General features: G+C 63.8%; 54 protein-coding genes and 3 tRNA genes (1 of these 57 cut by a window edge). 28 read left to right on the top strand and 29 right to left on the bottom strand.

All coding sequences use genetic code 11. From position 1 onward, the window contains the following. Nucleotides 1–17 precede the first annotated feature (17 nt). Entirely contained in the window at nt 18–1,118 is a 1,101-nt protein-coding gene (gene lptF / locus F0Q04_RS14590) for an LPS export ABC transporter permease LptF (protein ID WP_116923965.1), read from the top strand. Continuing rightward, nucleotides 1,115–2,209: an LPS export ABC transporter permease LptG gene (gene lptG / locus F0Q04_RS14595; RefSeq protein WP_182341622.1), complete on the top strand. Its 1,095-nt coding sequence runs from the start codon at nt 1,115–1,117 to the stop codon at nt 2,207–2,209. The genes lptF and lptG overlap by 4 nt, the downstream gene beginning before the upstream one ends. 111 nt (nt 2,210–2,320) lie before the next feature. On the opposite strand, the gene F0Q04_RS14600 is transcribed toward lptG, so the two are convergent. Further along, a complete protein-coding gene (locus tag F0Q04_RS14600) occupies nt 2,321–3,439 on the bottom strand; it encodes an HPP family protein (RefSeq protein WP_182341626.1) in 1,119 nt (372 codons plus the stop codon). A gap of 311 nt (nt 3,440–3,750) precedes the next feature. Between F0Q04_RS14600 and asd the strand changes: the two genes are divergently transcribed. Beyond that, nucleotides 3,751–4,599, top strand: a complete 849-nt coding sequence (gene asd, locus F0Q04_RS14605) for an archaetidylserine decarboxylase (protein ID WP_116923967.1) — start codon at nt 3,751–3,753, stop codon at nt 4,597–4,599. A 51-nt stretch (nt 4,600–4,650) separates the two neighbouring features. On the opposite strand, the gene F0Q04_RS14610 is transcribed toward asd, so the two are convergent. Next, nucleotides 4,651–5,583: a pseudouridine synthase gene (locus F0Q04_RS14610; protein ID WP_232539354.1), complete on the bottom strand. Its 933-nt coding sequence runs from the start codon at nt 5,581–5,583 to the stop codon at nt 4,651–4,653. A gap of 102 nt (nt 5,584–5,685) precedes the next feature. Between F0Q04_RS14610 and F0Q04_RS14615 the strand changes: the two genes are divergently transcribed. After that, nucleotides 5,686–6,954, top strand: a complete 1,269-nt coding sequence (locus tag F0Q04_RS14615) for a purine-cytosine permease family protein (RefSeq protein WP_116923969.1) — start codon at nt 5,686–5,688, stop codon at nt 6,952–6,954. Between the two features lie 19 nt (nt 6,955–6,973). Here F0Q04_RS14615 and F0Q04_RS14620 read toward each other — a convergent pair whose 3' ends face one another. Together F0Q04_RS14620 and F0Q04_RS14625 are read right to left on the bottom strand one after the other, a co-directional pair. After that, nucleotides 6,974–8,323: a 3-deoxy-D-manno-octulosonic acid transferase gene (locus F0Q04_RS14620; protein WP_182341628.1), complete on the bottom strand. Its 1,350-nt coding sequence runs from the start codon at nt 8,321–8,323 to the stop codon at nt 6,974–6,976. A gap of 15 nt (nt 8,324–8,338) precedes the next feature. Then, on the bottom strand, nt 8,339–9,727 hold the full coding sequence (locus F0Q04_RS14625) for a phosphomannomutase/phosphoglucomutase (RefSeq protein WP_021025833.1): 1,389 nt from the start codon (nt 9,725–9,727) through the stop codon (nt 8,339–8,341). Nucleotides 9,728–10,025: 298 nt separating this feature from the next. On the opposite strand from F0Q04_RS14625, the gene F0Q04_RS14630 reads away from it, so the two are divergent. Further along, nucleotides 10,026–10,976: a DMT family transporter gene (locus F0Q04_RS14630; protein ID WP_182341632.1), complete on the top strand. Its 951-nt coding sequence runs from the start codon at nt 10,026–10,028 to the stop codon at nt 10,974–10,976. Between the two features lie 7 nt (nt 10,977–10,983). Here the strand turns inward: F0Q04_RS14630 and F0Q04_RS14635 are convergent, their stop codons facing one another. After that, on the bottom strand, nt 10,984–11,481 hold the full coding sequence (locus F0Q04_RS14635; protein ID WP_133247954.1) for a Fur family transcriptional regulator: 498 nt from the start codon (nt 11,479–11,481) through the stop codon (nt 10,984–10,986). 76 nt (nt 11,482–11,557) lie between these two features. Continuing rightward, a complete protein-coding gene (gene msrA, locus F0Q04_RS14640) occupies nt 11,558–12,109 on the bottom strand; it encodes a peptide-methionine (S)-S-oxide reductase MsrA (protein ID WP_182341635.1) in 552 nt (183 codons plus the stop codon). 205 nt (nt 12,110–12,314) lie between these two features. On the opposite strand from msrA, the gene F0Q04_RS14645 reads away from it, so the two are divergent. The 6 genes from F0Q04_RS14645 to F0Q04_RS14670 all read left to right on the top strand — a co-directional run bounded on the left by F0Q04_RS14645 (nt 12,315) and on the right by F0Q04_RS14670 (nt 20,058). Further along, complete coding sequence (locus F0Q04_RS14645) at nt 12,315–12,989, top strand: TetR/AcrR family transcriptional regulator (protein ID WP_232539355.1); 675 nt, start codon at nt 12,315–12,317, stop codon at nt 12,987–12,989. Further along, nucleotides 12,986–14,239 carry an efflux RND transporter periplasmic adaptor subunit gene (locus F0Q04_RS14650; RefSeq protein WP_182341637.1) on the top strand — a complete coding sequence of 418 codons (1,254 nt, stop codon included), beginning with the start codon at nt 12,986–12,988 and terminating at the stop codon, nt 14,237–14,239. Before F0Q04_RS14645 ends, F0Q04_RS14650 begins: the two co-directional genes overlap by 4 nt. A gap of 3 nt (nt 14,240–14,242) precedes the next feature. Then, a complete protein-coding gene (locus F0Q04_RS14655; RefSeq protein WP_182341640.1) occupies nt 14,243–17,407 on the top strand; it encodes an efflux RND transporter permease subunit in 3,165 nt (1,054 codons plus the stop codon). Nucleotides 17,408–17,467: 60 nt separating this feature from the next. Then, nucleotides 17,468–18,181, top strand: coding sequence for a protein-L-isoaspartate O-methyltransferase family protein (locus tag F0Q04_RS14660; RefSeq protein WP_021025840.1), 714 nt, complete (start codon nt 17,468–17,470; stop codon nt 18,179–18,181). Between the two features lie 53 nt (nt 18,182–18,234). Further along, nucleotides 18,235–18,570: a rhodanese-like domain-containing protein gene (locus tag F0Q04_RS14665; protein WP_116923977.1), complete on the top strand. Its 336-nt coding sequence runs from the start codon at nt 18,235–18,237 to the stop codon at nt 18,568–18,570. Between the two features lie 81 nt (nt 18,571–18,651). Next, nucleotides 18,652–20,058 carry a TolC family outer membrane protein gene (locus F0Q04_RS14670; protein WP_182341643.1) on the top strand — a complete coding sequence of 469 codons (1,407 nt, stop codon included), beginning with the start codon at nt 18,652–18,654 and terminating at the stop codon, nt 20,056–20,058. Nucleotides 20,059–20,097: 39 nt separating this feature from the next. Here F0Q04_RS14670 and F0Q04_RS14675 read toward each other — a convergent pair whose 3' ends face one another. The 13 genes from F0Q04_RS14675 to uvrB form a co-directional block, all read right to left on the bottom strand. Next, complete coding sequence (locus F0Q04_RS14675; protein ID WP_182341646.1) at nt 20,098–21,246, bottom strand: hypothetical protein; 1,149 nt, start codon at nt 21,244–21,246, stop codon at nt 20,098–20,100. A 206-nt stretch (nt 21,247–21,452) separates the two neighbouring features. Beyond that, nucleotides 21,453–21,527 (bottom strand) — tRNA-Val (locus F0Q04_RS14680). A gap of 37 nt (nt 21,528–21,564) precedes the next feature. Continuing rightward, a tRNA-Val gene (locus tag F0Q04_RS14685) sits at nt 21,565–21,639 on the bottom strand. Nucleotides 21,640–21,678: 39 nt separating this feature from the next. Beyond that, nucleotides 21,679–21,753, bottom strand: a tRNA-Val gene (locus F0Q04_RS14690). Nucleotides 21,754–21,811: 58 nt separating this feature from the next. Beyond that, nucleotides 21,812–22,528 carry a DNA polymerase III subunit epsilon gene (dnaQ, locus tag F0Q04_RS14695; RefSeq protein ID WP_182341649.1) on the bottom strand — a complete coding sequence of 239 codons (717 nt, stop codon included), beginning with the start codon at nt 22,526–22,528 and terminating at the stop codon, nt 21,812–21,814. Between the two features lie 71 nt (nt 22,529–22,599). After that, nucleotides 22,600–22,938: an ISC system 2Fe-2S type ferredoxin gene (gene fdx / locus F0Q04_RS14700; RefSeq protein WP_021025845.1), complete on the bottom strand. Its 339-nt coding sequence runs from the start codon at nt 22,936–22,938 to the stop codon at nt 22,600–22,602. 29 nt (nt 22,939–22,967) lie between these two features. Next, on the bottom strand, nt 22,968–24,833 hold the full coding sequence (hscA, locus tag F0Q04_RS14705) for a Fe-S protein assembly chaperone HscA (RefSeq protein ID WP_182341652.1): 1,866 nt from the start codon (nt 24,831–24,833) through the stop codon (nt 22,968–22,970). Between the two features lie 125 nt (nt 24,834–24,958). Then, a complete protein-coding gene (hscB, locus tag F0Q04_RS14710) occupies nt 24,959–25,477 on the bottom strand; it encodes a Fe-S protein assembly co-chaperone HscB (RefSeq protein WP_116924454.1) in 519 nt (172 codons plus the stop codon). Nucleotides 25,478–25,592: 115 nt separating this feature from the next. Continuing rightward, the gene (iscA, locus tag F0Q04_RS14715; protein ID WP_021025848.1) at nt 25,593–25,916 is read right to left on the bottom strand and encodes an iron-sulfur cluster assembly protein IscA; all 324 of its coding nucleotides are present in this window, start codon (nt 25,914–25,916) and stop codon (nt 25,593–25,595) included. Between the two features lie 6 nt (nt 25,917–25,922). Further along, nucleotides 25,923–26,321 (bottom strand): Fe-S cluster assembly scaffold IscU, encoded by a 399-nt coding sequence (gene iscU / locus F0Q04_RS14720; protein ID WP_021025849.1) that lies wholly within the window; start codon nt 26,319–26,321, stop codon nt 25,923–25,925. Nucleotides 26,322–26,356: 35 nt separating this feature from the next. After that, nucleotides 26,357–27,577 carry an IscS subfamily cysteine desulfurase gene (locus tag F0Q04_RS14725; protein WP_116923981.1) on the bottom strand — a complete coding sequence of 407 codons (1,221 nt, stop codon included), beginning with the start codon at nt 27,575–27,577 and terminating at the stop codon, nt 26,357–26,359. 152 nt (nt 27,578–27,729) lie between these two features. Next, nucleotides 27,730–28,266 (bottom strand): Fe-S cluster assembly transcriptional regulator IscR, encoded by a 537-nt coding sequence (gene iscR / locus F0Q04_RS14730; RefSeq protein ID WP_021025851.1) that lies wholly within the window; start codon nt 28,264–28,266, stop codon nt 27,730–27,732. A gap of 219 nt (nt 28,267–28,485) precedes the next feature. Continuing rightward, nucleotides 28,486–30,576: an excinuclease ABC subunit UvrB gene (gene uvrB, locus F0Q04_RS14735; RefSeq protein WP_182341656.1), complete on the bottom strand. Its 2,091-nt coding sequence runs from the start codon at nt 30,574–30,576 to the stop codon at nt 28,486–28,488. 144 nt (nt 30,577–30,720) lie between these two features. Between uvrB and F0Q04_RS14740 the strand changes: the two genes are divergently transcribed. The 4 genes from F0Q04_RS14740 to F0Q04_RS14755 all read left to right on the top strand — a co-directional run bounded on the left by F0Q04_RS14740 (nt 30,721) and on the right by F0Q04_RS14755 (nt 34,078). Then, on the top strand, nt 30,721–31,920 hold the full coding sequence (locus F0Q04_RS14740; RefSeq protein ID WP_021025853.1) for an amino acid aminotransferase: 1,200 nt from the start codon (nt 30,721–30,723) through the stop codon (nt 31,918–31,920). Nucleotides 31,921–32,485: 565 nt separating this feature from the next. After that, nucleotides 32,486–32,731: a GlsB/YeaQ/YmgE family stress response membrane protein gene (locus F0Q04_RS14745; protein WP_116923983.1), complete on the top strand. Its 246-nt coding sequence runs from the start codon at nt 32,486–32,488 to the stop codon at nt 32,729–32,731. 78 nt (nt 32,732–32,809) lie between these two features. Beyond that, a complete protein-coding gene (locus F0Q04_RS14750) occupies nt 32,810–33,361 on the top strand; it encodes a hypothetical protein (RefSeq protein ID WP_116923984.1) in 552 nt (183 codons plus the stop codon). A gap of 114 nt (nt 33,362–33,475) precedes the next feature. Next, nucleotides 33,476–34,078, top strand: coding sequence for an isochorismatase family protein (locus F0Q04_RS14755; protein ID WP_116923985.1), 603 nt, complete (start codon nt 33,476–33,478; stop codon nt 34,076–34,078). Nucleotides 34,079–34,302: 224 nt separating this feature from the next. On the opposite strand, the gene F0Q04_RS14760 is transcribed toward F0Q04_RS14755, so the two are convergent. Further along, a complete protein-coding gene (locus F0Q04_RS14760; protein ID WP_116923986.1) occupies nt 34,303–34,941 on the bottom strand; it encodes a C40 family peptidase in 639 nt (212 codons plus the stop codon). Nucleotides 34,942–35,472: 531 nt separating this feature from the next. Between F0Q04_RS14760 and F0Q04_RS14765 the strand changes: the two genes are divergently transcribed. The 4 genes from F0Q04_RS14765 to F0Q04_RS14780 all read left to right on the top strand — a co-directional run bounded on the left by F0Q04_RS14765 (nt 35,473) and on the right by F0Q04_RS14780 (nt 37,528). Further along, on the top strand, nt 35,473–35,916 hold the full coding sequence (locus tag F0Q04_RS14765) for a GFA family protein (RefSeq protein ID WP_182341658.1): 444 nt from the start codon (nt 35,473–35,475) through the stop codon (nt 35,914–35,916). Between the two features lie 50 nt (nt 35,917–35,966). Then, the gene (locus F0Q04_RS14770) at nt 35,967–36,356 is read left to right on the top strand and encodes a hypothetical protein (RefSeq protein WP_182341661.1); all 390 of its coding nucleotides are present in this window, start codon (nt 35,967–35,969) and stop codon (nt 36,354–36,356) included. Next, nucleotides 36,350–36,856 carry a DUF523 domain-containing protein gene (locus F0Q04_RS14775; protein ID WP_116923989.1) on the top strand — a complete coding sequence of 169 codons (507 nt, stop codon included), beginning with the start codon at nt 36,350–36,352 and terminating at the stop codon, nt 36,854–36,856. The genes F0Q04_RS14770 and F0Q04_RS14775 overlap by 7 nt, the downstream gene beginning before the upstream one ends. A gap of 75 nt (nt 36,857–36,931) precedes the next feature. Next, nucleotides 36,932–37,528, top strand: a complete 597-nt coding sequence (locus F0Q04_RS14780; protein ID WP_232539356.1) for a DUF1294 domain-containing protein — start codon at nt 36,932–36,934, stop codon at nt 37,526–37,528. Between the two features lie 13 nt (nt 37,529–37,541). Here F0Q04_RS14780 and mnmH read toward each other — a convergent pair whose 3' ends face one another. The 6 genes from mnmH to F0Q04_RS14810 form a co-directional block, all read right to left on the bottom strand. Continuing rightward, nucleotides 37,542–38,594, bottom strand: a complete 1,053-nt coding sequence (gene mnmH, locus F0Q04_RS14785; protein WP_182341664.1) for a tRNA 2-selenouridine(34) synthase MnmH — start codon at nt 38,592–38,594, stop codon at nt 37,542–37,544. A 258-nt stretch (nt 38,595–38,852) separates the two neighbouring features. Further along, on the bottom strand, nt 38,853–39,383 hold the full coding sequence (locus F0Q04_RS14790) for a GNAT family N-acetyltransferase (protein ID WP_182341667.1): 531 nt from the start codon (nt 39,381–39,383) through the stop codon (nt 38,853–38,855). Next, on the bottom strand, nt 39,376–39,990 hold the full coding sequence (locus F0Q04_RS14795; RefSeq protein ID WP_182341670.1) for a helix-turn-helix domain-containing protein: 615 nt from the start codon (nt 39,988–39,990) through the stop codon (nt 39,376–39,378). Before F0Q04_RS14795 ends, F0Q04_RS14790 begins: the two co-directional genes overlap by 8 nt. A gap of 108 nt (nt 39,991–40,098) precedes the next feature. After that, on the bottom strand, nt 40,099–40,845 hold the full coding sequence (locus F0Q04_RS14800) for an aldolase (protein ID WP_116923994.1): 747 nt from the start codon (nt 40,843–40,845) through the stop codon (nt 40,099–40,101). A 162-nt stretch (nt 40,846–41,007) separates the two neighbouring features. After that, nucleotides 41,008–41,646 carry a 3-oxoacid CoA-transferase subunit B gene (locus F0Q04_RS14805; RefSeq protein WP_116923995.1) on the bottom strand — a complete coding sequence of 213 codons (639 nt, stop codon included), beginning with the start codon at nt 41,644–41,646 and terminating at the stop codon, nt 41,008–41,010. Between the two features lie 10 nt (nt 41,647–41,656). Next, complete coding sequence (locus F0Q04_RS14810) at nt 41,657–42,358, bottom strand: CoA transferase subunit A (RefSeq protein WP_021025867.1); 702 nt, start codon at nt 42,356–42,358, stop codon at nt 41,657–41,659. Between the two features lie 91 nt (nt 42,359–42,449). On the opposite strand from F0Q04_RS14810, the gene F0Q04_RS14815 reads away from it, so the two are divergent. Beyond that, entirely contained in the window at nt 42,450–43,040 is a 591-nt protein-coding gene (locus tag F0Q04_RS14815; RefSeq protein WP_116923996.1) for a PAS and helix-turn-helix domain-containing protein, read from the top strand. Nucleotides 43,041–43,083: 43 nt separating this feature from the next. On the opposite strand, the gene F0Q04_RS14820 is transcribed toward F0Q04_RS14815, so the two are convergent. Next, nucleotides 43,084–44,364, bottom strand: a complete 1,281-nt coding sequence (locus F0Q04_RS14820) for an NAD(P)/FAD-dependent oxidoreductase (RefSeq protein ID WP_182341673.1) — start codon at nt 44,362–44,364, stop codon at nt 43,084–43,086. A 117-nt stretch (nt 44,365–44,481) separates the two neighbouring features. Here F0Q04_RS14820 and F0Q04_RS14825 point away from each other — a divergent pair, with 117 nt between their 5' ends. Continuing rightward, nucleotides 44,482–45,171 carry a DUF4336 domain-containing protein gene (locus tag F0Q04_RS14825; RefSeq protein WP_182341676.1) on the top strand — a complete coding sequence of 230 codons (690 nt, stop codon included), beginning with the start codon at nt 44,482–44,484 and terminating at the stop codon, nt 45,169–45,171. Nucleotides 45,172–45,183: 12 nt separating this feature from the next. On the opposite strand, the gene F0Q04_RS14830 is transcribed toward F0Q04_RS14825, so the two are convergent. After that, nucleotides 45,184–45,609, bottom strand: a complete 426-nt coding sequence (locus F0Q04_RS14830; protein WP_116924455.1) for an Lrp/AsnC family transcriptional regulator — start codon at nt 45,607–45,609, stop codon at nt 45,184–45,186. A gap of 164 nt (nt 45,610–45,773) precedes the next feature. On the opposite strand from F0Q04_RS14830, the gene F0Q04_RS14835 reads away from it, so the two are divergent. The 3 genes from F0Q04_RS14835 to katG all read left to right on the top strand — a co-directional run bounded on the left by F0Q04_RS14835 (nt 45,774) and on the right by katG (nt 50,356). Continuing rightward, complete coding sequence (locus tag F0Q04_RS14835) at nt 45,774–46,865, top strand: ornithine cyclodeaminase (protein WP_182341679.1); 1,092 nt, start codon at nt 45,774–45,776, stop codon at nt 46,863–46,865. Then, complete coding sequence (gene rocF, locus F0Q04_RS14840) at nt 46,849–47,823, top strand: arginase (protein WP_116924000.1); 975 nt, start codon at nt 46,849–46,851, stop codon at nt 47,821–47,823. The genes F0Q04_RS14835 and rocF overlap by 17 nt, the downstream gene beginning before the upstream one ends. Nucleotides 47,824–48,148: 325 nt before the next feature. Next, a complete protein-coding gene (gene katG / locus F0Q04_RS14845) occupies nt 48,149–50,356 on the top strand; it encodes a catalase/peroxidase HPI (RefSeq protein ID WP_182341682.1) in 2,208 nt (735 codons plus the stop codon). A 56-nt stretch (nt 50,357–50,412) separates the two neighbouring features. Here katG and F0Q04_RS14850 read toward each other — a convergent pair whose 3' ends face one another. Continuing rightward, the gene (locus tag F0Q04_RS14850; RefSeq protein WP_182341685.1) at nt 50,413–51,369 is read right to left on the bottom strand and encodes a LysR family transcriptional regulator; all 957 of its coding nucleotides are present in this window, start codon (nt 51,367–51,369) and stop codon (nt 50,413–50,415) included. A gap of 108 nt (nt 51,370–51,477) precedes the next feature. Between F0Q04_RS14850 and F0Q04_RS14855 the strand changes: the two genes are divergently transcribed. The 4 genes from F0Q04_RS14855 to F0Q04_RS14870 form a co-directional block, all read left to right on the top strand. Beyond that, nucleotides 51,478–52,011 (top strand): thiamine pyrophosphate-binding protein, encoded by a 534-nt coding sequence (locus F0Q04_RS14855; protein ID WP_116924003.1) that lies wholly within the window; start codon nt 51,478–51,480, stop codon nt 52,009–52,011. Further along, nucleotides 52,011–52,607 carry a thiamine pyrophosphate-dependent enzyme gene (locus F0Q04_RS14860; RefSeq protein ID WP_182341688.1) on the top strand — a complete coding sequence of 199 codons (597 nt, stop codon included), beginning with the start codon at nt 52,011–52,013 and terminating at the stop codon, nt 52,605–52,607. The genes F0Q04_RS14855 and F0Q04_RS14860 overlap by 1 nt, the downstream gene beginning before the upstream one ends. A 106-nt stretch (nt 52,608–52,713) precedes the next feature. Beyond that, the gene (locus F0Q04_RS14865) at nt 52,714–54,192 is read left to right on the top strand and encodes an aldehyde dehydrogenase (protein ID WP_116924456.1); all 1,479 of its coding nucleotides are present in this window, start codon (nt 52,714–52,716) and stop codon (nt 54,190–54,192) included. Nucleotides 54,193–54,259: 67 nt separating this feature from the next. Beyond that, nucleotides 54,260–55,460, top strand: partial view of an ABC transporter substrate-binding protein gene (locus F0Q04_RS14870; RefSeq protein ID WP_182341691.1) — the 5' portion only. 11 nt of this gene lie beyond the right edge of the window; the window shows 1,201 of its 1,212 coding nt (coding positions 1–1,201); it begins with the start codon at nt 54,260–54,262; the stop codon falls past the right edge of the window.

Below are 55,460 nucleotides of genomic sequence, written 5' to 3' on the forward strand. Positions count from 1 at the left end.
TGCTTTCCTTCTCGCCAATGTTATTCGATTCCTCGATCCGTAAAGAGCTATCCCGCAGCTTTGGTGCCACCTTGGTGGTGCTGGTGACTGTGGTGATGACGATGATGCTCATCAAAGTGCTGGGCCAGGCCTCGCGTGGCAGCGTCAACCCTTCCGATGTGTTGCTGGTGATGGGCTACACCGTGCTGGGCCAGTTGCCCACCATTTTGAGCCTCTGCCTGTTCATTGCGGTGGTGGCGACTTTGTCGCGCATGTACCGCGACAGTGAAATGGCCGTGTGGTTCAGCAGTGGTCAAAGTCTGGTCAGCTTTCTGCGCCCGCTGATGCGCTTTTCCTGGCCCATCATGGTCGTCATTGCGGTGCTGGCCTTGCTGGTATGGCCCTGGGCCAACCAGCAGATTGTGCAGCTTCGCGCGCAATATGAACAGCGCGGAGATGTCGACCGCATCGCGCCTGGGGAATTCCAGGAGTCGTCCGACGGCTCGCGCGTGTTCTTCATCGACCGCGACCGCAACTCGGACCTCGAGGCGAGCAATGTCTTCATCGTCACCAACGAAGAGAAGAAGGACACTGTGACCAGCGCCAAGAGCGCCCACCTCGAAGTGCAGGAAAACGCCCGCGTTGCCGTGCTCAATGACGGCCAGCGCATCGAGAAATCCAAGGACAATCCGGGCCTGAAGGTCAGCGACTTCAAGGAATACGGCACCCGCATCGGCAGCGCCGCCACGATTGACCCCAACGACATGGGCGCCGTGAAAAACATCCCCACGCGCGAGCTGATGGCCAGTGACCAGCCCCGCCTGCTGGGCGAGCTGGGTTACCGCCTGGGCCTGGCGATCGCCGCGATCAATTTTGTCGTGCTGGGCCTGGCCATGGCCAGCGTCAACCCGCGCGCGGGCCGCAGCAGCAGCCTGGTGTTCGCCCTGTTTGCCTTCATCGTCTATTACAACCTCATGACCTTTGCCCAGAACTGGGTGTCTTCGGGCAAAGCCTCGCTGCCGCTCTCCTTCGTGCTGATCCACGGCTTGACGGCCCTGCTCGCCTGGACCTTGCTGCTCAGCCGCAACCAGCAGTTCTCGCTGATGCAATGGGTACGCCGCAAGGGGAGCCGCGCATGAAGACCTTTCGCAAAATGATCTACCGGGACATCGCCTTGACCGTCGGCTTTGTCACCCTCGCCTTCCTGGCACTGTTCTTTTTCTTTGACCTGGTCGATGAGTTCCGCTGGATCGGCACCGGCACCTATGAGCTCAAGGATGCGCTGTTGAGCGTGGCGCTCAACATCCCCAACCACATCTACGAGCTGCTGCCCATCACCGTGCTGATCGGCACCATCTTTGTGATGGCGCGCATGGCGCAGACTTCCGAGTTCACCATTCTGCGCACCAGTGGCCTGGGCCCCTGGCAAGCGCTGGGCAGCCTGCTGAGCATTGGCCTGGCCTTTGTGGTGCTCACTTTTGCGATTGGCGACTATGTGGCGCCTGCCGGTGAGCAGGCCAGCCAGCTGGTGCGCGCACAGCGCTTTGGCCAGCTGAGCACGGGCCGCACCGGCGCCTGGCTGCGCGAGAAGCGCGAGGACGGCATGGCCGCGATCAATGTGCGCGCCATCTCGCCCGAAGGCGATCTGCAGCGCGTGCGGGTCTACAACTTCGACGACCAGGGCCGCATCCAGATGCAGCTCACGGCCGCCGGCGGCAAGTTTGGCAATGGCGTCTGGCACCTGCACCATATCCAGGAGCAACGCTATTACCTGGGCGACCAGCGCCAGGCACGGGTCGAGGTCAAGAACCTGGACACCATGGACTGGCCGACTGCGGTGACCAGCAGCATGGTGGCCGCGGCCGTGCTCAAGCCCGACCAGATGAGCACCTACGACCTCTTCCTCTACGTGAGCCATTTGCAGGCCAATGGCCAAAGCGCGCAGCGCTACGAGATCGAGCTGTGGCGCAAGGTGTTCTACCCCATCAGCTGCCTGGTGATGGTCGTGCTGGCGCTCCCCTTTGCCTACCTGCATTTCCGCTCGGGCGGCATCACGGGCTATGTGTTTGGCGGCGTGATGGCGGGCATCAGCTTCTTCCTGCTCAACAATGTGTTCGGCTTTGCCGGCAATCTGCAGAACTGGCACCCGATGCTGACCGCGGCGGCCCCCGGGCTGATCTACTCACTGCTGTCGCTGGGGGCCTTTGGCTGGCTGGTGCTGCGAAGGTAGCGGGGCCACGCGCCCCGCTCCACACCCAGGACGGCTCTACGCATCCTGAAGCACAAAGCCCTGCTGTCGCAGGGCTTTGTTTTGGGCCATGCCCATCACCCAGCGTTCGCCTCAGGCGTCTTCGTGCGGCAGCGCCAGCGCAGCTGCCATCTCCCGCACCAGATCGGTCTGGGAGATGATGCCCACCAGCTTGCCCTGCCGGTTGACTACCGGCACATGGTGCAGCTGGGCGCGCGAGAAGATCGCAATCAGGTCGACCATGCGGTCGTAGCTGCCCACCTTGGAGACCTCGGCGGTCATCAAGTCGCCCACCCGCTGGCCGCTGTCTTTCTTGCGCAGCACCCAGTGCTTGAGCTTGCTGCTGAGCGCGGTCGGTGTCGCCGTCAGCGCGTGGTTGAGCAGATCGGTGGCCGTGATGATGCCCACCACCCGCTGCGCGGCATCGACCACCGGCAAGGCCTTGACGCCATGCTGCTGCATGAGGGCCCAGGCGTCCTGGACGCTGCCCTCGGGCCGCGTGGCATGCACCGGGTGGGACATGACATCTTCGCAGCGCATATTGCCCAAGGTGCGTTTGAAGGCGGCCTGGCTTGCGCCCTGCAGCAGCGCTTCCAGATCGGCGCGGCTGACATCGAGCACGCCATTGAAGCGCTCCAGCGCCTCGTCCAGATCACTGCCCTCGATGCGCGCGCTCGAGGCGCGTGAGGGTTGTGCGGCCTGCGCCTTCTGGCTGTGCTGGGGTGCGGGGTAGCGCTTGCCGGTCATGCGGTTGTAGGCGGTGGCCAGCAGCACCAGAACGACCAGGTTCAGCGCCACCGGGTTGAGCAGCACCGATACATCGTGCCAGCCCTGAATCGCCATCCACATCGCCAACGCCGCGCCCGGCGGGTGCAGGCAGCGCAGCACCACCATCACCATGATGGCCAGGCCCACCGCCACAGCCGCTGCCAGCAGCGGATCGGGAAACACCAACACCGCCACCCAACCGGCCAGCGCCGACAGCATCGAGCCGCCAATCACCGGCCAGGGCTGCGCCATGGGGCTCGATGGCGTGCCGACCAGCAGCAAGGCACTCGCTCCCATCGCGGCAAACAGCCAGGGGCTGTGGTCATGCTGACCCCAGGTCTGGCTGGCCATGCCTGTGAGCCACAGCACCACCATTGCGCCCACGACCATGCGCGCCAGCTCCAGCCCATTGACATGCGCCGCTGATGGCAGAAAGTTGCGCAACCACAGCTGCAGCCGCGCGCGGCGGCTGACTGAGCCTGGCGCAGCATTTGCGGGTTGCGATGGGGGGCGTGCTGGAGACATGGCGAGACAGAAGGCGAGATCAAGGCTGGAGGTCTGTCATCATAATCAGACGCTGGACTACAGGCACAGCCGGTGCTGTCGCCCCTGCAGGCAGCATCGGCATCACGACCCCAGCATTTGGCGACAAATTGTCAGCATATGGCCGACAAAAGCTGCATTTCACAACGCAATTTGTCATCGGTACGACACAGTGTCGATAGAATCGGCGGTTTACTGTGACGGCCCTGACCATGCGCGATCGAATTGCTGTTTTGCCCCAATACCTGCTGCCCAAGAAATGGATGACCGCGCTGGCCGGCTCATTGGCGTCGGCAGAGCTGGGCGGCGCAACCACCCGCTTCATCCGCTGGTTTGTCGGCAAGTACCAGGTCAACATGGATGAAGCGGCGCAGCCTGATATTGCGCAGTACAAGAGCTTCAACGATTTCTTCACCCGCGAGCTGCGCGCAGGCGTGCGGCCGATGGCCCAGGCCGACCTGGTCTGCCCGGTCGATGGCGCCATCAGCCAGTGCGGCGCCATTGCGCAGGACCAGATCTTCCAGGCCAAGGGCCACAGCTACAGCACCACCGCGTTGCTCGGCGGCGATGCGCAGCTGGCCGCGCAGTTCAACAACGGCCAGTTCGCCACCATCTACCTCAGCCCGCGCGACTACCACCGCATCCACATGCCGCTGCGCGCCAAGCTGCAAAAGATGGTCTATGTGCCCGGGGACCTGTTCTCCGTCAACCCGCTGACCGCGCGGGGCGTGCCCGGGCTGTTTGCCCGCAACGAGCGCGTGGTCTGCGTGTTTGAATCGCGCATTGGCCCGGTCGTGATGGTGCTGGTGGGCGCGACCATTGTCGGCAGCATGTCCACCACCTGGCACGGCCAGGTCAATCCCCCCCGCACCCGCAAGGTGCGCAGCTGGGACTACCAGACCCAGCCGATTGTGCTCGAACAAGGCGATGAGATGGGCCGCTTTTTGCTGGGCTCGACCATCGTGCTGCTGCTGCCCGAAGGCAAAAGCGCCTTCAACGCCGACTGGGCCGCGGCCAAGCCAGTGCAACTGGGCGAGGCCATGGGGTCGTTCAGCCGCTAAGGCCCAGTACCCTGCCTTCACTGCAAGCCGCCGCTGGGCGGCTTTGTGCTTCTAGTCAGCCAGGGGCAGCAACTGGCGCCGGCTGCGAAACACATGCGCCTGCCCCGTGACCGGATCGACAAAGCGCAGCTCACGCGCCAGCAGCTGCAAGGGCCGCGAGAAGTCGCCCTCGGGCGGGTCATTGACCTCCGGGTAGAAGGCATCGTTGCGGATCGGCAGCCCCAGCGCCGCCATGTGCACACGCAGCTGGTGGCGCTTTCCGCTGACGGGCTTGAGACCATAGCGTGCCCAGGCGCCCTGCAGCTCCAGCAGCGCCATATGGCTGTGGCTGTTGGGCTCACCGGCCACCTCATGCATCAGAAAAAAGCGCTGGCTCTCTTCCATGCGGCTGCGGTGCTCACGCGGAAACACCAGGTCCGCGCGCCAGGGCGCCACTGCCTCATAGCTCTTGTCCATCGCCCGGTCACGAAACAGGGCCTGGTACTGGCCACGCGTGGCTGCATCCTTGGACAGCAGCAGCAGCCCGGCGGTATCGCGGTCGATGCGGTGCAGCGGTGACAGATGGGCATTGCCGGTCACGTTCTTCAGCCGCACCAGCAAGGAGTTCTGCACATATTTGCCCGTCGGCAGCACCGGCAGGAAATGGGGCTTGTCCACCAGCAGCAGGCGCTCGTCCTCATACAGCACCTCGGCATCAAAAGGGATGGGCAGCTCCTGCTCGACCTTGCGCCAGTAGTACACCCGCATGCCGGGCACAAAGGCTTGTGTGGGGCCCAAACTCTGGCGCGCGCCATCGACCACATCGCCCGCCTGCAGGCGTTCGAGCCACTGCGCAGCGCTGACCAGCGGCAGGCGCTGGGCCAGAAAATCCAGCAGCAGCCCCTCTCCGCGCGAGGGCAGCACCACGCAGCTGGGGCTTACGCCGTCGCGCATCCAGGTAGAAGGGTCCGTCTGTATCGTCATCTCGCTGGCGATTGTAGTCATCTCTTTAGGGGCATGAAGGCTGGGCACAATAGCCGCACTTGCAGACGTCCGGACTGCCTTGCACTGCAACCTAACTACAAGCACTTCAAACAATAACAGGCCATGACCGCCAACGCTTCTTCCGCCTCCAACGTCGCCCTCCATCCCGTCGCTCAAGAGGAGCGTGTTTTCAATGGCTGGCATCTGGCCTCGCTGTGGTTCAGCTTAGGGGTGGGCCTGCTGGTGATGCAGGTGGGGGCCTATCTGATGCCTGCGCTGTCCACGCCCGAGGCTCTGATGGCGATTGTCGGCGGCTCGGTGGTGGGGGCGGGACTACTCGCCTGGGTGGGCAAGATCGGCTGCGACACCGGTCTGTCCAGCGCCGGACTGATCCACCATGTCTATGGCCGCCACTTTGCCAAGCTGCCGGTGCTGCTCAATATCGTCCAGCTGCTGGGCTGGGGTGCGTTCGAGCTGGTGGTGATGCGCGAATCGACGGTGGCCATTGGCCGCCAGGCAGGCGGCATGCAGGCCGCGTACTGGCCCTGGCTGGCCACCTTGCTCTGGGGCGGCCTGCTGGTGGCATTGATGACGGGCTCCATGGTGCGGCTGGTGCGCCAGCTGATCTCGCGCATCGCGCTGCCGCTGGTGGTGCTGTCGCTGCTGTGGCTGAGCTGGCAGTTTGTCGGCATGGCGCTGCAGCAAGGCCTGCCCGCGCTATGGAGCAGGCCAGGGGCTGGCGGCATGGGCGTGATGCCCGCGCTCGACCTGGTGGTGGCCATGCCCATTTCCTGGCTGCCGCTGGTGGCCGACTATGCCCGCTACGGGCGCCATGGCCGCAGCGCGATGGCCGGCACCTGGATCGGTTTTGGCATTGCCAATATCTGGTGCTATGCGCTGGGCGTGCTGGTGGCTTTGGTGCTGCCCAGCACCGACCTGGTGGCCGCCTTGCTGCTGGCCCAGGGCGGTCTGGTTGCGCTGTCGCTGGTGCTGCTCGACGAAGTGGACAACGCCTATGGCGATGCCTACTCGGGCGCGGTATCGGCCCACAGCCTGCTGCCCGCCTGGCGTGTGCGTACCTGGGGCATTGTGATGGCGGTGGCCAGCACCGGCCTCGCCATGGTGCTGCCGATGCACAGCCTCGAGCCGTTCTTGCTGATCCTGAGTTCTGTCTTTGTACCGCTGTTTGGCGTAATTTTGGGCCGGCTGTCATGGGGCGGCTACCAGCTCTCTTACCCGCAGGCCGGCGTGCAGCTGCTGCCGCTGGCGCTGTGGCTGGGCGGCATCGCGCTCTACCACAGCCTGGCCGCCTGGGCGCCGCAAGCGGGATCGGCCTTGCCGACCCTGGCGCTGACCTTTGTGCTGGCCTTTGCCACCCGCCCCAAGGCATGAACGCCAGCCCGAAAACGGTTTAGACGGAATCCTCGTCGAACAGCGAGGCCTCAAAGCTGGAATTGACAAAGCCCTCGGTCGACTCCAGCACGGCGGCCACCAGCTGCGCCGTGGTCTTGGCTGCGCCCCGGTGTGCCTGGGCAAACTGCAGTGCCGCGCGGCGCATGCGGCTGTGGCGGCTCGTATCGCTGGCAATGGCCACAGCCTGCTGCAGGCCCTCGTCCATGCCTGCCACGCGCAGGGCGGCATCGGCTTGCACGCTGCTGTCTGCCGCCTGCGCAAAGTTAAAGGTATGCGGCCCCATGACGACCGGGCAGCCGCAAGCGGCCGCCTCGATCAGGTTCTGCCCGCCCAGCGGTGCAAAGCTGCCGCCCAGCAAGGCCACATCGGCCAGACCGTAGTACAGCTGCATCTCGCCCATGCTGTCGCCCAGCCAGACATCGGCGGGCTGCGGCCCGCTCTGCCACTGGCTGCGGCGCGATACCTGCAAACCGGCACCCTGCAGCAGTTGCACAATCTCGTCAAAACGCTGCGGGTGGCGCGGCACCAGCAGCCATTGCACGCTTGCGGCGGCTTGCGGGTCGCTGCTGCGCAGCTGCGCCAGCGCCTGCAGCCACAGGGCCTCCTCGCCCTCGCGGCTGCTGGCCAGCATCACCACCGGTTTGCCCGCCGCCTGGTGCCAGGCCTGGCCCTGGGCCAGTTGCGCGGCATCGGGCTCGACATCGAATTTCAGATTGCCCAGCACCGCAGTCACCTCGGCGCCTGCGGCGCGCAGGCGGCTGGCATCAGCCTCGGTCTGGGCGATCACCGAGCGCAGGCTGCGGTAGGCCGGGCGCGCGAGCCAAGCCAGGCGCTGGGCGCCGCGCAGCGATTTCTCATTGAGCCGGGCATTGGCCAGCACTAGCGGCACGCGCTCGCGCTGGCAGCCAGAGGCCAGCCCCGGCCACATCTCCGTCTCCATCAGGATGCCGATGGTGGGGCGGAAATGGCGCAAAAAGGCGCTGACACTGGCGCGGTCATCCCAGGGCTGCCAGACCTGGATATCGCCGGGCAGCAGCAGCTTTTGCCCTTCTTCACGGCCGGTGGCCGTGCCATTGGTCAGCAGCAGGCGCAAGGCCGGTATCTGCAGCCGCAGCTCGCGCAGCAAGATGGCAGCAGCCCTTGTCTCGCCCAGCGATACCGCATGGATCCAGACCAGCGGCATCTCGGGCACGGCCTGGTAGCGCGGCAGGTCGCCATATTTGCCAAAGCGCTGCTCCACCCCCTGGGCGTAGCCAGGCTCCTGCACCGCGCGGTGCGCCAGCTTGCGCCGCACCAGCGGGCGGGCAAGCCGTGCGCCCCAGCCGTAGAGCGTCAGGCTCAGACCCATGGACTGCGTCGTCCTTCAGTGCGACGCACTGCCGATGACGGCATCGGGCTTGACCTTGAGCAGCAGCGCCTTCATCTCGTTCTGGATGCGGTGCAGGGCTGCCTGGGTATGGCCTTCAAAGCGCAGCACCAGCACGGGCGTAGTGTTGCTCGCTCGGATCAGGCCAAAACCATCGGGCCAGTCCACGCGCAGGCCATCAATGGTGTTGATCTGGGCCGGCGCGCTGAACACATCGGCCGCCATCTCCTGGAGCTGGGCGCTCAGCTTGTGCGGCTCGCCCTCCTGGCATTCCACATTGAGCTCGGGCGTGCTGTAGCTGCTGGGCAGCGCATGCAGCAGCGCGCAAGGGTTTTGGGCCTTGCTCAGGATCTCCAGCAGGCGGCAGCCGGCGTAGGTGCCGTCGTCAAAGCCGTACCAGCGCTCCTTGAAGAAGATATGGCCGCTCATCTCGCCGCCCAAAGGCGCATTGGTCTCGCGCATGCGGGCCTTGATGAGCGAATGCCCGGTCTTGTACATCACCGGTTTGCCGCCGGCCGCCTCAATGGCCGGCGCCAGGCGCTGCGAGCACTTGACGTCGTAGACGATCTCGCCACCAGGCACGCGCGAGAGCACATCCTGGGCGAACAGCATCATCTGGCGGTCGGGGAAAATATTCTGCCCATCCTTGGTCACGATACCCAGGCGGTCGCCATCGCCATCAAAGGCCAGGCCCAGTTCCGCATCACCGGTCTGCAGTGCCTCGATCAGGTCGCGCAGGTTCTCGGGCTTGCTGGGGTCGGGATGGTGGTTGGGGAAGTTGCCATCGACCTCGGAGAAGAGCTCAGTCACCTCGCAGCCCAGCGCGCGGAAGATGCCAGGTGCGGTGGCGCCAGCAATGCCGTTGCCGCTGTCCACGACGATCTTCATGGGCCGCGCCAGCTTGATGTCCGAGACGATGCGCTCGACATAGGCGGCCGTCACATCGGCCTGGCGCAGCTTGCCGCCGCCCTGGAAGCGCCAGCATTCCTTCTCCATGATCTGGCGCAGCTTCTGGATCTCTTCGCCATAGATCGCGCGGCCGGCCAGCACCATCTTGAAGCCGTTGTAGTCCTTGGGGTTGTGGCTGCCGGTCACCTGGATGCCGCTGTGGCACAAGGTGCTGGCGGCAAAATACAGCATGGGTGTGGTCACGCGGCCCACATCGATGACCTCGATACCGGCTTCCACCAGGCCTTGCATCAGCGCGCGGCTGAGCGCATCGCCTGACAGCCGGCCATCACGCCCCACGGCGACCACCAGCTCGCCAGCGGCAATCGCCTGCTGGCCAAAGGCCCGGCCCAGCTTCAGTGCCACGCTCTCGTTGAGCGTGCTCGGCACAACGCCGCGGATGTCATAGGCTTTGAAGATTGCAGAAGAAATCGGCACAGAACTCACCTTGTTGTTGGCGCAAAACAGGCATGAAAAACGGCCTCTGTCAGAAGCCGCGCCTTTGCTGCGAGACAGCTATTGTAGGCACGCTCGAGGCGATGGCCGGCCAGTTGTCCATATGGTGACCAGGGCGCCGCAGCGCCAAACGCACAATGGGACCCAGCCAGACGCGGGTTTGCCGCGCCGCCGCTGCGCTTTTACTGCTCCTTGCACGGCGCGCATCAATGCACCGCAAGAATGTCACCAATGGCAAGCACGGTGCCCGCTAGCATGCTGTCTGCCCTTGCGAGATCCTATGCGCCCCACCCCATCCTCTGCTGCTGCGTCTGTCCCTAGCCCCGCCCTTGCCGCGGCTGCCCCGAGCGCCAGCCGCTGGCTGCCCCCCTTTGTGCTGCTGGCGGTGCTCTGGGGCGCGTCCTTTCTGTTCATGCGCCTGGGCGCTTCGCAGTTTGGTGCCGTGCCTACGGCCGGCTTGCGTGTCATCCTGGCTGCGCTGTTTTTGCTGCCGCTGATGCTGCTGCGCGGCGAATGGCCCGCGCTGCGCCAGCACTGGAAGCCGGTGCTGTTCTCGGGCATCATCAATTCGGCCATTCCTTTTTCGCTGTTCGCCTATGCGGTGGTTTATATGCCCACCGGCATGGCCTCGGTGCTCAATGCCTGCGCCCCGCTGTTTGGCGCCTTGGTGGCCTGGCTCTGGCTGGGCGACCGCATCACCGGCCTGCGCGTCACCGGCCTGTTGATCGGCTTTACCGGCGTGGCCCTGCTCGCGCTGCATGACAAGCCCGCCACCGCTGGCGCGGCCAGCTGGAGCGCCTATGCCGCGATCGCCGCCTGTCTGTGTGCGTCACTGAGCTACGGCGTGGCAGCCAGTTTTGCCAAGCGTTACCTGGTGGGCGTGCCGCCCCTGGCCACTGCCACCGGCAGCATGGTCGGCGCCAGCCTGTGCTTGCTGATCCCGACGATTGCGATGTGGCCCAGCCAGACGCCGTCCTGGGGCTCGTGGTTGGCCGTCGCGGCCCTGGCGCTGCTGTGCACCAGCGTGGCCTATATCCTGTATTTCCACATCATCCAGACGGCCGGGCCGAGCCGCGCGATTGCGGTCACCTTTTTGGCGCCAGTGTTTGCGCTGGTCTATGGCAACTGGTTTTTGGCAGAACCCATCACCGCCTGGATGCTGGGGTGCGGTGCCGTCGTGATTGGCGGCACCATGCTGTCGACGGGGCTGATTGGCCGCAAGCGGGCCTGAGTGGAGATCAGGATTTTTTGGGGTCGTGCTTGCAGTCGGCGCATAGTCCCTGCAGACGCAGCTCGGTCTGTTCCGGCGCCAGGCCCTGCTCCTGCAGCACCTGCAGGTACTGCGCCATCGCCTGGTTGACCTGGGCCGTGGCGGCGTCACCGGCACGCTCCTCCAGGCTTTGCACCGAATGGCAGTCGGTGCATTCATAGCGCACCTGCAGCGGCTCCTGTGCTTCAGCCCGCAGCGCATAGCGCGTCAGGCGCTCGGCATCCACACTTTTGACCAGCTTGCCGGCAGCGGCCAGGCGGTCGAGCAGGCGGTAGCTGGTGACCCGGTTGACATCGACGCCCATCTTCTGCAGACGGGCCTGCACCTCGGCCACGGACCACTGCATGCCCGGCTGGCTGCCGACCAGAGCCAGCAAGGCCTTGGTGGCGCGCGTGGCACGCATGCCGGGCGGCAGGGACTGCACGCTTAAAGCGGCAGTGGCGGGGGATGGAGTGCGGGCGGACATCGGTGGCTGGGAGCAATGGCTTTGATGCAATTGTGTTGCATTATGCCCATCGTGCGGGCCCGGCAGGCAAGCGGCCCTACTTCAACCAGTCTGCAAAGCGGGTTTCCAGCTTGTCGACCTTGGGCGCCACCACGTAGGTGCAATAGGGTTGGCGCGGGTTGTTGTCGAAATAGTCCTGGTGGTAGGCCTCGGCGTTCCAGAAATGCTGCAGCGGCTCCACCTCGGTGACCACCGGCGCGCCCATCTGACCCGAGGCATTGAGCTTGTCGATAAATGCCTGGGCCTGGGCCAGCTGTTCGGGCGTGGTGGTGTAGATGCCGCTGCGGTACTGCGGGCCCACATCGTTGCCCTGGCGGTTCAAGGTGGTGGGGTCATGCGTCGCAAAGAAGATGTGCAGCACCTTATCGAGCGGCAGCACCTGCGGCTCGAAAGTCAGCTCCACGCATTCGGCATGGCCCGTCGTGCCCGTGCAGACCTGCTCGTACGTAGGATTGGCGATCTGGCCATTGGCATAGCCGCTGACGACCTTGACGACGCCACGCACCCGCCCGAACACGGCCTCGGTGCACCAAAAGCAACCACCGGCGAGATAGATTTTTTCCACGGGGGACTGGGTTTCACTGGACATCATGACTCCGGCAACAAAAAGGGCAAAAATGGACTCCGGCTCGCTGAGAAAAGGCGGGGGCCGGAACCATTTTTAACAGAGAAAAAGACAGCCTGATGCGAATGGGTGCTCTATTTCTTTCAGGTCGTTTTGCTTGACTTGTCGCGGGCAGCCGCCTACATTACTAACCCATTGGTCATTAACTGTTTTGATTGCGCTGCCCACCGTGTCCTCCCCGCCTCCCCCACCTGCTTTGGCCACGCCTGCGCCCCGCCGCAGCCGCCGCAAAGAGGCCCGGCCCGGCGAGCTGCTGGATGCGGCGCTGGACCTGTTTGTCAGCAAAGGCTATTCGGCCACCAAGGTCGAAGAAGTGGCCCGGCAGGCCGGGGTCTCCAAGGGCACGCTGTTTTTGTATTTTCCGAGCAAACAAGAGCTGTTCCAGGCCGTGGTGCGCCATGTGCTCAGCAGCCGCTTTGCCGAGTGGGATCTGGAGCTCGACAGCTACCAGCATGACACGGCCACCTTGGTCCACTACTGCTACGAGGTCTGGTGGCAGCGCATTGGCTCGACCAAGGCCTGCGGCCTGCCGCACCTGGTGATGGCCGAGGCGCATAACTTTCCCGAGATTGCGGCCTTCTACCGCCAGGAAGTGGTGCTGCCTGGCAACCGCCTGATCGAGCGCGTGCTGCGCCGGGGCATGGAGCGCGGTGAGCTCGCCCCGCTGGACCTTGACTATGGCGTGACCCTGGTGCTGGCCCCGCTGATCTTTTGCGCCAGCGTCAAAAGCACCGGCGGCTTTTGCCTGCCCAACCCGGATTTTGATGTGCCACGCTTTTTGCAGATGCAAGCCGATGCGCTGATGCATGGGCTGGGCCGCCCACCTCAGGGTGCTGTCCCATGAAGCGCGCACTGCCCTGGCTGGCCGCTGCCGTGGTCGTCGCCCTGCTCGCCAGCGGGCTGTGGCGTGGTTTGAAAACCCAACAGCAGCGCCAGCAAGCCCTCGCCCAGGCCGAGCAGGCCAAGGCGCAGGCGGTCTACCAGCTGGCCGCCAGCGACGCGATCACCGTGGCGCCGCAGACCCTGGTGCTGAGCCTGCCCATCAGCGGCACGGTGCAGGCGGTGCATACCGCCATCATCAAGGCCCGCATTGCCGGCGAGCTCCAGCAGCTGCAACTGCGCGAGGGGGACCCGGTGCAAGCGGGCCAGGTCGTCGCCCGGGTGGACAGCACCGAGAGCCAGGCCCGCCTGGCCCAGGCCCAGCAGCAGGCCGACGCCGCCCGCGCGCAGCAAGATATCCAGCAGCGCCAGTACGACAACAACCGCGCGTTGGCCAACCAGGGCTTTATCTCGGCGACGGCCCTTGAATCTTCGCAGTCGCAGTTACAGGCTGCGCAGGCCAACTACCAGGCGGCCCGCTCGGCCGCGGATGTGCTGCGCAAAAACCTCAGTGATACCGTGTTGCGCAGCCCCATCCAGGGCCAGGTGGCCCGCAAATGGGTTAGCAACGGTGAAAAGGTCGGGCCGGACGCCAATGTGCTGGAGATTGTCGACCTGCGTGAGCTGGAGCTGCAGGCCCAGATGCCGGCGGCCGATTCGCTGCAGCTGCGCCTGGGCCAGACAGCGCAGTTGCAGGTCGATGGCAGCGGCCAGACCGTCAGCGCGCAGGTGGCGCGCATCAACCCCCAAGCCGATGCCAGCAGCCGCAGCGTGACGGTGTATTTGCGCATTGCGCCGCCAGCGGCGCCCGCAGGCGCTGCCGCACCGGCGCTGCGCCAGGGGCTGTACCTGCAGGGGCAGTTGGCTACCGGCGAGCTGCAGACGCTTGCCGTGCCGCTGGCTGCCGTGCGCACCGACAAGCCCGAGCCCTATGTGCAGTTGCTGAGCCCAAACGGCGGATCGGGCGAACGCAGCGATACGCTGCGGGTACAGCACCAGCCCGTGGTGCTGGGCGCGCGCAGCCAGCGCGATGGCAAGACCTGGGTCGCCGTCACCCAGGGCCTGCAGGCCGGCCAACGCATTCTGGGTGGCCAGGTGGGCCAGCTGCGCGCAGCAACGCCGGTGCGGCTGGCCCCTGCGCCAGATGCCGCCCCAGAGCCTGCGCCTAAGCCTGCACCTGCAGCACCGCCCCCATCCGCATTGCCCGCGTCCTGATCCATGTGGTTCACCCGCCTCAGCCTGAACAACCCGGTGCTGGCCACGATGATGATGGCCGCGCTGGTGGTGCTGGGCCTGTTCTCGCTGCAGCGCCTCAAGGTCGACCAGTTTCCCAATATCGATTTTCCGGTGGTCGTCATCACGGTCGACTACCCCGGCGCTGCGCCGGAGATTGTCGAGAGCGAAGTCACCAAAAAGATCGAGGAAGCGGTCAATGCGGTCGCCGGCATCAGCGCCCTTACCTCGCGCAGCTACGAGGGCACGGCCGTCATCATCATGGAGTTCCAGATCTATGTGGACGGGCGCCGCGCGGCTGAGGATGTGCGCGAGAAGATCGCTGCCGTGCGCCCCTTGCTGCGCGACGAGGTCAAAGACCCGCGCGTGATCCGCTTTGACCCGGCGGACGCCGCCGTCTGGTCGCTGGCCCTGCTGCCCGATCCGAGCCGGGGCACGCCACCGAGCGCGATTGCGATGACCTCCTGGGCGGACCAGGTGCTCAAGAAGCGCCTCGAGAATGTGCGCGGCGTGGGGGCCGTGAGCCTCGTGGGCGGCACACCGCGCGAGATCAATGTCTACCTGAATCCGCAGCAGATGGAGGCGCTGTCCATCTCGGCGAGCGAAGTGGCCGATGCCGTGCGCCGCGAAAACCAGGATCTGCCGCTGGGCTCGGTGCGCTCGCGCGAGCAGGACCGGCTGGTGCAGATTGACTCCCGCATGAAGCGGCCCGAGGACTTCAACCAGATCATCGTGGCCCGCCGCAATGGCGCGCCCATCTACCTGCACCAGGTAGCGCGCGTGCAGGATGGCGCGCAGGAGCTGAAGAACCTGGCCTTGTACAACGGCACGCGCACCCTGCTGCTGTCGATCCAGAAATCGCAGGAGGAAAACACCATCGAGGTGGTCGACGGCCTGCGCCGCGCGGTGGCCGAGATCACGCCCGAGCTGCCGCCGGGCCTGCGGCTGGAGCCGATTGCCGATGCCTCGCGCCCGATACGGGTTGCCGTAGACAATGTGCGCCAGACCCTGGTCGAGGGGGCCGTGCTCACGGTGCTGATCGTGTATCTGTTCCTGCACTCCTGGCGCTCGACGGTCATCACCGGGCTGACCTTGCCGATCTCCATCATCGGCACCTTCTTTTTCATGTATGCCTTTGGTTTCACGATCAATATGGTGACCCTGATGGCCTTGTCGCTGTGCGTGGGCCTGCTGATCGATGACGCCATCGTCGTGCGGGAGAACATCGTGCGCCACCTGCAGATGGGCAAATCGGCCTACCGCGCGGCGCTGGAAGGCACGCAGGAGATTGGCCTGGCCGTTCTGGCCACCACCTTGTCGATCGTCGCGGTGTTTCTGCCCATTGGCTTCATGGGCGGCATCATCGGCAAGTTCTTCCATGAGTTTGGCCTGACCATTGTGGTCGCCGTGCTGCTGTCGATGTTTGTCAGCTTCACCTTGGACCCGATGCTCTCCAGCGTCTGGCATGACCCCAGCGTGCACAAGGGCGGCAAGCCCGCGCGCAACGGGCTTGCACGGGCGCTCGACCGGGCGCTGGCCGGCTTTGAGGCCGCCACCGAGCAGCTGAGCGCCGGCTACCAGCGCATGCTGGCCTGGGCGCTGCGCCACCGCTTGACCAGCCTCCTGGTGGCGCTGGCGATCTTTATCCTCAGCCTGCTGCTGCTGCCACTGCTGGGCACCGAGTTTGTGCCGCGCGCCGATTTTTCCGAAACCCAGATCCGCTTCAATGTGCCAGTGGGCGCGTCGGTAGAGGCGACCGAGGCGCGCGCGCGCCAGGTCGAGGACGTGGTGCGCCGCAACCCGGCCGTGCGCTACACCCTGACCACGATCAACACCGGTAACGCCAATGGCAAGAACTACGCCAGCATGTATGTGCGACTGGTGGACCGCAGCGAACGCAGCCAGGATGTGCAGCAGATATCGGCCAGCCTGCGCGCTGAGCTCAACCAGATCGCCGGCATCCAGGTGACGCACGTGGGCCTGCTCGAAGCGGTGGGCGGCCAAAAGCAGGTGGAGTTTTCACTGCAAGGCCCGGATCTGCAAGAGCTCGAGCGCCTGGCGCGCCAGGTGAGCGAGCGCCTGCAGCACATCCCCGGCCTGGTGGACCTCGACAGCAGCGTGCTGGAGCGCGAGCCCATCGTGCAGCTGCAGTTCAACCGCGATGCCGCGTCCGACCTGGGCCTGCCGATGGGCCAGGTGGCCACCGCATTGCGCACCCTGGTGGAAGGCGACACGGTGGGCAACTGGCGCGCGGGCGACAACCAGACCTATGACGTGCGGGTGCGCCTGGCGCCCGAGGCGCGCGAGAACCCGCAGATGCTGGCCAAGCTGCCGCTGACGGCGATCGGCGCCAATGGCCAGCCCCATACGGTGCGCCTGAGCCAGCTGGCCACCTTGACCGAGACCACCGGCCCCAACCGCATCAACCGCCGCGCGATGAACCGCGAAGTCGCCTTCAATGCCAACGCCAACCAGCGCAGCGCCGGCGAAGTGGCAGCCGATATCCGCGCGGTGCTGGCGCAGACCACCTTCCCGCCCGGCTACCGCTATGAATTTGCCGGCAGCACCAAGAACATGCAGGAGTCGTTTGGCTACGCGCTCTCGGCACTGGCCTTGGCGGTGATCTTTATCTACATGATCCTGGCCAGCCAGTTCCGCAGCTTTTTGCAGCCGCTGGCGCTGATGACCTCGCTGCCACTGACCTTGATTGGCGTCGTGCTCACCTTGATGATGTTTGGCACCACCTTGTCGATGTTCTCGATCATCGGCGTCATCTTGCTGATGGGCCTGGTCACCAAGAATGCGATCTTGCTGGTGGACTTTGCGATACGCGCCCGCCAGCCCCAGCCTGGCGAAGACGGCCAGATGGTGCCGGGCCTGCCGCGTGAGCAGGCACTGCTGCTGGCGGCCCAGGTGCGGCTGCGCCCCATCTTGATGACCACCCTGGCCATGGTGTTTGGCATGGTGCCGCTGGCCTTTGCGATGAGCGAAGGGGCCGAGCAGCGCGCGCCACTGGGCCAGGCGGTGATTGGTGGGGTGATCACCTCGTCGCTGTTGACCCTGGTGGTGGTGCCCGTGGTGTACTGCTACCTCGATGATTTTGCGAAATGGGCCTCTCAAAAGTGGCGGCGTCCCGCTATGGAACCCTAAGCGGCCTAAAATAAGGGGTTTTTTCTTGCCCCACCCCCAACAAGCCAACCGGAGTCTGCAATGAGTTTGCCACTGAACATGTCCCCCAGCACGGATGATAAATACCGCGCAGCACGCTACAACATGGTCGAGCAGCAGGTTCGCCCCTGGAGCCTGGGCGACGAACAGGTGCTGGCGCTGATCGGCACGCTGCGCCGTGAAGAATTTGTTCCCGATGGCCTGCAGGACATGGCGTTCATGGACATCCAGCTGCCACTGCTGGGCGATGACGGCGAAGAAGCCGTAGCCAATGGCCACTGCATGCTTCCTCCCCGCGTCGAAGCACGCGTGCTGCAGGACCTGAAGCTGCAAGCCCATGAAAACGTGCTCGAAATCGGCACCGGCTCGGGCTACATGGCTGCACTGATGTCGCGCCTGGCCAAGCAGGTCACCTCGCTGGAGATCGAGCCTGCGCTGGTCGAGCTGGCCCGTGCCAACCTGCACCGCGCCCAGATCAAGAATGTCGATGTGGTGCTGGAAGATGGCTCCAACGCCCAGGCCATCGGCGGCAGCTATGACGTGATCGTGCTGAGCGGCTCGGTCTACGAAGTGCCAGCGGCGCTGCTCGACAAGCTCAAGGAAGGCGGCCGTCTGATCGCTTTTGTGGGCACCGAGCCGATGATGCGCACCACCGTCTACACCCGCACGCAAGGCAAGCTGACGATCAGCCAGCCTTGGGACACCGTGGTGGCCCGCCTCAAGGGCTTTGCCGAGGCACCCCGCTTCAAGTTCTGATGACCCCCGCAGCGCGGCGGCCTGAGGGCCGGCTGCGCTGCAGAAAGTGATGTATGGAGCAAATCCGCCCCGCGCAACTCAACGAATGGCTGGCCCAGCATGCGGACCAGAACCCCCTGGTGCTGGATGTGCGCGAGCCCTGGGAGCTGCAGACTGCCTCGGTCAAGCCCGAAGGTTTTGAGCTGCTGAATATCCCGATGCAGCAGATTCCCGCGTCGCTCAACCTGCTCGATGAAGACCGCCCCATCGCCTGCCTCTGCCACCACGGCATGCGCAGCATGCAGGTCGCCGTGTTCCTGGAGCGCCAGGGCTACAGCCAGGTCAGCAACCTGACCGGTGGCATCGACCTCTGGACGGCCGAGCGCGACCCCTCGGTGCCGCGCTACTGACCTGCGGCCCGCGCCGTTTGCGGCGCGGCATCGGGCCTCTGGCCTGGCCGCGCCTCCCCTTGTACCACCCCCTTCTGCACCATGCACCAAGCCCCTGCCCTGCCTCGTCTGAGAACAACCTGCGCCGCAGCTGCTGCGCTGCTGCTGGGCCTGGCCCAGTTGCCGGCGCAGGCCCAGAGCCTGATGCAGATGGTGGAGCAGGCCAGCGGCTATGACGCGCAGTGGCAGTCGGCCCGCGCCAACCTGGACGCGGCCATCTCCCGGGGCGAGCAGGCACGCGCCGGGCTGCTGCCGCAGGTGGGCCTGCAGGCGCAGTCGCAGTACAGCCACACGGCCATCAACAACCCCGAGCTGCGCCTGAACGGCCCCGACCACCAGATTGGCATCACGGCCAGCCAGCCGCTCTACCGCCCGGCCAACCGCATTGCGCTGGAACAAGGCAAATTGGGCGGCGATATCGCCCGGCTGCAGCTCGATGCCGCGAGCCAGGATTTGCTGGTGCGGGTGGCCCAGGCCTACTTTGATGTGCTGGCCGCGCAGGACAGCATGGTGTTTGTGCAGGCCCAAAAGGCTGCCGTCAAGGAGCAACTGGCCGCTGCCAAACGCAACTTTGATGTGGGCACGGCCACCATCACCGATTCGCGCGAAGCCGAGGCCCGCTATGACCTGGTGCGTGCGCAAGAGATCGCCGCCGAGAATGACCTGACCGTCAAGCGCCTGGCGCTGGACAATGCCGTGGGCACGCCTGGCAACCAGCCCTGGCCGCTCAAGCAACCGGTGCTGCTGCCGGCGACCACGCCCGACAATGTGCTGATGTGGGTGGACCAGGCCCAGAGCGAGCAGCCCCAGATCCGCATCGCCCAGTTGGCCACCACCAACGCCCGGCTGGACACCAAGAAGGCCGAAACCGGCCACCTGCCCACCATCGACCTGCAGGCCACTGTTGGCCGCCAGCTCTACCCCAAGGGCAGCATCACCATGCCCACCCATGGCTACAACGCCAACCAGGCCACCGTGGGCGTGGTGCTCAATGTGCCGCTGTTTGCCGGTTTCTCCGTGCAGAACCGGGTCAAGGAAACCCTGGCGCTGGAGAGCAAGGCAGAGGCCGACCTGGACAATGCCCGCCGCACCGTGGCGCAGAACGTGCGCAGCGCCTTCTTTGGCCTGCAGTCCAACGCCAGCCAGGTCAAGGCACTGGAAGCCGCCGAGGCATCGAGCCAGCTCGCGCTCGATGCCAACCTGACCGGCTACCAGGTGGGTGTGCGCATCAATATCGATGTGCTCAACGCCCAAAGCCAGCTCTACCAGACCAAGCGCGACCTGGCCCTTGCCCGCTACAACACCTTGCTGGGCCAGCTCAAGCTCAAGCAGGCGGCCGGCACCTTGGCGTTGAACGATATCGAGGTGCTGGACCGCAGCATGCTGACCAGCACGGCACCTGCTGCGGCAATCCCAGCTGCGCTGCCTGCAACCCAGCCCGCACGCTAAAGCGCTCCGCGCGCCTCGTTAGAGCCGCACAGCGCGCCATCAAGGCAGGATGCCAAACAAGGCCGGCCGCGCTGCATCCGAGGGCAATACGCAGGCGACATCATGGGCGCAGCCCGGCACGATGGACAGCGGCTGCGGGCGCACTGGCTGCAGCACCTGGGCCACATAGGCGGCATAGCCCTCCCCCCGCTGGCGGCGAAACGGCCCTTGCAGCATGGCAGCGCAAGATTTATCGAGCGCGCCATAGCTCGTGCCCTTGCCGGCATGGTTGTCGAGGGCACCTTCCAGATAGTGAATATCCGCCTGGCGGTAGCGCTCGCGCGCCTGCGCAGCGGCGGGCCCCAGGCTGGACGGCAGCGCCTGCGTGCCGTATTTCCAGTCGTGGTAGCCCGGGCAGGATGCCTCTTGAGGCAGTTGCATGCGGTAGTCGCAACCACCATCGCTGCAGGCCGCCCAGTCCACATCGCGGCCCGCGCGCTGGGGCTGCGGGCGCAGCGGATCAAAGTACAGCCAGGTGCCAGGGTCCGCAACGACATAGCGCAGCGATACACCGGCAGGCGGCTGCTGGGCAAAGCCGATGCTGCGCTGGAGCATTTGCCCACCGGCAGAAAACCCCGCCAAGGTGATGTGGCGCACGCTGGGCCAGCGCTGGTGGATATGGGCGACCAAGGCATCGAGCGCAGCAATGGCGTTGATCGGGGTCCTGCCCGCGCCAGCCTGGGAGTTTTGTCCGGCCAGCCAGCTGCCACAGGTCCACAAGGCATCACCCGGCTCCGGCGCAGGCGTGCCCTTGGTACGGCAGTGCTCGGCCTTGTCGCTGCCCACCTGGTAGAGCGGCGCAATGACCAGGGTCTCATCCAGGCGCCCCGCCTTGCGCGCGGCGTCCAGCGCGGCATTGAAGCTGCGGTTGGCATCGCGCGGGAAGCCATGCATGATCAAGAGCACCGTTTGCGGCCCGGCCGACCCGTCGGCCTTTTCGGCCTGCGGCGCCTGCGAGGCATAGAAATGCATGCGCCCGGCCTGGCCCGGCAGCGCAAAGCCTTGGAAACAGGCGTCTGAAGCCTGTTCGGTACAGGTCTGTGGTGCCGATGGTGGGGTGGGGGTGGATGGCGAGCTTGAAGCTGCCCAGCCACTGCCAGCGAGCAAGGCGGCCAGGCCAGCACCCAAAGCGAGTGTGTGAGCGGTCATATCGGTACGGTGGTAGTCCCAAAACCTGCCATCCTAGGCCTTGGTGGCCGAGTTGTGCAGCACCGGGGCGGGATTTACCTGGCAGCGACAGGCCCGATACATGAACGGCGTGGTGGACGGCGGTGCGCTGTAGCCTGCGCAGCGTGTGCACAAGCGCGCAAAAAACAAAAAACCTCTTGAACAGAACATTCAAGAGGTTTGTTGGTTGGTGGGTGATACATGGATCGAACATGTGACCCCTGCCGTGTGAAGGCAGTGCTCTACCGCTGAGCTAATCACCCCAGGCACGCCCCAAAGAGGCCTACCGAAACTAAATTGTGGTGGGTGATACATGGATCGAACATGTGACCCCTGCCGTGTGAAGGCAGTGCTCTACCGCTGAGCTAATCACCCCAAGCATGCCCCAAGGGACATACCGCAACGACGATGGATTGGTGGGTGATACATGGATCGAACATGTGACCCCTGCCGTGTGAAGGCAGTGCTCTACCGCTGAGCTAATCACCCAAAATCTCTCGCCGTCAAGCCCTCTATTATGACAGCAAATATTTGCTGGCTGTGAAAATTAGGCCAATTTTCTCCAAATAGTTTTGCCGCCACTGGATTTGTCCAGCTGCGTCAGCACCTCGTCGTGGGCGGCCAGCTCCGCCTCCGACGGCAGGATCACCGGCAGATCGAACTGTGCAAAATCCACCTTCTTGACCACCATGGCCGCGTTGGACTTGTTGTTCGATGCCATGCTCTCAGACGAGAGCAGCTGTTCCTGCCCGCGCGTCATGTTGATGTAGACGTCAGCGAGCAGCTCAACGTCGAGCAAAGCGCCGTGCAGGTCGCGGCCGGAATTGTCCACTTCCAGGCGGTCGCATAGCGCGTCGAGCGAGTTGCGCTTGCCCGGGAACATGTCGCGCGCCATCAGGAGCGAATCCAGCACACCGCTCACCATGCTGACCAGGGGCGGCATGCCCACCCGTTCGAACTCCTTGTTCAGGAAGCCCATGTCGAATGGCGCATTGTGGATGATCAGCTCGGCGCCTTCGAGGTAAGCCCGGATCTCTTCGGCTTTCTCGTGGAAACGCGGCTTGTCGGCCAGAAACTCGCTGGTGATGCCGTGCACGCGCAGCGCGTCTTCATGGCTTTCCCGGTCGGCATTGAAGTACAGATGCAGGTTATTGCCGGTGAGCTTGCGGTTGAGCAGCTCGACGCAGCCGAGCTCAATGACACGGTCACCATCGACGACTGACAGACCCGTGGTTTCCGTATCCAGAACAATTTGGCGCGACATCTACAGCTTCCTCGACTCAAAACACCGATTGTAAAAGCCGCTCGCACCCGCGCGCCCGGCCCAGCCCACGCTCAGTGGTTTTCCTTGGCGTGGTTGATCGAGTACTTGGGGATCTCCACGGTCACATCCTCGCGCGCCAAAATGGCCTGGCAGGACAGGCGCGACTGCGGCTCCAGGCCCCAGGCGCGGTCGAGCAGATCGTCTTCTTCCTCTTCGGAAGGGTCCATGGAGTCGAAACCCTGGCGCACGATCACGTGGCAGGTGGTGCAGGCCCGGCTCATGTCGCAGGCGTGTTCGATGTTGATGCCATTGTCCAGCAGCGCCTCGCAGATCGACGTTCCGGTGGGCGCCTTGATCTCGGCGCCTTGGGGACAGTATTCGGCATGGGGCAGGATTTTGATGATAGGCATGGGAATGAGATTCTTCTTGCTGTAGTCGGTTAAATGGATTGCACGTTCTTGCCGGCCAGGGCCTGGCGAATGCCACGGTTCATGCGCTCGGCGGCAAAGGCCTCGGTGCCCTTGGCCAGTGCATCGGTGCTGGCCTCGATCTCAGCGGCGCTCTCGCTGCTGGACAGGGCGCGGCGCAGCTGGTCCATCAGCGCATCGACCTGGCTGCGCTCGGCCTCGGCCAGCAGGTCGCCATCGGCATCGAGCGCACTTTGGGTAGCAATCAGCAGGCGGTCGCCATCAACGCGCGCTTCGACCAGCGCACGCGCCTGCATATCGGCCTGGGCGGTGCTGAAGCTGTCGCGCAGCATGTTTGCAATCTGGTCGTCCGAGAGACCGTACGAGGGCTTCACATCGATATGCGCCTCCACCCCGCTCACCAGCTCTTGCGCGCCCACGCTCAGCAGGCCATCGGCATCGATGGTGAAGGACACACGGATGCGTGCAGCGCCCGCCGCCATCGGCGGGATGCCGCGCAGCTCAAAGCGCGCCAGGCTGCGGCAATCAGCCACCAGATCGCGCTCGCCCTGCACCACATGGATGGCCAAGGCCGTCTGGCCGTCCTTGTAGGTCGTGAAGTCCTGGCCGCGTGCGGTCGGAATGGTTTCGTTGCGGCTGACGATGCGCTCGACCAGGCCGCCCATGGTCTCGATGCCCAGCGACAGCGGGATCACATCGAGCAGCAGCAGGTCGCCATTGTTGTCGTTGCCGGCGAGCTGGTTGGCCTGGATCGCGGCGCCCAGGGCCACCACCTCGTCGGGGTTCAGGTTGGTCAACGGTGGCTTGCCAAAGAAGTTGCCGACCGCCGTCTGCACCTGGGGCATGCGCGTCGAGCCCCCCACCATCACCACGCCTTGCACCTCGTCCTTGGCCAGCTGGGCATCGGCCAGCGCGCGGCGCACGGCCGTCAGGGTGCGGGCCGTCAAGGCTTGCGTGGCCGCATCAAAATCGGCCCGGCTCAGCGGCAGCGCAATGTTCTGGCCGGACAGTTGCGCGGAGAACGTCACCTGGTCGGCATCGGTCAGCGCCTCTTTGGCGGCCTTGGCAGCCAGGCGCAATACCGCCTTGTCCTGCGCACTCTGCACCGCGCCGCCGGTTTTCTCCAGCACCCACTGGCCCAGTGCGGCGTCATAGTCGTCACCGCCCAGCGCCGAGTCACCGCCGGTGGCGATGACTTCGAACACGCCGCGCGTCAGGCGCAGCACGGAAATATCAAAGGTGCCGCCGCCCAGGTCATAGACGGCATAGATGCCTTCGGAGGCATTGTCCAGGCCATAGGCAATCGCCGCTGCCGTGGGCTCGTTGATCAGGCGCAGCAGCTTGATGCCGGCCAGCTGGGTCGCATCCTTGGTGGCCTGGCGCTGCGCGTCGTCAAAGTAGGCTGGCACGGTGATCACGGCGCCGTACAGGTCATTGTCAAAGGTGTCTTCGGCGCGGTAGCGCAAGGTGGCCAGAATCTCGGCGCTGATCTCCACCGGGGTCTTGAGGCCGGCCACCGTCTCGATGGCCACCATGCCGCTATCGTCGGGCTGCACAAGCGCATAGGCCAGTTGCTCGGGCGCATGGATATCGGCCAGGTTGCGGCCCATCAGGCGCTTGGCCGAGGCAATGGTGTTGGCGGCATCGACGCCGGGATGAGCAAGCGCCGCATAGCCGATATCGCGCTTGCCATTGGCCCGGTAATGCACCACCGATGGCAGCAGCACCCGGCCTTCGTCATCCGGCAGGCATTCGGCCACGCCGTTGCGCACGGCAGCGACCAGCGAGTGCGTGGTGCCCAGATCAATGCCCACCGCAATACGGCGCTGGTGCGGATCAGGAGATTGGCCAGGTTCTGAAATTTGGAGCAATGCCATGGATGCGATCTATCTTGTGTTCTCTTGCCTGCGACCCGCACGGGGCGCGGGGGAAGCGGTCTCAACGGAGGGTTCGCCAAAGCATGCTGTGCGGCCTCATGGGCCGCCCTGCTTTGGTCACCAGCCTATTGTCCCAGTTGCTCGCGACGGCGGTCGATGTCGCCACTAAATCGCGCAACAAACATGAGGGCTCTCACCTGCTGGGCCGCCTGCGCGTAGTCGCGCTCCACATCCAACAGCTGCTGGCAGCGCTGCAGCATTGCACGGCGCGCGCTGGCGACCTGGTCATCGAGCGCATCGACATCGGCCTGGCTCTGCGCCTCTTCCAACGCCTCGCGCCACTCCATCTGCTCCATCAGAAAAGCGGTGGGCATGGCGGTGTTGTCTTCGGCGCGGATGGGCGCGTCATGCATCTCGCACAGGTAGGCGGCGCGCTTGAGCGGGTCCTTCAAGCGCTGGTAGGCCTCATTGATGCGCACCGACCACTGCATGGCCACGCGCTGAGCAGCAGCGCCTTGCGATGCAAAGCGGTCCGGGTGGGCTTGCTTTTGCAAGGCCTTCCAGCGCTCGGCCAATTGCTGGGCATCTTGCGCAAACTGCACCGGCACGGCGAACAGTTCAAAATCGTTGGATTGCAGATTCATCATGAAAAAACCGCCTGGCAAAAGCACAGGCGGTTTGCAGTTTTGGCATCAGCGATGCCGACAAACAAGGCCAGGCCTGTCAGTGACGACAAACCGGGCGCCTGAACCTGAGGCCTCAGATTCTGAAGCTCTCGCCACAACCGCAGCGATCACGCTCGTTGGGGTTGTGGAACTTGAAGCCCTCGTTGAGGCCCTCGCGCACAAAGTCCAGCTCGGTGCCGTCGATGTAGGCCATGCTTTTGGGATCGACCAGCACCTTGACGCCATGGTCTTCGAACACCACGTCCTCGGGCGCTGCCTCGTCCACGTACTCCAGCTTGTAGGCCAGACCCGAGCAGCCGGTGGTCTTCACGCCCAGGCGCACACCCACCCCATGGCCGCGACGCGACAGGTAGCGGTTGATGTGGCGCGCAGCCGACTCAGAAAGCGTGACAGCCATGGCGTTTTAAGCCTCCGCCTTGGCAGTGTGCTTGGCCTTGTAGTCGTTGACCGCCGCCTTGATCGCGTCTTCAGCCAGGATCGAGCAGTGGATCTTCACCGGTGGCAGGGCCAGCTCTTCGGCGATCTGCGCGTTCTTGAGCGCAGCGGCTTCGTCGAGCGTCTTGCCCTTGACCCATTCAGTCACCAGCGACGACGAGGCGATTGCCGAGCCGCAGCCATAGGTCTTGAAGCGTGCGTCTTCGATCACGCCGGTGTCCGCATTGACCTTGATCTGCAGCTTCATCACGTCGCCGCAGGCAGGAGCGCCGACCATGCCGGTGCCCACCGATTCATCACCCTTGTCAAAAGAGCCCACGTTGCGGGGGTTCTCGTAATGATCAATCACTTTGTCAGAATATGCCATCTTGGTACCTCTTTACAGTTAGCGGCTGCGCCGGATTAGTGGGCAGCCCACTGGATGGTGCTCAGATCCACACCGTCTTTGTACATTTCCCACAGCGGGCTCAACTCGCGCAGCTTGGTCACGTTCTCACGGATCGATGCCACGGCGTAGTCAATGTCTTCATTCGTCGTGAAGCGGCCAAACGTCATGCGCAGGCTGCTGTGGGCCAGCTCATCGCTGCGGCCCAGCGCGCGCAGCACATAGCTGGGCTCCAGACTGGCCGAGGTGCAGGCCGAACCCGAGGACACGGCCAGACCCTTGATGCCCATGATCAGCGATTCGCCTTCGACGAAGTTGAAGCTGATGTTCAGGTTGTGCGGCACGCGGTGGTTCAGATCACCGTTGATAAACACCTGCTCGATGTCCATCAGGCCGTCCAACATGCGCTGCTGCAGCGCCTTAGCGTGGGCGTAGTCCTTGGCCATGTCTTCCTTGGCGATGCGGAAAGCCTCGCCCATACCGACGATCTGGTGCGTAGCCAAGGTGCCCGAGCGCATGCCGCGTTCATGGCCACCGCCGTGCATTTGCGCCTCGATGCGCACACGGGGTTTGCGGCGCACATACAGCGCGCCAATGCCCTTGGGACCGTAGGTCTTGTGCGAGGCCAGGCTCATCAGGTCGACCTTCAGCGCGGTCACATCGATCTCGACCTTGCCGGTGGCCTGGGCAGCGTCCACGTGGAAAATGATGCCCTTTTCGCGGCAGATGTTCCCAATGGTGTCGATGTCCTGGATCACGCCGGTTTCGTTGTTCACGAACATGACGCTGACCACGATGGTGTCGGGGCGAATCGCGGCCTTGAAGACATCCAGATCCAGCAGACCGTCTTCCTTCACATCCAGGTAGGTGACCTCAAAGCCTTCACGCTCGAGCGCACGCATCGTGTCCAGCACGGCCTTGTGCTCGGTCTTGACGGTGATCAGGTGCTTGCCCTTGCCCTTGTAGAACTGCGCAGCACCCTTGAGCGCCAAGTTGTCCGACTCGGTCGCGCCACTGGTCCAGACGATTTCACGCGGATCGGCATTGATCAGCGCGGCGACCTGCGCACGGGCCTTTTCAACCGCCTCTTCCGCCGTCCAGCCCCAAGCATGGCTGCGCGACGCAGGGTTGCCGTAGTTCTCGGACAACCAGGGAATCATCGCTTCAACCACGCGGGGGTCCACTGGCGTAGTGGCGCCGTAATCAAGGTAAATGGGGAAATGTGGGGTCGTGTCCATATCTGGCTCTACTGGCGCGTGCTGGTGGGCACCCGCAAAAACTCAAAACGCAATCATCGAATGAACTTGCCGCACCCCGTTCAGGGCGTAACAAGACCTCCCGGCGCCCTGGAAGACACCGGGGGATGCGGCGACCAGCGCCGCATCAAGAATCAGGATTTGGCAAATACATTGCCCAGTGCAAACACCGAGTTCGGTGCGGTGACACGGATGGGCTTGACAACCGGCGTGGTCGAGATAGCGCGGCGCACGATGGGCTTGTCTTCGATCTGGATGCCCTTGGCCAGTTGGTCATCGACCAGCTTTTGCAAGGTGACCGAATCGAGAAACTCCACCATGCGCTGGTTCAGCGATGCCCACAGCTCGTGCGTCATGCAGCGACCGGCCTCACCCATGCAGTTTTCCTTGCCACCACACTGCGTGGCGTCAATAGGTTCATCTACCGACACAATGATGTCGGCAACTGTGATCTCAGCGGCCTTGCGGGCCAACGTGTAGCCGCCACCAGGGCCACGGGTGGACTCCACCAGTTCGTGGCGGCGCAGCTTGCCAAACAGCTGCTCCAGATACGACAGCGAGATCTGCTGACGCTGGCTGATCGCAGCCAAAGTTACCGGGCCATTGTTCTGGCGCAAAGCCAGATCAATCATTGCAGTCACTGCAAATCGGCCTTTGGTGGTGAGACGCATAATCGTTCCTTAGAGGTCAGGCTTGATAACCATAGACGCCCAATGCAAGCAAGCCACCCGCAATGACATCGTCGTAGCCTGTCGCTCCACCCTGCATGCAGGGTAGGTCCCATTCATCGATAGGCTTTTTTCTTGTTGTTGAGTAATTTGTGTCAGTATAGCACAATGCCCCCTGAATTCGCTCGGGTAAGCAAAGATTACTTACAGAAACTGACATCACTAGAGGCTGCGGGTATTCCCTGCCTCTGGAGAGGCACCAAAAGCCCTTTGTTTCAATATGGTTAATTGGTCGCGGGCCTGGGCTGCGGCCTCGAATTCGAGGTTGCGCGCTGCCTCCAGCATCTGCTTTTCCAGGCGCTTGATTTCCTTGGCAATCTCTTTCTCGGACATGTCCTCGACCTGGGCGCGGCTCATCGCCACCTGCTGGGCGCGGTCCATGTCGTCACTGGCCTTGGTGCTGTAGACGCCATCGATCAAATCACGCACTTGCTTGACAATGCTGCGCGGCACGATGCCATGCTCCGCATTGAAGGCCATCTGCTTCTCGCGGCGGCGGCTGGTCTCGTCCATCGCCTTGCGCATCGAGTCGGTAATGCGGTCGGCATAGAGGATGGCCTTGCCGTTCATGTTGCGCGCCGCACGGCCAATCGTCTGGATCAGGCTGCGCTCGGCGCGCAGAAAGCCTTCCTTGTCCGCATCCAGAATCGCCACCAGCGAGACCTCGGGGATATCCAGGCCTTCGCGCAGCAGGTTGATCCCCACCAGCACATCAAAAGTGCCCAGGCGCAGGTCGCGGATGATCTCGACGCGCTCCACCGTCTCCACATCGGAGTGCAGGTAGCGTACCTTCACGCCGTTGTCGGTCAGGTACTCGGTCAGTTGCTCGGCCATGCGCTTGGTCAGGGTGGTGATCAGCACCCGCTCATGGACCTTCACCCGTGCATGGATTTCCTGCAGCACATCGTCCACTTGGTGGGTGGCGGGCCGCACTTCCACTTCGGGGTCGACCAGGCCGGTGGGCCGCACCACCTGCTCGACGATCTTGCCCGCATGGGTTTTCTCGTATTCAGCCGGCGTGGCCGAGACAAACACCACCTGGCGCATGCGCTGCTCGAACTCACCAAACTTGAGCGGGCGGTTGTCCAGCGCGCTGGGCAGGCGAAAGCCATACTCCACCAAGGTGGTCTTGCGCGCCTTGTCACCGTTGTACATGGCGTTGAGCTGGCCGATCATCTGGTGGCTCTCATCGAGAAACATCAGCGCGTCCTTGGGCATGTAGTCGGTCATCGTCGGCGGCGGGTCGCCCGGCGCCGCGCCCGAGAGGTGGCGGCTGTAGTTCTCAATGCCCTTGCAGTGCCCCACCTCGGTCAGCATCTCCAGGTCAAACCGGGTGCGCTGCTCCAGGCGTTGGGCTTCGACCAGCTTGCCCTCACCCACCAGCTGCTTGAGGCGCAGCGCCAGCTCTTCCTTGATGGTCTCGACGGCCACCAGCACCTGGTCGCGCGGCGTCACATAGTGGCTGCTGGGGTAGATGGTGAAACGCGGCACCTTCTGGCGCACGCGGCCGGTGAGCGGGTCAAACAGCTGCAGGCTTTCGACCTCGTCGTCAAACAGCTCGATGCGCACCGCCATCTCGCTGTGCTCGGACGGAAACACATCGATGGTGTCGCCCCGCACGCGGAAGGTACCGCGCGAGAAATCCGCATCATTGCGCTTGTACTGCATGCGCACCAGCTGGCCAATCGCATCGCGCTGGCTCAGCTCGTCGCCCACGCGCAGGATGAAGCGCATCTTGGTATAAGACTCGGGCGAGCCGATACCGTAGATGGCCGAGACGGTGGCCACCACGATGGTGTCGCGGCGCTCGAGCACACTCTTGGTGGCCGACAGCCGCATCTGCTCGATGTGCTCGTTGATTGCGCTATCCTTTTCGATGAACAGGTCGCGCTGGGGCACATAGGCCTCGGGCTGGTAGTAGTCGTAGTAGCTGACGAAGTACTCCACCGCGTTCTTCGGAAAGAACTCGCGGAACTCGCTGTACAGCTGCGCGGCCAGCGTCTTGTTGGGCGCAAACACGATGGCCGGGCGCCCGGTGCGCGCGATCACATTGGCCATCGTGAAGGTCTTGCCCGAGCCCGTGACACCCAGCAAGGTCTGAAAGGCCTCACCGTCATCAATGCCTTCCACCAGCGCATCGATGGCCGCCGGCTGGTCGCCCGCAGGCGGATACGGCTGGAACAAGGTGAAGGGCGAGCCCGGATATTGGATGAATTCCCCCTCGCGGGGTGCCTCTGGAGTGACTTCGTGCATAGGTCGGGTATGCCACGCGCGAGCGGGCGTCGCTAGAATACGGGGTTAACCCCAAAGCGTACTGCAAAATTGCGGTGGAGGCGATGGCCTCTTGTTTGGCATTTGGGGGTACAAAGCCAGATTTCTACCTACCAAGGACTACACATGTCTCTTTTCTCTTCCGTCGAAATGGCCCCACGCGACCCGATCCTGGGTCTCAATGAGCAGTATGCCGCCGACACCAACCCGCAAAAAGTGAACCTGGGCGTGGGCGTGTATTTCGACGACAACGGCAAGCTGCCGCTGCTGCAGTGCGTGCAGGCCGCAGAGAAAGCCATGATGGACAAGCCCACGCCCCGTGGCTACCTGCCTATCGACGGTATCGCTGCCTATGACAACGCCGTCAAGGCCCTGGTGTTCGGCGCTGACTCAGAGGTTGTCGCTTCCGGCCGCGTGGCCACGGTGCAAGCCGTGGGCGGCACCGGCGGCCTGAAGATCGGCGCCGACTTCCTGAAGCGCCTCAACCCCCAAGCCAAGGTGCTGATCTCCGACCCGAGCTGGGAAAACCACCGCGCGATCTTCCAGAACGCCGGTTTTGAAGTGGCCAGCTACCGCTACTACGACGCAGCCAACCGCGCCATTGATTTCGACGGCATGATCGCCGACCTGAACGCGGCCGCCGCTGGCACCGTGGTGGTGCTGCACGCCTGCTGCCATAACCCCACCGGCTACGACATCAGCGCCGCCCAGTGGGACAAGGTCATCGAAGTCGTCAAGGCCAAAAACCTGGTCGCCTTCCTGGACATGGCCTACCAGGGCTTTGGCCACGGCATCGCCGAAGACGGCGCCGTGATCGGCAAGTTCATCGCAGCAGGCCTGAACATTTTTGTGTCGACCTCGTTCTCCAAGAGCTTCTCGCTCTACGGTGAGCGCGTGGGCGCGCTGTCCGTGGTTGCCACCGACAAGGAGGAAGCCAGCCGCGTGCTGAGCCAGCTCAAGGTCGTCATCCGCACCAATTACTCCAACCCACCAACCCACGGTGGCGCCGTGGTGGCTGCGGTGCTGAACAACCCCGAGCTGCGCGCGCTGTGGGAAAAGGAACTGGGCGAGATGCGCGTGCGCATCAAGGAAATGCGCCAGAAGCTGGTCGACGGCCTCAAGGCCGCTGGCGTGAAGCAGGATATGGGCTTCATCACCACCCAGATCGGCATGTTCTCGTACTCGGGCCTGAGCAAGGACCAGATGGTACGCCTGCGCTCCGAGTTCGGCGTCTACGGCACGGACACGGGCCGCATGTGCGTGGCTGCGCTCAACAGCAAGAACATCGAGCACGTCTGCGCATCGATCGCCAAGGTCGTCGCCTGAGCGCATAACCGCTCTGCAGCCTGAGCCCGTTGAGGCCCAGGCCAGCGAAAAGCAGCCCGCGCCCTTAGAACCTGTTCAATGTCTCCTCGCGCCGCGACAGTGTCTTTGCGAGATGGGATGCGAGGGGGGCGCCCAGCCGCGCAATACCGCAGCAATAGCCCAGCTATTGCGAGGATTTGCAACGACGCAGACCGCCCCTGCCCGGGCGGCCCTAGCCGGGCGCCCGCAAAGCCACTGTCCATAAGGGTTGGAGTGAAATCGGGCGATTTCTTCGCGCTGGCCCTTGCTTGCACCCCGGTGCAAGCTGCGGACCAGCCCTTCGAACTCATCCCGATTGCACTCCAACGCGGTTGCGTAGAGACTTTGAACAAGTTCTTAGCGGCGCCGGCTGCTTTTTTCATGCGCATGACAGCGCCAGTTCACCGTTGTTTATGACGTAAAGCCGCGGGATTTGAAGCCTTCTCCTACAAACGGCCTTAAAGTGCCTTGGTACGCTTCAGGGCGTATTGGCCAGGGCCGCCTCAACCCGAGGCGCTGGCGTTCACAGCTCAACGGAGAACTACGCATGTCCATCATTGGAACCATTTTCATCGGCCTGATTGTTGGCCTCATTGCACGCGCCATCAAGCCTGGGGACGACAAGATGGGCTGGATCATGACCATCCTCCTGGGCATTGCCGGCTCGCTGCTGGCCACTTACGCCGGCGTGGCGATGGGCTGGTACCAGGAAGGCCAGGCCGCTGGCTGGATTGCCTCCGTCGTCGGCGCCATCATCTTGCTGGTGATCTACGGCCTGGTGCGCAAGCGCTAAGCACCCGGCAGCCTGCGCCAGCCGGGACCACCCGCTGCCGCAGGTTTTTTCCGCTTTTGACCTCACTCCCGAACACCCATGAAACTTGGACGCAAGCCCCGCCCCCTCTCCGCACTGCAACTGGCCGCCCAGACGGGCAACCCTGCGCTGCTGGAGGCGGTTGAGCAGTCCCAGAAGCTGCTGCACCGCAAAGCCTTGATGGCCGCCCTGGCCAGCGCCACGCCGGTGCCCGGGCTCGACATGGCGGTCGATGCAGCCCTGCTGTCGCGGCTGATTCCGCAAATCAGCAATTACTTTGGTCTGAGCGACGAGCAGATTGCGCGCCTGACCCCTGCCAAACGCGCCAAGGTGCAAAACACCGTCAACATGCTCGGCGGTGTGCTGGTGGGCAAGCTGATCACCAAGGATGTGATCCTGCGCGGCGCCAAGGCGCTGGGTATGCGCCTGACGGTGCAGCAGGCCAGCAAATATGTGCCGATTGCCGGCCAGGCGGTGTCGGCTGCCCTGGGCTACGCCACCTTGCGCTACCTGGGCGAGCAGCACCTGCGCGACTGCGTGCGCGTGGCGCATGAAGCGGGGATTGTGCTGCCGGTGGTGTATGCGCCTGCGCTGGACCAGGACAAGCACTAAATCTGCGCCAGACTGGCTCGGCGCTGCGCCGCGCGCCAGTGCATTTCTCCCTCCCCTCCAACGCCTGCGCCATGCCGCTCCAGCAGCTGCACGCTGCCACGGGTAAAATGCCGCATGCTTATAGATTTTGAAGAATCCCAGCTGGTGCTGGTTGACTACCAGGAAAAACTGATGCCCGCCATTTTTGATGGCGCGCAGGTGTTGAAAAACGCCACGCTCCTGGCCCAGGTAGCCCAGCAGTTGCAGGTGCCCGTGTTTGGTACCGAGCAAAACCCCAGCAAGCTCGGCCCCAATGCGGCGCAGCTGCGTGGCCTGTGCAACAAGACCTTGGCCAAGATGTTTTTCAGTGCAGTGCCGGAAGGCCTGAACGAATGGCTGCGCCCTCCCGCCAAACCCCAGGGCGGCAATGCCCGCAGCCTGCCCAAGCACCTGCAAAAGCCCCAGCAAGCCGCGCCTGAGCGCAACAGCATCATCATTGCCGGCTGCGAGGCCCATGTCTGCCTGCTGCAAACTGCGCTGGAGCTGCTCGAAGACGAGTTTGATGTCTGCGTGGTCACCGACGCCTGCAGCAGCCGCACCGAGCGCAACCGCGATGCCGCCTTTGACCGCCTGGCCGGCGCCGGCGCCGAGTTGGTCACCACCGAGATGGTCATCTTCGAATGGCTGCGCAGTTGCGAGCACGAAGACTTCCGCGATATCTTGCAGATGGTCAAGTAAGACCTTGCTGGAGCCTGCCCAGCAAGTCGCCCACCCAGGCTGCCAGGAGGCAGCCTTTTTAACGCCAGTACCCCGCGCCGCTTTTATATATATATAGCGGGGGGCGCATGACTGAGACCCTACCCCACGGCGCAAACCAGACAACCAGCACCGCGCAGGCAACAAAAAAGCCTCCCGAAGGAAGCTTGGTTCGCTTGCAGCGCCTGACGCACAGGGCAAGGCGCTCAGTTCACACGCATATTGGCCTTGGACATCACGCGGCCGATCAGGTCCTGCGCTTCCGCACCATCGAGGTTGACCTGCTGCATCAGCTTGGTACGCGCCTCATCGCTCAGCTCTACCCGGCGGGCGCCGTCAAAGCGCTTTTCCCAGTAGGCAATATCCATGCTCTCGACCCGAACGGTCTTGCCAGTGCGGGGCGAGTGGATGAACTTGCCATCGCCCATATAGATCCCCACATGGCTGAAAGCCCGGCGCATGGTGTTGAAGAACACCAGATCACCGGGCTTGAGCTCCGCTTTATCAATCTTGTCGGTCGCAGCCGCCTGCTCTTCTGCGCGGCGCGGCAGGATCTTGCCCCAGCTCTCCGCATACACGGCGCGTACCAGACCACTGCAATCAAAACCCGTCTCTGCGCTGTTACCGCCACGGCGGTAAGGCACGCCAATGAGGCTCAGCGCATTGCTGATCAGCACATTGGCCTGATCCTTGACCTGGTGATGCACCGAATCGAGCTTGGACAGACTGCTTTGGCCAATGCCCAGCAGCAAATCCAGATCGGATGGCTTGTGTTCGCTCTCGGGGGCGGCATGTGCGCTGACAGACGCGGCGACGATGAGGGTGCAAATCCATTTCGGTGACATAGCGGGCGACTTTAGCACGGTTTATTTTGAAGACAATTCATAAATATGTAACAAAATCCAAACCAGTTATTCCCCAAATTACCGGGGTTTTCCCGTGGAATTTTGCGAAATTATGCATGAGCTCAGGCTCAAGTACTCCATAACTAATTGTTTTTATTGATTTTCTGCAACTCATCAAGCTTTCACACAGAACCCTTGGTTGTTTCTATATGCAACCATAGTTACTACGCCAGAGACTGTAAAGATATTCCTACAGGCCTGCGGCGCAGCTCCGGCTTTCGCTTGTTGACAGTTATGCAAGAGTCATGCCATCAAGGCCTCTAGCTGCATCGCCTCATGGGTAGCGAGTAGGCCTATGCAAGGGTGGGCACGATGCAGTACAAAGCAGCAATCCCTGCCAACTTTCCTCAGGTCCTGCAATGCTCATCCACGGCGCATGCCACTGCCAAGCGGTTCGTTTTACCGCCTTGATCGACTCCAGCTAGGGATGCTCTGCAAAACCATCGCCAAGCGGGATGGGCGCGGATCGGGATGAGCCGCAAGGCGTCCTTTGCAGTCAATAGCGAGCTATTGACAAGGAAGACAACGCAGCGGATCGCCCGAGCCCGCGTTCAGACCACGGCAGGGAGTTTTGCAGAGGATCCCTGGGTCAGCGTATGCCATTGCAGCGACTGCCACGTGCTGTCGGGCGCGCCGATGCGGGCGATTGTCAGTGCCGCGATCGCCGATTTCTCGCTGCAAGGCACGATCCAGACCTATACCAAGACCGCGCAAAGCGGCCAGCGCCGCGACCAGGTCTTCTGCCCCGTCTGCGCAACGCCACTGTATGGCTGCGCCGCGCAGAACCCGGAGTTCGTGGTGATCCGCCTGGGCTGCGTGGAAGAGCGCGCGCAGCTGCCGCCACAGCGGCAGATCTGGAGTGCATCAGCGATGCCCTGGCTGGCTGACTGCGTGGCGCCATCCGGGGCGGCATGAGCCCTGCAGAGTTGCTGCAGGCCGCACCCTGGGTCTGCGACAATCGCGGAATGCCTCGCCAGTTTGAATTTGCCGACTCCGAAATCAGCCGCATCCACCGCACTGCCGAAGGCTGCAGCATCGAATTCTCAGCCGCGCTGATCAGCGAGCGCCAGGGGATCGAGACCCAGCGCCGCTACAGCAATGGTCTGCGCCTGGTGCTGAACCCCTGCCCGCCCGCGCTCGCGCATGAAGCGCAAGCCTTTGGCTTGCTGGCCAGCGGCTGGCTGCAGCTGGGCGAGCAACGGCTCAGCACGCTGCCAATGCCCAGCGATTTTCAGGCAGAGACGCTCTGCCTGCAGCTGCAGTTTGCCAATGGGCTGCAATTGCAGCTGGGCGGCAATAGCCTGCGCTGCGAAGCCAGCGCGCAGGCCCTGCAGGTGGAGTTGCTGGCATGCTGAAGCCCGCAGCGCCCAAGGTCTTGGTCAGTGGCTGCCTGCTGGGCCAGCCCGTGCGCTATGACGGCAGCCACAAAAGGGCGCAACACACAGTGCTCGATCGCTGGCTCGCGCAGCAGCAGGTGGTCAGCCTCTGCCCCGAGATGGCCGCAGGCCTGCCAACGCCCCGATTGCCAGCCGAAATCGTTGGTGGCACCAGCATCGCGGTGCTGCGCCATGCGGCCCAGGTGCGCGACAGCGCGGGCAACGATGTGACTGCCGCCTTTTTGCACGGCGCCCAATTGGCACTGCAACTGGTGCAGCGCCATGGCATCCGCGTCGCGGTACTCAAGGAGTTCAGCCCTACATGCGGCTCCAGCCAGGTCTATGACGGGCAGTTTGCCGGCCGCACCGTGCCCGGCGAAGGCCTGGCCTGCAGCCTGCTGCGCCAGGCCGGCGTCGCTGTCTTCAGCGAGAACCAATGGGACGAAGCCGCAGCGCACCTGGAGGCCTATGCTGCTTGAAGGCACCTTACAATCCTGGAACGACGAGCGCGGCTTTGGCTTTATCGCCCCCGATGGCGGCGGCCCCAGGTGTTTGTGCATATCTCCGCCTTCCAAAACCCTGCCGCCCGGCCCCAAGCCCGCCAGCGGCTGAGCTATGTGCTGGACAAGCCCGCAGGCGACAAACCCCGGGCCAGCCGCGCCCGCGTGCTGGGCGCGGGCGCACCAGGCGCAGCGGCATCGCCCGCTTCGCATACCGCACGCCCACGGGCCGCAGCTGCGCGCACTCAGCGCCAGGCTACCAGTGCCGCCAGATCAGGCCCATCCGGCGGGGCAGTCCTGCTGCTGATCCCCACATTGGCGATTCTGCTGCTGGGATTGGGCCTGTGCTTTGGCTCCACCTGGCGCGCTGCAGGCTGGTATGTGTTGGCCTCGCTCGTCACCTTTGCCTGGTATGCCTGGGACAAGGCTGCCGCGCAGCAGGGGCATTGGCGCACCCCTGAAAAGCATTTGTGGCTGCTGGGTTTGCTGGGCGGATGGCCGGGGGCCTTGCTGGCCCAGCGCTGGCTGCGCCACAAATCCAGCAAGCGGGATTTTCTGCAGGTGTTCTGGCTGGCGGTGTTGCTCAACCTGGTCGCGCTGTGCCTGCTGCTTTCGCCGCTGGGCCAGCGATTCGGGCTGCCGACGTTCTGACGCCCAATCAGGCCTAAACAGCCAGCTGCCTGATCTGCGCGGCCAACTCGCCAATGCGCGCGTCCGACAGGTCATCCGTCTGCAGGCTTTGGCGCGAAGCCCAGTGGGCAAAATTGCGCGCCTGGCTGCGCTCGTAATGCGGGTCGTAGTGCAGGTCCATCAACTCGGCAAACAGCGGCGCGAGCTCGCCTTGCGCTGCCCAGCCTTGCCAGCGGCCGACCACCTCCTTGCCCTGCAGCTCCTTGAGATAGCCCAGCTTGGTGGCCAGCACACCGGCATCGGCACCCAGGTAGGCATAGTCGCGAAGCAGATAGTCCAGGCGCGCCTGCGCTGAGGCCTGCACTTCGATGACGGGTGCCTGGCGCATATGCTCGACCAGCGCCATCGGCACGGAGATGCGGCCGATCTTGGCGCTTTCGCCTTCGATAAACACAGGGCGCTCCAGATCGAACTGGCCGATCTGCGTGGCCAGCAAGGTCTCGAAGTGCTTCTGGCTCGGCTGCTCTACACCAGGCAGCTGGCCCAGCAGCGAGCCCTTGTGGCTGGCATAGCCTTCCAGGTCAATCACCTGCGCGCCCTGCTCGGCCAGCGCATGCAGCACCCGCGTTTTGGCGCTGCCGGTGGCGCCACACAGCACCTGCAAGCGCAGGCGCGGTACCAGTGACTCCAGCCGCTCGATCACATGGCCGCGAAAGCCCTTGTAGCCGCCTGCCAGCTGCTGCGCATCCCAGCCCACCAGGCGCAACCAGGTCACCATCGAGCCGCTGCGCAGGCCACCGCGCCAGCAATAGACCAGCGGCTTCCAGTTCGCGGGCCGGTCATGGAAGGTGTCGTGCAGGTGGCGCGCCAGATTGGCGCTCACATAGGCAGCGCCCAGGCGCTTGGCCTCAAAGGGGCTGACTTGCTTGTAGATGGTGCCGATCTGGGCGCGTTCTTCGTTGCTGAGCACCGGGCAGTTGATCGCCCCGGGGATATGGTCGAGTGCGAACTCGGCAGGGGAGCGGGCGTCGACGATGGTGTCAAACTTGTGGATGTCGCTGATGCGAACAGGCTGGCGATGGGACATAAGGCAGATGCTGGCAGCGATGTGCCAGTTCAAGGATCAGGGCAAGTGCCGCAGACAACCCAGAGGTTGCGCGGCCACTGCGCAGAGTGATCGAGCCTCGATACAGCCATCGCAAGCCGGTGCGGTCGGTTGACCAGCGCCGGGCCTGCGCTGCGCGAAAAAAGTGATTATCCCATGGCAGCGTGGGCTGTTGTGGGTGGTGCACGGCTAGTGGTGCACGGCGAGTGGCGCACGGCGAGTGGCGCGCGGCCAGCGGCCTCAGCCTTCTACCGGATTCGCCGGCGTTTGCAAAAGCAATTGGTACAAGGCCAGGTCCAGCCATCTCCCAAATTTAAAGCCCACCTGGGGCATCAGGCCGACCGACTTGAAACCCAGCCGTTCATGCAAGGCGATCGAGCCGGCATTTGCCGCATCGATGGCGCCGACCAGCGCATGCACATCGTGCTTGCGCGCCTCGTCAATGATGGCCTCCATCAGCTGCAGACCCAGGCCCTGGCCGCGCTGATCGGCGCGCACATAGACCGAATGCTCCATCGTGTACTTGTAGGCCGGGTAGGCGCGGAAGGCACCATAGCTGGAAAAGCCCAGCAACTCGCCGGCGGCATCCTCGATGCCGATCACCGGGTAGCCGCCTTGCAGCTTGGTATCAAACCAGGTACGCATATGGCCCGCATTGCGCGGCTGGTAGTCATACAGCGCCGTGCTGTTGACAATGGCGTCGTTCAGAATCGCCAAAATTGCTGGCGCATGCCGGTCATGGGTACAGCGCACCCAGTGTCTCTCAGTCATCGATCTCTCCAGGAAAAACTACAGGCAAGGCCGGCAGGGAGGCGCCCAGCGCCGCTAGCGCCAGCAAATAGCGGGCGGACTCGGTGCCGGGGTTGCTAAATACCAGGGTTTGGTTGAGCACCATCGCCAGGCAGTCTCCCGCCTGCAAATGCCAGCTTTGCGTGCCCAGGCTCAGCTGCAGCTCGCCTTGCAGCAGCCACAGCTGCTGGTGCAGCGGCTGGCTGCGCAGGCCGTTGTCAAAGGCCACGCGCTGGCCGGGCGGAAACACCACCTCCACCATCTCGAACGGCGCAGGAAACCCCACCGGGCTCAGCTGCCGGCGTTCATAGCCGGTGGCAGGATCACGCCAGCGCGGCTGGACAGCTGCGCGCGCCAGGGGCTGGGGCGCTTGCGCCTGGCGCTCATCGGCAAACAGCGCTGCCAGCGGCACCTGCAAGGCCTGGGCCAGCTTGCCCAGCACGGCGGCGGTGGCGCTGGTCTGCCCACGCTCAATCAGTGAAATCATCGAGCGGCTGACACCGCTGCGCTGCGCCAGCACCTCCAAGGTGTAGCCACGCTGTTTGCGCAGGGTGCGCACCTTGGCAGAGAGCAACTCGTCAACCGTCATACACCCACTTTATCAGAAATTAATTCCTGTATATTGGATTTTTAAGCGATACGCGGGTATTGCCACCTGGCAAGTGGCGCACTGGGTGAGAGACATGCTGCTGGCGCTTTAAGGAATTTGGCGGCGCAACGCCTCGAAGAACAAGGTGGACTGCAGGCGCTCACCATTGGCCTGCTCGGCCACACGCGCGGCCAGCGCCGGATCGCAGGGCGCCAGCGGCACGCCGGTCGATTGCGCCAGCACCTGGGCCTGGCAGGCGCGCTCCAGGTAGTACAGATCGTCAAACGCATAGTCCATGCGCTCACCGCAGACGATGATGCCGTGGTTGCCCAAAAAGCTGATGTCCGCGCCCTGCATGGCCTGCGCAATGCGCTCGCCTTCGCGGTCGTCGAGCGCAAAACCGTTGTACTGGGCGTCAACTGCCAGGCGGCCATGGAAGCGCATGGCGTTCTGGCTCAAGGTGGTGTCCAGCGCGCGCTGCGCCGTCAAGGTCAAGGCCGTGGCATAAGGCATGTGGGTGTGCAGTACGCAGGTCTTGCGCGCAATGCGGTGCACGGCAGCATGGATGAACATCGCCGTGGGCTCGACCACATGGCCGCCCGCCACCACGGCCCCCTGCGCGTCCACCATCACCACATCGTCCGCCTGGATCTCGCCCCACATCAGGCCGCGCGGGTTCAGCAAGAAATGCTGGCCATCGGGCAGCGCCATGCTGAAATGGTTGCACACGCCCTCACCCAGGCCAAAGTGTGCAGCAGCACGCAAGGCCAGCGCCATGTCCTCGCGCATGCGCAGCACATCGGGGCGGATAAACAGGGGGTGGGAAAGATCGGCAGGCGCAAAGGGAGCGTTCATGGGACGGGGGGAATCGAATGGAATCTGCGCAGTATGTCGTCTGAGCACTGGCCCGGCAATGGGGAAAGCGACAGCAACCACCCGCACGCAAAAAAGCCCGCCATCGATCGATGGGCGGGCTCGCTTGTGCAGCACCAGCGCGCAAGGGCTGGGTAGCTGCGCTTATTGGATCAGGTTGACGCCGGTCTTGGACTGCACATCGTCAAAGCTCACTTCGGGGGCCAGCTCAACCACCTTCAGGCCTTCGGGCACCACATCAAACACACCCAGGTCGGTAATGATGCGGTCCACCACGCCCACGCCAGTCAATGGCAGGGTGCAGTCCTTCAAGATCTTCAGGTCGGTGGTGCCGTCCTTCTTCTTGGCCACATGTTCCATCAGCACGATGACGCGCTTGACGCCGGCGACCAGGTCCATCGCGCCGCCCATGCCCTTGACCATCTTGCCTGGAATCATCCAGTTGGCCAGGTCACCCTTTTCGGACACCTGCATGGCGCCCAGGATGGACAGGTTGATCTTGCCGCCACGGATCATCGCAAAGGACTGGTCCGAGCTGAAGATGGACGAGCCGGCAATTGTGGTCACCGTCTGCTTGCCGGCATTGATCAGGTCGGCGTCGATGGCTTCTTCCGTTGGGAAGGGGCCGATGCCCAGCATGCCGTTTTCCGATTGCAGCCACACTTCCTTGTCACCGGTGTGGTTGGCCACCAAGGTAGGAATGCCGATACCGAGGTTCACATAGAAGCCGTCTTCCAGCTCTTGCGCCGCACGTGCGGCCATTTGGTCTTGGGTCCAAGGCATGACTGGCTCCTTAGTGCTTTTCGGTGATGGTGCGCTTTTCGATGCGCTTCTCGGGGGTGGCGTTGAGCACCAGGCGGTGCACATAGATGCCCGGCAGATGGATCTCGTCGGGCTTCAAGGCGCCCACTTCGACAATCTCCTCGACCTCGACGATGCAAACCTTGCCGCAGGTGGCCGCTGCCGGGTTGAAGTTGCGTGCCGTCAGGCGGAACTGCAGGTTGCCGCTCTTGTCCGCGCGCCAGGCCTTGACCAGCGACACGTCAGCGACGATGGAGCGCTCCATCACATAGGTTTCGCCGTCAAACTCGCGCAGCTCCTTGCCTTCGGCCACTTGCGTGCCCACACCAGTCTTGGTGAAGAAGGCGGGGATGCCGGCGCCGCCAGCACGCATCTTCTCGGCCAGGGTGCCTTGCGGGGTGAATTCCAGCTCCAGCTCGCCGGCCAGGTACTGGCGCTCGAACTCCTTGTTTTCGCCCACATAGGATGCAATCATCTTCTTGATCTGGCGCGTCTCCAGCAGCTTGCCCAGGCCAAAACCATCGACACCGGCATTGTTCGATGCCACCGTCAGGTCCTTGACACCGCTGTCGCGCAGCGCTTCGATCAAGGCCTCGGGAATCCCGCAAAGGCCAAAGCCGCCCACGGCCATTAACTGCTTGTCTGCCACCACGCCTTTGAGCGCGTCCGCAGCACTGGGGTAGATCTTGTTCACACTTGTCTCCTGATAAGAAGGGCTTGTATCGCCAATCAAGCATACTACGTATTAGGATACGTAGTATTTCGTAAAGGGGACAATTTTTGCCATGGCAGTGACACCACTCGACTACCGACAAGCCTTCGAAATGGCGCCTGTGGGCCTGGTGGTGTCCCACCGGCGGGTCATGATCGACTGCAATGAGCAGGTCTGCGACATGTTCCGCACCTCGCGCGAGCTGATGATGGGCCAGTCCTTTCAGATCCTCTACCCCAGCGCCGACGAGTTCGAGCGCCTGGGCCGGCGCATCGCGCCCATCATGGGCACGCATGGCCTGTACTCGGACAACCGCATCATGAAGCGCGCCAATGGCGAGATGTTCTGGTGCCACGTGATGGGCCGCGCCTTCAACCGCGAGGACCCGCATGAAGGCGGCGTCTGGAGCTTTGAGGACCTGAGCGCGCTGCGCCCGGTGCGCGCCGAGCTCACGGCCCGCGAGCGCGAGGTGGCCGCCCATCTGCTCGAAGGCATGACCAGCAAGGAAATTGGCCGGGGACTGGGCATCAGCCACCGCACGGTCGAGATCTACCGCACCCGGCTGATGCGCAAATATGGCGCGGATTCATCGGCCGAGCTGGTGCAAAAGCTGCTGGCCGGGGGCAGCTCGCTCGATATCGTGCTGGGACCGGACGATATCTGAACCCGGCACAAGAACTTGCTCGGCGCTGCCGAGCAAGGTTCTTTCAGTGCAGCTTCATGCGGCCCGATACGCGCTGCTGCAGCAAACGGGCCAGCGCCAGCACCGCCGTCTTGCCAGTGCCCAAAATGGCGCGGTGGTGCATCAGGTGCAAGGACATATACATCCACTTGGCAATGAGGCCCTGCACAAAAAAGTTCTTGCCCGAGAGCCCTCCCATCAGATTGCCCACGCCCTTGTTGTCGCCCAGCGAGACCAGCGAGCCAAAGTCCTGGTAGACAAACACTTCGTTGAACGAGCGCTGCTTGAGCGCGGCAAACAGCAGCTTGCACAAATAGCTGCCCTGCTGGTGCGCGGCTTGGGCGCGGGCCGGCACAGTCTTGCCTTCCGTCCAGGTGGCAGCGGCGCAGTCGCCCATCGCATAGATGCGGCTGGCACTGGTGCGCAGGTGGTCATCGACGACAAACTGGTTGATACGGTTGACTTCCAGCCCCAGGCGCGCATTGCTGTCGGCTGCCTTGATGCCTGCGGCCCAGACGATCAGATCGGCCGGCACCTCGCCGTTGGACGTGATCACCTGGCCCTGCGCCAGCGACTGCACACGCGTGCCGGTCATCACCCGCACGCCCTTGCGCTCCAGCGCCACACGGGCCTGCTCCGAGATACGGGGCGGCAGCCCGCCCAGAATCCGCTCGCCGCCTTCGATCAGGCTGATATCGAGCCGGAAGCGCTGGCTGTCCGACAGGCTCTCGAGCAGCATCTGGTGCGCCTCGATCAGCTCGGCCGACAGCTCCACACCCGTGGCACCGGCGCCCACAATGGCGACCGCCAGCGAGCGCGGCTCGGCATACGAGGCATGGGCACAGGCGCCAAGCCAGTCGGCATGGAAGCGCTGCGCATCGCGCACGCTCTCGAGCAGATAGGCGTGCTCGATACCTGGGGTGCCAAAAGAATTGGAGCCACTGCCCATCGCCAGCACCAAATGCTGGTAGCTGATGCCGCGCTCAGGCACCACCTGCTTGCCCGCATCGTTGATGACCGGCGCCAGCACAATGCTTTGCTTGGCGGCATCGAGCCCCATGCATTCGCCCATCGCAAAGCTGAAATGGTTGCGGCGTGCCAGCACGGTATAGGACAGGCCTTCCTGGTGCGCATCGAGCGTGCCCGCTGCCACTTCGTGCAAGGTGGGCTTCCAGATGTGGAAAGGCATTTTGTCCACCAGCAAGACCCGCTCGCGCCCTTCGCGCGCACCCAGTTTGCGCCCCAGTTGTGCGGCCAGTTCCAGTCCACCTGCACCGCCGCCCACAATCACCACGTCATAGTGCATGTACGATTCCTCAAAAGATGGCTGCCATTGTTGACCATTGCCAGATTTCCTGCACCTGAGCGCTCGGATTCACAATGAAAATCCAAGGCATTCCCCACCATCGCAGCAAGGCCCACCATGCTTGAACAGATCGCTGACAACCTCTGGAGCGCCACCCATCAGATCAGCGTGCACGGCCTGCCCGTGCGCACCCGCATGACCGTGGTGCGCTTGCCCGGTGGCGCGCTGTGGCTGCATTCGCCCATTGCGCCCGCGCCCACGCTGCGCGCAGCCTTGGATGCACTGGGCGACGTGCGCTGGATCGTCGCCCCCAACCGCATGCACCACCTGTTTGCCGGTGCATGGCAGGCGCATTACCCGCTGGCAGCGCTATGGGGGGCACCGGGCCTGGCGGCCAAGCGCCCTGATCTTCCCCAGTTGCACAGCCTGGACCAGGCACTGCCCGCAGCCTGGCAGCCCGCTGTGCAAATGCAGCCCTTTGCAGGCCTTCCCATTCTGAATGAATGCGTCTGGCTGCACCAGCCCAGCGCCAGCCTGGTCGTGACCGATGTGCTGCAGTACTACCCGCAGGATCTGTCGCTGTCGGCGCGTCTGTTCAACAGCCTCAATGGCACGCGCAGCCGCCTGGCCATGCCGCGTGCACTGCGCTTTGCGATTCGGGACCGGACAGCGGCCAGCGCCGCGGCAGCGCGCATCTGCGCCTGGCCGGTGCAGCGTCTGGTGCTGGCCCATGATGCGCTCATCACTGAAGACGCTCAGCAGCAACTGAATCAGGCGCTGGCGTTTTTGCTGAGCGACAAGCCCTGAACAGAAGATCACTCAGGACACCCGAAAACTCTCCAGGTGGATGCTGGTCTCGCTGTTGCTGATGCCCTTGATCAGCCGGATGCGCTCGAGCACCTGCGACAGCGCCTCCAGGCTGGCCACCTGCAGCTCGGCGAGCAGATCCCAACGGCCGTTGGTGCTGTGCAGCGCCGCCACCCCGGGCTCGCCCAGCAGGGATGCCATCACGCGCCGCGTGTCATTGCCGGTGATCTCGATGCTCATCCAGGCGCGCAGCACATCGGGCTGCACATCCGGGCGCAGGCGCACGCTGTAACCCACGATCAGGCCCTCGCGCTCCAGGCGGTCCATGCGGTTGGTAACGGTGCCGCGCGACACGCCCAGCTTGCCCGCCAAGGTGGCCACGCTCTCGCGCGCATTCTGGCGCAGCAGGCTGATCAAGGCTTGGTCAATATTATCGATATGCACAACACAGCCTGACTAATTGCTCTGGATCCTGTCATTTTCTACCATTTTTTGCACTTTGCTTTATGGCCGCTTGGACAGACACTGGTTACAGCCGCTGCAGCTGCGCCTTTTGGTGCGCGCAGCGGGCATGCCATAACGCAAAACCAGGAGCCATCACCATGACAACCCATCCAGGCCAAGTTGACTTTCTCAGCACCGATGCCGCCGCCACGCTGGTGCAACGTGTCGGCCTGACCGAGCTGCTGCGAGGCCTGGTCAGCGCGCTGGAGCAGGACTTCTCGCGCTGGCAAGACTTTGACAAGACCGCGCGCCTGGCCCACCACACGCCCGATGGCGTGATGGAATTGATGCCAGTGGGCGATGCCAGCCACTTTGCTTTCAAATATGTCAATGGCCACCCCAAAAATCCACAGCAGGGCATTCCGTCCATCATGGCCTTTGGTGCCTTGATGCGCAGCGACACCGGCGCGCCCATTTTGCTGAGCGAGTTGACCTTGACCACCGCCTTGCGCACTGCGGCCACTTCGGTGATGGCCGCCAAGCTGCTGGCACGGCGCAGCAGCCGCAGCATGGCGCTGATTGGGAACGGCTCACAGAGCGAATTCCAGGCCCTGGCCTTTGTCCGCCTGCTGGGCATTCAGTCGCTGCGCCTGTTTGATATCGACCCTGCCGCCACCGACAAGCTCATCCACAACCTGCAAACCCAGTTGCCCGGACTGCAACTGCAGCGCTGCAAGAACGCGGCCGAGGCTGTGCAAGGCGCCGATATCGTCACCACGGTTACTGCCGACAAGACCAATGCCACCATCGTCAGCCGCGCGATGGTCGAGCCGGGCATGCACCTGAACGCCGTGGGCGGCGACTGCCCGGGCAAAACCGAGCTGGACGCGGCGATTCTGCTGGACGCCAAGGTCTTCGTCGAATTTGCGCCGCAAAGCCGTATCGAAGGCGAGATCCAGCATATGCCCGAGGACTTTGCCGTCACCGAGCTGTGGCAGGTGCTGCGCGGCGAGCAAGCGGGCCGCCAGCACGAGGACGAAATAACAGTATTCGACTCGGTCGGCTTCGCGCTGGAAGACTACACCGCCTTGCGCTATATGCATGCGCTGGCCCGGGAGCACCAGCTGTTGCAACCGCTGGCCCTGCTGCCACAATTGCGCAATCCCAAAAACCTGTTCGCGCTGCTGCTGCCGCCCGACGTCCCCCATCACGACCACGAACAAGCCCACTGCCATGCCATCCCAGCCTGACCTCCTTCGCTCGCCCTCCACCGCCCTCAGTCTGATCGGCGTGCCCACCGACATCGGCGCAGGCCGCCTGGGCGCCGCGATGGGGCCGGATGCCTTGCGCGTAGCGCAACTGGGGCCCGCCTTGGCTGAGCTGGGCTGCGAGGTGCGCGACCTGGGCAACCTGGCGGGCCCGGCCAACCAGCGCAAGCCGCGCGATGCCGAGCATGGCAATCTGCGCAACTTTGGCGAAGCCGTCGCCTGGAACCGGGCGGTGCATGACGCCGTGCACGGGCAGCTGGCAGCAGGCCGCATGCCCTTGATGCTGGGCGGCGACCACAGCCTGGCGGTCGGCTCGATCAGCGCCGTGGCCCGCCACTGCCGCGACACCGGCAAGCGCCTCTTTGTGCTCTGGCTCGATGCCCATGCGGACTTCAACACGCCCGAGACTTCTCCCTCGGGCAATATCCACGGCATTCCGGTGGCCTGCCTCGCAGGCCTGGGCCCGCGCGAGCTGACGCACCTGGCCGGTTTTGCACCGGCGCTGGGCCCGCAGTCGCTGTGCCAGATCGGGCTGCGCAGTGTCGATGCGCAGGAAAAGCACTTGATCAAGACCCACAACATCGATGTGTTTGACATGCGCGCCATCGACGAGCTGGGTATGCGCGAGACCATGCTACGCGCACTGGCACCGTTGGCCGGCTGTGACCCAAGCCAGACCCATCTGCACCTGAGCTTTGATGTGGATTTTCTCGACCCCGAGATTGCCCCGGGCACAGGAACCACCGTGCGCGGCGGCCCCAACTACCGCGAAGCGCAGCTGTGCATGGAGATGATTGCCGACACCGGCCTGCTCGGCTCGATCGACATCGTCGAGCTCAACCCGGCGCTCGACCTGCGCAACCAGACCGCCGAGCTGGTGGTGGACCTGGTGCAAAGCCTGTTTGGCAAAAGCACCCTGGTCAAGGATATGCGCAGCTGATCACAGCAGGGGCCCGCGCGCTCCTGCACACTGCGCTTCAGAGAAGCATTCTTGTAGTCATTGTCTGACAGCACCGATTCATGCAGCGGTGCTGTAATGGCGCGTGTCTGCCCTGGTCTTGCGCGGGTGCCGTCCGCCCGCTCGCGGCGCCTGTGATTTTTCTCAATCACCGCGTTGCGGATATTCAATCAGCGCAAGCGTGTGGGGCAGCACCAAGGCGTTCATAATCAAAAAACATGGAATCCGGTATATTCATCGGAATTTCCTTTCATCGGATACCCCCGCGGTATCTGGCGTCCCGTCAGCTTGAACCGGAGAACCCCCCATGACCACAGAATCCAAGTGCCCCTTCCACAGCGCCACTGCACGCAACAGCGAAACGGCAGCCCAAGGCAATGGGACGACCAGCCAAAGCTGGTGGCCCAACCAGCTGCGTGTGGACCTGCTCAGCCAGCACCACCCGGCCAACAACCCTTTGGGCGCAGACTTTAACTACGCCGACGAATTCAAGAAGCTCGATTACGAGGCCGTCAAGCGCGACCTGCGCGCGCTGATGACCGACTCGCAAGACTGGTGGCCGGCCGACTTTGGCCACTATGGCCCGCAGTTCATCCGCATGGCCTGGCATGCCGCTGGCACCTACCGCGTGCAGGATGGCCGGGGCGGCGCAGGCCGTGCGCAGCAGCGCTTTGCGCCGCTCAACAGCTGGCCGGACAACGTCAATATCGACAAGTCGCGCCGCCTGCTGTGGCCCATCAAGCAAAAATACGGCAACCAGTTGTCCTGGGGCGATCTGATGATCCTGTGCGGCAACGTCGCGCTGGAGACCATGGGCTTTCGCACCTTTGGTTTTGCCGGTGGCCGCGTCGACACCTGGATGCCTGACCAGGATGTGTACTGGGGCGCCGAGAAGGAATGGCTGGCCACCAGCGACAAGGCCAACAGCCGTTACAGCGGTGAACGTGACCTGGAAAACCCCCTCGCTGCCGTGCAGATGGGCCTGATCTATGTGAACCCCGAAGGCCCCGATGGCAATGGCGACCCGATCTCGGCGGCGCGCGACATCCGCGAGACCTTTGCCCGCATGGCCATGGACGACGAAGAGACTGTCGCGCTGATCGCTGGCGGCCACACCTTTGGCAAGACCCATGGCGCTGCGGAGGCGAGCCATGTGGGCGCCGAGCCCGAGGCCGATGGCATCGAAGCCCAGGGCCTGGGCTGGACCAGCAGCTTTGGCTCGGGCTCGGGGCGCGATGCGATCACCTCCGGCCTTGAAGTGACCTGGACGCAGACCCCCGCGCAGTGGAGCAATTTCTTCTTCGAGAACCTGTTCAAGTACGAATGGGTGCAAGAGAAAAGCCCCGCCGGTGCGATCCAATGGGTGGCCAAGGATGCCCCCGACGTCATCCCCGACGCGCATGGCGGCCCCCACAAAAAGCCCACCATGCTGACCACCGATCTGTCGCTGCGCCAGGACCCGGCTTACGAAAAGATCTCGCGCCGCTTTCTGGAAAATCCCCAGGCCTTTGCCGAAGCTTTTGCCCGCGCCTGGTTCAAACTCACCCACCGCGACATGGGCCCGCGCAGCCGCTACCTGGGCCCCGAAGTGCCCCGCGAAGAGCTGGTCTGGCAAGACCCGATCCCGGCCGTCAGCCATCCGCTGGTCAATGCCGATGATGTGGCCAGCCTCAAGGCGCAGGTCCTGGCATCGGGCTTGAGCGTGCAGGAGCTGGTGGGCACTGCGTGGGCTTCGGCCTCGACCTACCGCGGCTCAGACATGCGCGGCGGCGCCAATGGCGCCCGCATCCGCCTGGCTCCGCAAAAGGACTGGGAAGTGAACCAACCCGAGCAACTGGCCAAGGTACTGGGCGTGCTCGAAGGCATTCAGCGCAGCTTCAACAAGGCCGCTGATGGTGACAAGCGTATCTCGCTGGCCGACCTGATCGTGCTGGCCGGCAATGCCGGTGTGGAGAAGGCCGCTGCCGATGCCGGTGTGCCCACCACCGTGCCCTTCCACCCCGGCCGCAGCGATGCAACGGCCGAGCAGACCGATGCCGCATCCTTCCAGTACCTCGAGCCCAAGGCCGATGGTTTTCGCAACCACCTGCAGGGCCGCTTTGCCGCGCCGGCCGAGGCACTGCTGATCGACAAGGCCCAGCTGCTGACCTTGACCGCGCCGGAGCTGACCGTACTGGTCGGCGGCCTGCGCGCCATCAACATCAACACCGCTGGCAACCCGCAAGGCGTGCTGACGGCCAAGCCCGGCACCTTGAGCAATGACTTCTTTGTGCACCTGCTGGACATGGGCACGCAATGGAAGGCCCAGGACGACGGCAGCTTTGTCGGCGTGGACCGCAAGAGCGGTGCCCAGCGCTGGACGGCCAGCCGCGTCGATCTGGTCTTTGGCTCCAATGCGATCCTGCGCGCCGTGGCCGAAGTCTATGCCCAGACCGGTGCCAAGGAAAAAATGGTCAAGGATTTTGTCGCCGCCTGGACCAAGGTGATGGAGCTGGACCGCTTTGACCTGAAGTAAGCCGCCGCCATAAAAAGCCGCCCGCCCATCCCTGCCGCAGGGATGGGCGGGCATTTTTATGGCGGGCTGGCCTTGGCTGCTGCTGCGGCCAGCCATTTGCCGCTGGGCCAGCCGCCCGAGGCAACGGCCGCCGCCAGAATCTCGCGCAGCACGGCCAAGGTGGCGCGTACCGGCTTGGTCATGCTGCGGTTGGCGGCATAGGCCAGCGCAATCACCCGCTTGAGCTCGGGCTCGGTCAACGGCGCGCCCTCCAACCTGCCGGCTGCCAGGTCGCTGACCACCGCAATCGGGGGCAAGATGGTGTAGCCCAGGCCATCGATCACCACGCTGCGCTGCACCGGCAGCGCATCGGTCTCCACGCAGATGTTGAGCTGCAGGTTCTCCAGCGCGCAGGCATGCTCGACCAGCAGCCGGATGCCATGCGGGTTGCTGGGCAGCACCAGCGCCCGGCCCGCCATATCGGCCATGCGCACGGCCGTGGCACCAGCCATGCCGCAGCCCTTGGGGCCCAGGCCCCACAACTCCTCTTCGATGAGCGGCTCCAGCACCAGATCGGGGTGTTTCTCAGCCGCATACAGCAAGGCCACATCGACCTGGCCGCTCACCAGCCAGGGCCTGAGCGTGCCGGCGTAGGCGACCGTCAGGCGCAGCTTGATGCCCGGGTAGCGGCTGGCCAGCGCGGCGACCAGCGCGCTGGAGACCACATCGCAGGTGCTGGGCAAGAGGCCAATGGTGACGAGACCCGTCACCTCGTCTTGCGTGCCCGCCAGTTGCAGCCGCGCTTTTTCCAGCTCGCCAAACGCGCGGCGTGCGTAGCTCGCCAGCTCCTGGCCCTGCTCGGTCAGCACCATGCCATGGCGCTCGCGCTCAAACAGCGCGCAGCCCAGGTCTTCCTCCAGCATCTTCAGCTGGCGCGACACCGCCGGCTGCACCACATGCAGCAGCTCCGATGCGCGGGTCACGCTGCCGGTGTCGGCGACGGTCAAAAAGGCCTTGAGTTGCTTGAAATCCATGCTGCAGCCTCGATCAGATTGCGTGATAGTGATATCAAAAATGGTGATTATTCAAATAACATCATCACATTTTATGATGCCTTCACTGGTTCACAAAACGGAAAGCAGATGAACGCCAATCCCAACCCACCTCCCTGGCAAAAAGACATTTTTCAGGCCATCAAGGATGCCGGCGTGCAGCAAGTGGCCTATGTGCCCGATGCCGGCCACGCCTATGTCATCAAAAGCGCGATCGCCGATCCCGAGATCACCGATGTGGCGCTGACCACCGAAGAAGAAGGCGTGGCCGTGGCCGCTGGCGCCTGGCTGGGCGGCCAGCGCGCGGTGCTGCTGATGCAAAGCAGCGGTGTCGGCAACTGCATCAACATGTTCTCGCTGCTCAGCGCCGCCGACATCCCCTTTGTCACCATCGTCACAATGCGCGGTGAGTACGCCGAGTTCAACCCCTGGCAAGCGCCGATGGGCCGGGCCACGCAGGCGGCGATGGAGCTGATGGGCATCCATGTGATGCGCGTGCGCCGCCCCGAAGATGCGCAGGAGGTCGTCAGCGCGGCGCTCGATGGCGCCTTCATGGCCGGCGCCCGCATCGCCGTGTTGATTGGCCAGGACGTGATCGGCCGCAAGAAATGGGAGAGAAAGTAATGCAGACCCGCGAGAATTCCGCCGCCATGGACCGCCGCCTGTTTGTCGCGCGCCTGCTGGTCAAAACCCCCGAGGCGCTGGTCGTCACCGGCCTGGGCTCGGCCTCCTACGATGTGTTTGCCGCCAGTGACCGTGACCACAACTACTACCTCTGGGGTGCGATGGGCGGCGCCTCGTCGGTGGCCCTGGGCATTGCGCTGGCCCAGCCCACGCGCCCGGTAGTGGTCATCACCGGCGACGGCGAGCAGATGATGGGCATTGGCAGCCTGGCCACGATTGCCGCCAAGTCGCCCGCCAACCTCAGCATCGTCGTGCTGGACAACGGCCACTACGGCGAGACTGGCATGCAAAAGAGCCATAGCAGCCTGGGCACCGACCTGGTGGCCGTGGCGCGCGGCTTTGGCATTGCCCAGGTGCAGCAGCTGCGCACCTTGGACGAAGCCGATGCGCTGGCCGCGCATATCAACGCCCGCAAGGCCACCACCTTTGTGCAGGCGTTGATCCATGCCGATGAGCCGCCCCGCGCGCTGCCGCCGCGCGATGGCCCCTTCATCAAGAACCGCTTTCGCAGCGCGCTGGGCCTGCAGCCGTTCTAGCCATAGCAGGGATGCCGCCCGGCATCCCTTCTCAGCTCTATCCAGCTCTCTTCAGCACTAGCCAGCACCACCCAGAGCTGCCCTCAGCCATCGAATGCCCTTTGCCATGAAACGCTACTCCCTTCAGATTGCCGGCCTGGCCCAGCCCCCCGCCAGCGGCCAATGGATTGCCAGCCTCAACCCCTACACGGGCGAAGCCTGGGCTGAAATACCCGATGGCAGCGCCGCCGATGTCGATGCGGCCGTGCAGGCGGCGCACCAAGCCTTTAGCAGCGGCGCCTGGCCGCAGCTGAGCGCGACCGAACGCGGCGCATTGCTGCGCAAGCTCGCCACCTTGATCGAGCGCGATGCCGAGAAGCTCGCCCGCACCGAAGTGATGGACAACGGCAAGCTGTTCGCCGAGATGCGCGGCCAGCTTCAGTACATCCCGCAGTGGTTCCACTACTACGCCGGCCTGGCCGACAAGGTGCAAGGGGCCACCTTGCCGCTGGACAAGAAAGGCTATTTCGCCTTTACCCGCCATGAGCCGCTGGGCGTAGTGGCTGCCATCACGCCCTGGAACTCCCCGCTGTTTCTGCTGGCCTGGAAGATTGCGCCGGCGCTGGCAGCCGGCTGCACGGTGGTGGTCAAGCCGTCCGAGTTCACCTCGGCCTCGACCCTGGAGTTTGCCGAGCTGTTCAATGAAGCTGGCTTTCCGCCCGGCGTGTTCAACGTGGTCACCGGCTATGGCGCGCAGGTGGGCAGCGCGCTGGTGGCGCACCCGCTGGTCGCCAAGGTCAGCTTCACCGGCTCCGATGTGACCGGCCGCGCGATCAACCAGGCGGCCGCCGGCCAGCTCAAGCATGCCTCCATGGAGCTGGGCGGCAAATCGCCCAACATCGTGTTTGCCGATGCCGATCTGGAGCAGGCCATGTATGGTGCTATCTCGGGCATCTTTGCCGCCACGGGGCAAACCTGTATCGCCGGATCGCGGCTTTTGGTACAGCGCAGCATCCACGATGCCTTTGTCGAGCGCCTGGTGGCTTTTGCCGCCACCGCCCGCATGGGCGACCCGATGAGCCTGGAGACCCAGGTCGGCCCGGTCACCACCCTGCCCCAGTACGAGAAAGTGCTGTCCTATATCGACATCGCCAAGGCCGAGGGTGCCCGGGTGGTGTTGGGAGGTGCGAAAGCCAGCCGCGCCGAATGCGGCAAGGGCTGGTTCATTGAGCCTACCATCCTCACCGGCGTGCACAACGGCATGCGCATTGCGCAGGAAGAGGTGTTTGGCCCGGTGCTGTCGGTGATCCCCTTTGACGACGAGGCCGATGCGCTGCGCATTGCCAACGATGTGCGCTTTGGCCTGGCCGCTGCCGTCTGGACTAGCGATATCGGGCGCGCGCTGCGCATGTCCGAGCGCCTGCAGGCGGGCACCGTCTGGATCAACACCTACCGCGCCGTCAGCTTTATGGCGCCCTTTGGCGGCTACAAGGACTCGGGCCTGGGCCGCGAAAACGGCCAGAGCGCGATCTACGAATACCTGCAGACCAAGTCGGTCTGGATCAATAGCGGAGCGACCACGAGCAACCCCTTTGTACTGCGTTAGTTCCCGCGCCTAACAGGTGACACAGAGCACCGCAGGCCTTTCGTTTAAAAACTCTAGGAGACAAACCATGAGAAAAGCACACGGCCCCCTGACTGCCGCGGCACTGGCTACGGCCGCCCTGCTCGCCACCGGCGCGCAGGCCGCGCCCGACAAGGTCAAGATCGCCTTCATCACCGACATGTCGGGCCTGTACTCGGACTTTGATGGGCCCGGTGGCCTGGACGCGATCCGCATGGCCGTGGCCGATTTTGGCGGCGAGGTGCTGGGGCGCAAGATCGAGATCATCTCGGCCGACCACCAGAACAAGGCCGACATCGCCGCATCGAAGGCGCGCCAATGGTGGGATAACGACAATGTCGACCTGATCATCGGAGGGTCGAACTCGGCCGTGTCGCTGGCAATCAGCAACCTGTCCAAGGACAAGAAAAAGGTGTTCATCAGCGCCGGCGCCGGTGCCGATTCGCTGACCGAAGAGGCCTGCCAGCCCTATATGGTGCGCTACACCTACTCCACCTCAGCGCAGGCACGCGGCACTGCCGCCGCGCTGGTGGGCCAGGGCTACAAGGACTGGTACTTCCTCACGTCGGACTACGCCTTTGGCCACTCGATGGAGCAGGCCGCGATCAATGTGGTCAAGCAAACCGGCGGCAATGTGGTGGGCGCGATCCGCCATCCGCTCAGCACCTCCGATTTCTCGTCCTATGTGATGAAGGCGCAAAGCTCGGGCGCAAAGGTGATGGGCCTGGCCAATGGCGGCGGCGACACAATCAACGCCATCAAAACCGCCAAAGAGTTTGGCATTGACAAGAAGATGAACGTGGCCGCGCTGATGGCCTTCATCACCGATATCCACAGCCTGGGCCTAGGCATCACCGGCGGCATGTACCTGACCGAGGGCTGGTACTGGGACATGAGCGATGCCTCGCGCGCATTCTCCCAGCGCTTCTACGACAAGAACAAGAAGATGCCCACCACCTTCCAGGCGGGTGACTACTCGGCCACCACCACTTACCTGAAGGCAGTGCAAAAGGCAGGCAGCACCGAGCCCGACCAGGTGATGGCCGCGCTCAAGTCGCTGCCCATCGATGACATGTTTGCCAAGGGCTACATCCGAGCCGATGGCGCCATGGTGCATGACATGTACCTGATGCAGGTGAAAAAGCCGGCCGAATCGACCAAGCCCTGGGACTACTACAAGGTGGTCAGCACCATCCCGGGCGACAAGGCCTATGCACCGTCCAAGGAAGGTGCCTGCCCGCTACTCAAGC

The organism is Comamonas koreensis (assembly GCF_014076495.1).
Taxonomy (GTDB): domain Bacteria; phylum Pseudomonadota; class Gammaproteobacteria; order Burkholderiales; family Burkholderiaceae_C; genus Comamonas; species Comamonas squillarum.

Bases quoted from the DNA above. Each gene is read 5' to 3' on its own strand.
- F0Q04_RS14835 (WP_182341679.1), top strand. From the start codon at position 45,774: ATGACAACCCATCCAGGCCAAGTTGACTTTCTCAGCACCGATGCCGCC.
- katG (WP_182341682.1), top strand. From the start codon at position 48,149: ATGACCACAGAATCCAAGTGCCCCTTCCACAGCGCCACTGCACGCAAC.
- F0Q04_RS14770 (WP_182341661.1), top strand. From the start codon at position 35,967: ATGCCTCGCCAGTTTGAATTTGCCGACTCCGAAATCAGCCGCATCCAC.
- dnaQ (WP_182341649.1), bottom strand. From the start codon at position 22,528: ATGTCGCGCCAAATTGTTCTGGATACGGAAACCACGGGTCTGTCAGTC.
- F0Q04_RS14760 (WP_116923986.1), bottom strand. From the start codon at position 34,941: ATGTCACCGAAATGGATTTGCACCCTCATCGTCGCCGCGTCTGTCAGC.
- msrA (WP_182341635.1), bottom strand. From the start codon at position 12,109: ATGTCCAGTGAAACCCAGTCCCCCGTGGAAAAAATCTATCTCGCCGGT.
- F0Q04_RS14855 (WP_116924003.1), top strand. From the start codon at position 51,478: ATGAACGCCAATCCCAACCCACCTCCCTGGCAAAAAGACATTTTTCAG.
- F0Q04_RS14650 (WP_182341637.1), top strand. From the start codon at position 12,986: ATGAAGCGCGCACTGCCCTGGCTGGCCGCTGCCGTGGTCGTCGCCCTG.
- F0Q04_RS14865 (WP_116924456.1), top strand. From the start codon at position 52,714: ATGAAACGCTACTCCCTTCAGATTGCCGGCCTGGCCCAGCCCCCCGCC.
- iscR (WP_021025851.1), bottom strand. From the start codon at position 28,266: ATGCGTCTCACCACCAAAGGCCGATTTGCAGTGACTGCAATGATTGAT.
- F0Q04_RS14815 (WP_116923996.1), top strand. From the start codon at position 42,450: ATGGCAGTGACACCACTCGACTACCGACAAGCCTTCGAAATGGCGCCT.
- rocF (WP_116924000.1), top strand. From the start codon at position 46,849: ATGCCATCCCAGCCTGACCTCCTTCGCTCGCCCTCCACCGCCCTCAGT.
- F0Q04_RS14765 (WP_182341658.1), top strand. From the start codon at position 35,473: ATGAGCCGCAAGGCGTCCTTTGCAGTCAATAGCGAGCTATTGACAAGG.
- F0Q04_RS14825 (WP_182341676.1), top strand. From the start codon at position 44,482: ATGCTTGAACAGATCGCTGACAACCTCTGGAGCGCCACCCATCAGATC.
- F0Q04_RS14620 (WP_182341628.1), bottom strand. From the start codon at position 8,323: ATGGGTCTGAGCCTGACGCTCTACGGCTGGGGCGCACGGCTTGCCCGC.
- F0Q04_RS14615 (WP_116923969.1), top strand. From the start codon at position 5,686: ATGACCGCCAACGCTTCTTCCGCCTCCAACGTCGCCCTCCATCCCGTC.
- iscA (WP_021025848.1), bottom strand. From the start codon at position 25,916: ATGGCTGTCACGCTTTCTGAGTCGGCTGCGCGCCACATCAACCGCTAC.
- F0Q04_RS14660 (WP_021025840.1), top strand. From the start codon at position 17,468: ATGAGTTTGCCACTGAACATGTCCCCCAGCACGGATGATAAATACCGC.
- F0Q04_RS14850 (WP_182341685.1), bottom strand. From the start codon at position 51,369: ATGGATTTCAAGCAACTCAAGGCCTTTTTGACCGTCGCCGACACCGGC.
- fdx (WP_021025845.1), bottom strand. From the start codon at position 22,938: ATGCCTATCATCAAAATCCTGCCCCATGCCGAATACTGTCCCCAAGGC.
- F0Q04_RS14860 (WP_182341688.1), top strand. From the start codon at position 52,011: ATGCAGACCCGCGAGAATTCCGCCGCCATGGACCGCCGCCTGTTTGTC.
- F0Q04_RS14800 (WP_116923994.1), bottom strand. From the start codon at position 40,845: ATGAACGCTCCCTTTGCGCCTGCCGATCTTTCCCACCCCCTGTTTATC.
- iscU (WP_021025849.1), bottom strand. From the start codon at position 26,321: ATGGCATATTCTGACAAAGTGATTGATCATTACGAGAACCCCCGCAAC.
- F0Q04_RS14755 (WP_116923985.1), top strand. From the start codon at position 33,476: ATGCTTATAGATTTTGAAGAATCCCAGCTGGTGCTGGTTGACTACCAG.
- F0Q04_RS14630 (WP_182341632.1), top strand. From the start codon at position 10,026: ATGCGCCCCACCCCATCCTCTGCTGCTGCGTCTGTCCCTAGCCCCGCC.
- F0Q04_RS14665 (WP_116923977.1), top strand. From the start codon at position 18,235: ATGGAGCAAATCCGCCCCGCGCAACTCAACGAATGGCTGGCCCAGCAT.
- F0Q04_RS14610 (WP_232539354.1), bottom strand. From the start codon at position 5,583: ATGACTACAATCGCCAGCGAGATGACGATACAGACGGACCCTTCTACC.
- F0Q04_RS14670 (WP_182341643.1), top strand. From the start codon at position 18,652: ATGCACCAAGCCCCTGCCCTGCCTCGTCTGAGAACAACCTGCGCCGCA.
- lptF (WP_116923965.1), top strand. From the start codon at position 18: ATGTTATTCGATTCCTCGATCCGTAAAGAGCTATCCCGCAGCTTTGGT.
- F0Q04_RS14820 (WP_182341673.1), bottom strand. From the start codon at position 44,364: ATGCACTATGACGTGGTGATTGTGGGCGGCGGTGCAGGTGGACTGGAA.
- hscB (WP_116924454.1), bottom strand. From the start codon at position 25,477: ATGAATCTGCAATCCAACGATTTTGAACTGTTCGCCGTGCCGGTGCAG.
- mnmH (WP_182341664.1), bottom strand. From the start codon at position 38,594: ATGTCCCATCGCCAGCCTGTTCGCATCAGCGACATCCACAAGTTTGAC.
- F0Q04_RS14740 (WP_021025853.1), top strand. From the start codon at position 30,721: ATGTCTCTTTTCTCTTCCGTCGAAATGGCCCCACGCGACCCGATCCTG.
- F0Q04_RS14750 (WP_116923984.1), top strand. From the start codon at position 32,810: ATGAAACTTGGACGCAAGCCCCGCCCCCTCTCCGCACTGCAACTGGCC.
- F0Q04_RS14795 (WP_182341670.1), bottom strand. From the start codon at position 39,990: ATGACGGTTGACGAGTTGCTCTCTGCCAAGGTGCGCACCCTGCGCAAA.
- F0Q04_RS14635 (WP_133247954.1), bottom strand. From the start codon at position 11,481: ATGTCCGCCCGCACTCCATCCCCCGCCACTGCCGCTTTAAGCGTGCAG.
- uvrB (WP_182341656.1), bottom strand. From the start codon at position 30,576: ATGCACGAAGTCACTCCAGAGGCACCCCGCGAGGGGGAATTCATCCAA.
- asd (WP_116923967.1), top strand. From the start codon at position 3,751: ATGCGCGATCGAATTGCTGTTTTGCCCCAATACCTGCTGCCCAAGAAA.
- F0Q04_RS14775 (WP_116923989.1), top strand. From the start codon at position 36,350: ATGCTGAAGCCCGCAGCGCCCAAGGTCTTGGTCAGTGGCTGCCTGCTG.
- F0Q04_RS14655 (WP_182341640.1), top strand. From the start codon at position 14,243: ATGTGGTTCACCCGCCTCAGCCTGAACAACCCGGTGCTGGCCACGATG.
- hscA (WP_182341652.1), bottom strand. From the start codon at position 24,833: ATGGCATTGCTCCAAATTTCAGAACCTGGCCAATCTCCTGATCCGCAC.
- F0Q04_RS14675 (WP_182341646.1), bottom strand. From the start codon at position 21,246: ATGACCGCTCACACACTCGCTTTGGGTGCTGGCCTGGCCGCCTTGCTC.
- F0Q04_RS14745 (WP_116923983.1), top strand. From the start codon at position 32,486: ATGTCCATCATTGGAACCATTTTCATCGGCCTGATTGTTGGCCTCATT.
- lptG (WP_182341622.1), top strand. From the start codon at position 1,115: ATGAAGACCTTTCGCAAAATGATCTACCGGGACATCGCCTTGACCGTC.
- F0Q04_RS14725 (WP_116923981.1), bottom strand. From the start codon at position 27,577: ATGGACACGACCCCACATTTCCCCATTTACCTTGATTACGGCGCCACT.
- F0Q04_RS14790 (WP_182341667.1), bottom strand. From the start codon at position 39,383: ATGACTGAGAGACACTGGGTGCGCTGTACCCATGACCGGCATGCGCCA.
- F0Q04_RS14805 (WP_116923995.1), bottom strand. From the start codon at position 41,646: ATGCCTTGGACCCAAGACCAAATGGCCGCACGTGCGGCGCAAGAGCTG.